Raw genomic sequence first — 56,514 nt, forward strand, 5'->3', positions numbered from 1 at the left:
TGTTAGCCGCTTTCTTTTGCCTACTTTTCTTTGCGGCGGCAAAGAAAAGTAGGTGCCGCCCCGCACAGGGGCGACGCTTGAAGTGCGAAGGCATGACGCGGATGCCAGCGCAAGGGCTAAAGCCGGAAGGCAACGCCTGAAGCACGAATGCAAAACGCGAATGCTGGCGCAACGGCTAAAACCTGAAGGCGACGCCTGAAGCACGAAGGCAAAACGCGGATGCTGGCGCAACGGCAAAAACCGGAAGGCGACGCCTGAAGCACGAATGCAAAACGCGGATGCCAGCGAAAAGACCAGCACACCCAACCCGCCCGCGCCGAGAAAACGCAAACGCGGATGCCAGCGCAAACACAAAAACACCGACCAGCGTCGCAGACAACAAAAAAAACCTACTTTGTGGTGACCTCTCTCTTCCCCCTCACAATCTCATCCCCAGCATTAGCCGACAACTTCCTGGTAACAAGAATCGAAGCAAACGAACAAAGCCCAACCACAACAAACGCGGGCCAGAAATCCGACCATTGCAGAGCAGCATGCCCATGCACAGCACGAGTAATCGACAGCACAATCCCCGCAACGGTAACCCCAAGCCCAAGAGAAATCTGCTGCACAACACTGCCGAGGCTAGTCGCCCGACCCACATCACGGCTTTCAATCTCCGCATAAGTCATCGAGTTCAAACTCGTAAACTGCAAAGCAGGAAAGAACCCACCAAGCAGCACAATGACCCAGATCAACCACGTCGGCGTCCCAGGGAAAAACGCACCGCACGCGGCAATGGCGATACCCGAATACGCCGCGTTATACATCAGCACAGTGCGAAACCCCCAGCGTCGCAAGACAGTGGCAGCAAGCGTCCGCATGAACATGCCACCAAACGCCGAGGCACACGTAATCAACCCCGATTCGAAGGCGCTCATCCCAAGCCCTTCCTGCAGCACAAGCGGCAGCAAAAACGGCACAGCACCAAGCCCGATACGAAACAGCGATCCACCCAGCACGCTAGCCTGAAACGTCGGCACGCGAAAAAACCGCAAATCGAGCAACGGACGCTCGACACGCCGCGCATACAGCACATAGATGCCGATCATCACAGCGCCGATCACCGTCATCACGGTGGCTGTCGTGCCAGTCACCAGTTCGCCGTCGGTGAGCGAAAGCCCAAGCAGAAACAGCGACGCGCCGCCCGCCGACAAAACGAAACCCAACCAGTCGAGCGGACCCGGATGCGGCTCGCGCGTGTTCTTGATGTACTTGTTGGTGAGCCAGATGCCCAGAATGCCGACGGGAATGTTGATGAAGAAAATCAGCCGCCAATGCAGATACGTCGTGATGAAGCCGCCGAGCAGCGGTCCCGCCGCAGGTCCGAGCATCGCGGGCACGCTCAGGTAGTTCATCGCGCGTATGTACTCGGAACGCTCCACCACGCGGAAGATGATGATCCGCCCGACAGGCACCATCATCGCGCCGCCCACGCCCTGTATGAAGCGCGCAACCGTGAACGTCGCGAGTGATGTCGACGCCGCGCACGCCAGCGAGCCGACCACGAAGATGCCGATTGCCGTGCGGAACACCGAGCGCGCGCCGAAACGGTCGGCCAGCCATCCGCAGACGGGAATGAACACCCCGAGCCCGAGCACGTAGCTGGTGACGGCGATTTTCAGTGTGACGGGGTCCCGGCCGAAGGCGCGCGCCATTTCAGGCAGCGCAGTGACGATGACATTCGCATCGACGCTCTCCATGAACATCGCGCAGGCGACGATGACGGGAGCGATAAAAGCCTTGATGGCAAGCAGCACGGGCGGCGAGCGATGTAAGTGAATGTTGATTATTGCATAGCCAGTCCGGCAAATGCCATGACGTTGTGGTTACAACTGGATTTTCAGTGCGGGGGCTAGTCGCTGTCGATATGTGTGATCTGCGCGTAACGAGCGCGGTGCGGGGTAAGCGATCGGGGGTTTTGCCTTTGCGCTGGCATCCGCGTGGCGCTTGCGCGGTGCAAGCGTTGCTCCCTGTGCGGGGCGGCAGATGCTTTGTCTGCGACGGCTGGTTGGTTTGCTTCGGGTTTTCGCTGGCATCCGCGCTTTGCCTTCGTGCTTCAAGCGTTGCCCCTGTGCGGGGCGGTGCCTGCTTTGTCTGCGACGGCTGGTTGGTTTGCTTCGGGTTTGCGCTGGCATCCGCGTTATGCCTTCGCACTTCAAGCGTCGCCCCTGTGCGGGGCGGCACCTACTTTTCTTTGCCGCCGCAAAGAAAAGTAGGCAAAAGAAAGCGGCTCACACCGCCAACATTTCTTCTTGCCTGAGGGCCCCCAACCGGTCCCTCGCTTCACACGGCAAACACGTGACTCATGCTTGTTGCCAACGCTCTTAATTGACGCCTCACCCGCTTCACGCACCTGCAATGCGGCACGCCGTGCCAGATATTCCACCGCCGCCCAGGTGGCAAACTGTGTGTAGGCCGTAGCACTGCACACGCCTCACTTCGAACCGATAGCGCACGCGTGCTGCGATGTAAGAGCACCAAGCTATACGACGCGACAGCCTACACACAGTTTGCCACCTGGGCGGCACGTACCATTCGCTGCCGCTTGCCCGAGTACGGGTATTCGAAGCGGGTGAGGCGTTCATTCGAAGCGTTGGCAACAAACATGAGTCACGTCGTTGCCGTGTGTAGCGTAAGACCGGTTGGGGGCCCTCAGGCAGGAAGAAGAGTTGGCGGTGTGAGCCGCTTTCTTTTGCCTACTTTTCTTTGCGGCGGCAAAGAAAAGTAGGTGCCGCCCCGCACAGGGGCGACGCATGAAGCACGAAGGCATAGCGCGGATGCCAGCGCAAACCCGAAGCAAACCAACCAGCAGTCGCAGGCAAAGCATCTGCCGCCCCGCACAGGGGCAACGCATGCACATCCCCCGGTCAGCTCCCGTGACGACAGAACAACCGATGATGCCCCTCCGGCCCGGCCGCTTCATCCCCGCCGATCTTAGCCAAACTCCACCGGCATGCGAGTAAAAAACACATGAACATTCGCCGCACGCACGATTTCGAGCAGACGATCCGCTTCAGCGTCCGTGGTCGCGAGGATCACCTGCTGCGGCTGGTCGCCGAGCGAGAGTGCATGCGCAGCATGAAGAGCACCCGCATGCCCAACGCCCTGCGCGCAACTAACCACCGTCGCGCCGCGAATGCCAAGCCCGCGCGCCTCGTGCAGCAGCCATTCGCACACGGTCTGATGACCGTGCCGCCGGTTGCGCTCAGTGAAGAAAGTCAATTGACAGCCGTTCATCGTGACGCTCGCCCGCTGGATGCCAACCCTGCTAGGCCCGTGACGCCGAAGCCGACGGCGCCCTGGCGCCCGCATGGCTCACGTGATGCCGCGCATAGTCGACCGCTTCGATCAGCACGGAGGCGATTTCGCCGACGCGCTCGCGCGGTATTCGGATCTCGACCCATTCGCGCATCGCCGAGCGGCCATACGGCTGGAAAGCGAACGCGCGGCCCGTGTCCACCAGCTGCGCCGCGCGTTCGGCGGGCAGCTTGATGCCGATGCCGCTGCCGTACACGCAAAACGCGAGATTCGAGCCGACGAACGCAGCCGGGCAGCCGAACATCGCGCCCGCGTGCACCGTAGGGTCCTTGTCCTGAACGTAAGCGAACACCGCATCGAACAGTCCGACATCATGCAAGAGTCTTGGCTCTGTTTTCATCGCGTTTCTCCTGTCGCCCGGATTCGCGTTGCACCGCTAGCGCGTGGATCGGTAAGCGTGTGCGTCGCTGTGTGCGTCAGACTTGAAGCAGATTACGCGCTTTCACGGCACACCGCTGCCGAGCACCTCGTAATCGACGGCGCAGCGCGTATAGAAGAGCGGCACGCTGCCTTGCCGCAGGCGGTTGAGCAGCGCATCGACGCGCTCGTTTTCTCCCGCGAGCGTGATGGCGACAGGCTGATCGGCGAGTTCGACAAAGCGCGCCGCGTGATATTTGCCGTTCACGTCCACGCATTCGCTGACATCGACGACCGTCGCGCCATGGATACCCGCTTGCCGCGCTTCGTCGAGTATCCAGCCGACTGTCGTCTGATGGTGCTTGCGCGGGCCGGTCGTGGCCGCGAACACGGTGAGCTGGCTGCCTTGCATGCCGACCTCCATGCGCTGTGCGCTGTCGTGCGAGAACCATTATCGCGCTGTGAACGCGCGCACGACAGTCTCGCAAGAGCGATGCCCGTTTGCCTTGCGACTGGTCATGATTACGGCACGAGGCGACCGCTGATCGATGCGGCAGTGCGTCATAAGCGCGAACATTTGCTCACGCGTAAATGGATCGTTCACAATGAACAGCTTCGATACTGAGATTACCGATATGACCGACCCCACGCCACATGTTCATCACGCCGCGTCGGAAGGCTACACGAAGGGCGCGAATACCTATGTCAAAGGCCGTCCCGACTATCCGCCGGAACTGGCAGGCTGGCTGAAAGGCGATCTGGCGCTCGGGCCGGGCAAGACGGCCGTCGATCTCGGCGCGGGCACGGGCAAGTTCACGCCGCGTCTCGTCGAAACGGGCGCAAGCGTGATCGCCGTCGAACCCGTTGCGCAGATGCGCGAAAAAATCGCCGCTGCGCTGCCGCAAGTCGATGTGCGCGAGGGCACTGCGCAGCGCTTGCCGCTCAACGACGCATCCGTCGATGCCGTGCTGTGCGCGCAGTCGTTTCACTGGTTCGCGATGCCCGCTGCGCTTGCCGAGATTCGCCGTGTGCTGAAACCGGGCGGACATCTCGGGCTCGTGTGGAACGTGCGCGATGCGCGCGTGCCGTGGGTCGAGCGGCTCGACGCGATCGTCAACGCGCGCGAAGGCGATGCGCCGCGCTATCACACGGGCGAATGGCGTAACGTGTTCCCGGCCGACGGTTTCGGTGATCTGGAAGAGCGGCACATGCCGCACGGGCACACGGGACCCGTCGAAGATGTGATCGTGACGCGCGTGCACTCGACAAGCTTCATTCTCGCGTTGCCGCCCGAAGAGTGGGCGCAAGTTGAGGGCGAGGTGCGCGCGCTGATCGCGTCGGAACCAGCGCTGAGCACGCACGATACGGTGACGGTGCCTTATGTGACGTACGCGTATCGGTTGAAGCGAGTGGGTTAGTGCTTGCGCACCAGCGCATCGACCAGTGCGAACGCCGTCTGCCTGAGCTTCTTCGGATCGCCGTAGACGCGTTCCATCACCGCGATGCCGCGCGTCGTCGTCACGATCAGGTTCGCTGCCTGCTGCGGCGGTAGCGTCAATTGCGCGCGTGCTTCTTTCGTGTCTAGCACGCTCAGGAGGGCCGCTTCGAGCGCATCGAGCATGGCCTGCAACGCCTCGCGCGGACGCGGCGAGTCCGGTTCGATCTCGACGGCCGTTTTCGTCGACAGGCAGCCGCGCGTGGGCGTGCCCTGCGAGATCGAGCGAATCGCGAAGGTGAAGAACGACGTCAGCGCGTCGTGCAGATCGGGCTTGTCGAGCGCCTTGCGCGCGTCCGCGACGAAACGCTGCGCATAGCGTTCGAATACGCGCATGAAGATCTCTTCCTTGTCGCCGTATGCGTTATACAGCGAGCCGCGCTGCACGCCCGTCGCTTCGGCGAGGTCCAGCATCGACGTGGCGCGAAAGCCTTTGCGCCAGAAGACGTCCAGCGCGTGCGCGAAGGCGTCGTCTTCATTGAACTGACGAACTCCTGCCATGGTTTGCCTCGGTCCTGGAAATGCCCAAAACCGTATTTTGACACCATTGGCTAGCATGCACAAAAATGCGGACATCAACGCGCGCGTTCGCGTTCGTCGATGAAACCTTTGAGCGTCGCCAGCGTGTCGGCGTCGTCGATGTGTTTGTCGGTGCGCCAGCGCAGCATGCGGGGAAAGCGCACGGCCACGCCCGACTTGTGGCGTGGACTCGCCTGAATGCCTTCGAAGCCGAGCTCGAACACGAGCGTCGGCGTGACGCTGCGTACGGGGCCGAACTTTTCGACGGTGGTCTTGCGCACAATGGCATCGACCTCGCGCATCTCCTCGTCGGTGAGGCCCGAGTACGCCTTCGCGAAGGGCACGAGCGTGCGCACGCCGTCGGCCTCGTCCCACACGGCGAACGTGAAATCCGTATAGAGGCTCGCGCGCCGGCCGTGGCCGCGTTGCGCGTAGATCAGCACGGCATCGACGGCATAGGGGTCGATCTTCCACTTCCACCAGGTGCCCGACGCCTTGGTTCGTCCCACGCCATACATCGACGTGCGCTCCTTCAGCATCAGACCTTCGACGCCGCGCGCGCGGCTCTCGTCGCGCGTCGTGGCAAGCGTGTTCCAGTCGCGCGCGTCGACGAGCGGCGATACGCGCAGAGGGTCTTTCGCGAGCGTCGCGCCCAGTGCATCGAGCCGCGCGCGCCGCTCGTGCAGCGGTTGCATACGCAGATCGTCCCCGTTCGCTTCGAGCAGGTCGTAGGCGAGAAACGTCGCGGGCGATTCGGCGAGCACGCGCTTCGTCAGCGACTTGCGTGTGATGCGCGGTTGCAGCCGCGCGAACGGAAGCGGCGCGAGCGCGCCGGGTTCCCACGCGAGTATTTCGCCGTCGAGTACGGTGCCGTCGGGCAGCGTCTCACCCAGGGCGACGACTTCGGGAAAGCGGTCCGTGATGAGGTCTTCGCCGCGCGACCATACCCACACGCGGCCATCGCGTCTCACCACTTGCGCGCGGATGCCGTCCCACTTCCATTCGGCGAACCACGACGACGGATCGCCGAGCGTCGCGGGATCGACCTGCAACGGATGCGCAAGAAAGAACGGATAGGGCAGGCCGAGTTCGCTTTCATGGCGGCTACGCGCGGTTTGCGCATCAGCGCTTGCGTCGCCGGAAGGCGCGGGCGCGATCAGGCGAAGATAGCGCGCGGCGTCGGGCGGCTGGCTCGAATCCGTCCAGCCGACCATGCGCTGCGCGATCAGCTTGTGATCGACGCCCGCCACATCGGCGAGCGCGCGCACCACGAGTTGCCGCGCCACGCCGACACGAAAGCCGCCGCCGATCAGCTTCGTCAACAGAAAGCGGCCGCTCCAGTCGAGTTCGTCCCAGTACGCGACGAGCCGCTCGCGCAGCGCTTCCGGCGAAGCGCCGCGCAGCGTCAGGATGCGCTCCTCGATCCACTGCGTGAGGCCAAGCTCCGAGGTGCGCGCGGCGGGCGGCAAGACATGCGCGATGGTCTCCGCGAGATCGCCGACGGCCTGATACGACTCTTCGAACAGCCACTCGGGCAGGCCGGCGCGGGTGCGCGCGATGTCGGTCAGCAGACGCGTCGGCACCGACTGGCGCGGCTTGCCGCCCGCCAGAAAATACGACGCCCACGCGGCGTCTTCGGGCGGCGCGGCGTGGAAATAGGAGATCAGCGCATCGAGCTTGTCGCGCGTCGATGTCGTGGCGTCGAGCGCGGTATAGAGCGTAGCGAAGCGCTTCATGATGCTTCGGGCGTCGATACGTCGGCGCTCATTGCAGGCTCGCTTTCGCTGGCCGCCGCTGCGTCTGCTTCGATTGCATCATCGCCGTACTCGGTTGCGAACGCGCCCGCTTCGAGACCTTGCTCGCGCAGCCAGCGCACCATCGGTTCGACCTGTCCATGCGTGACGATCACGCGCTGTGCGCCCGTCGCGGCGATGGCCGTTTGCAGGCCGGGCCAGTCGGCATGATCGGACAGCACGAAGCCGCGATCGACGCCGCGCCGCCGGCGCGTGCCGCGCAGACGCATCCAGCCCGACGCGAACGCGTCGCTGTATTCGCCGAAGCGCCGCAGCCATGCGCTGCCTTGCGCGGACGGCGGCGCGATCACGAGTGCCTGTCGGAAGGCCTCTTTGTTCTTCGCGGGAATCTCGCTGACGAGGCGCACGGGCGGCAGCGCGACACCCGCTGCGCGATACGCCCGATTCAATGGATCGACGGCGCCGTGACAGAAGATCGGGCCGATGCCCGCATCGATGCCCGCGAGAATATGCTGTGCCTTGCCGAACGAATAGCAGAACAGCACGGAAGCGCGACCGGTGGCCGCGTTGTGACGCCACCAACTGTCGATGCCGTCGAACACCGTTTGCGGCGCGTCCCAGCGGTAGATGGGCAGGCCGAAGGTGGACTCGGTGATGAAGGTATCGCAGCGCACGGGCTCGAACGGCGCGCAAGTGGGATCGGCGTCGAGCTTGTAGTCGCCCGAAGCGACCCATACTTCGCCGCGATATTCGACGCGCACCTGCGCCGAGCCCAGCACATGTCCCGCCGGATGCAGCGACACGTCGACGCCGTTGATCGCGATGCGCTCGCCATACGCGAGCGTCTGCAACGCGATGCCCGGTAGCCGCGACTGCAGCACGAGCGCGCCGGGTTCGGCGGCGAGATAGCGGCGATGCCCGAAGCGCGCGTGATCGGCGTGGGCATGCGTGATGACCGCGCGCTCGACGGGCCGCCACGGATCGATATGGAAGTCGCCTGGCGGGCAATACAGGCCTTCGGGACGCGCGACGATCAGGTCTGTCTGTTGGCTCAAAGCTTGTCTCCGCGAAGGACCCGGCGGTGTCTGCAGGCGTGCGCCCGTGCATCAATGGACTCGCGCGATACGGCGGAAGTTCATCGCGCGCGTCGACCGAAGCGGGCCGCAGGAAACGCAAAGCGCCCCGGCGTCGATATGACGCCGGGGCGCGTGAACAGCGGTCGCTTCCTACGATTCGACGGACATCACTGGCCGCCTTGGTTCGTGCCGTTCGTGCCCGGTTGCATCTTGCCGTTCTGCTGCATCGTGCCGTTGTTCGACCGGTTCATGCCCGCGCTATTCGGCGTCGAGCCCGTGCCTGTGCCCGCGCCGCCGCCTGTCGCGGTTGTGCCCGGCGTACCGTAGCCGCTGTCGTTCGTGCTGCCGCGCTGCATGCGGTTGACGCCTGCGCCGGGCGTTGCCACACCGCCTGCGCCACCCGCGTTGCCACCGCCCGCGCCCACGCCGTTGCCGGATGAACTGCCGCCAGCGCCGTTACCGCCGCCAGCAGCACCCCCGCCGCCCGCGCCGCCTGCCGCTTGAGCATAGACGCCGCCGGACAAAGCCATGACCAGTGCAGTAGCAAGTACCTTCTTCATCGTGCGTTTCATGGTCGAACCTCCCAGGATGATTTGATTGTCACGAGTCGGTGTTGTTGACCCGCCCGTGGATTCATTAGCGCAAACCCCGTGCCGCGCAAGCTGCACGACCGACTCGTCGTGAGTCACTTGCGTCTGGAACGGTGCTTGCGGAGACCCTTTGACGATGCAGGCGCAGACGCCCCGTGCGTCGCGCGGTTTTTCAGGCAAAGGAGCCCCACAGATGGCAAACAAGCAGCGTAACCAGCAGCCTTCCGCGCCGGCGGAAGATCTCAAGTCGAAGGATCTCGAACGCTCTCGCGCGCGTCCGCAAAACGAAGCGCTGCGCACGAACCAGGGCGTGAAGATCGCGGATAACCAGAACACGTTGCGCGCGGGTCCGCGCGGTCCGTCGTTGCTGGAAGATTTCATCATGCGTGAAAAGATCACGCACTTCGACCATGAGCGCATTCCGGAGCGCATCGTGCATGCGCGTGGCTCGGCGGCGCACGGCGTGTTTCAGGTCTACGAACCGATGGCCGAATACACGAAGGCAGCCTTTTTACAGGACCCGTCAGTGCAAACGCCCGTATATGTGCGCTTTTCCACCGTGCAGGGCCCGCGCGGGTCCGCCGATACCGTACGCGACGTGCGCGGCTTCGCGACGAAGTTCTACACATCGGAAGGCAATTACGACCTGGTCGGCAACAACATGCCCGTGTTCTTCATTCAGGATGCGATCAAGTTTCCCGACTTCGTGCATGCCGTGAAACCCGAAGCGCCGAACGAAATGCCGACGGGCGGCTCGGCGCACGACACGTTCTGGGACTTCGTGTCGCTCGTGCCCGAGGCCACGCACATGGTGCTCTGGACGATGTCGGACCGTGCGATCCCGCGCAGCCTGCGCACGATGGAAGGCTTCGGCGTGCACACGTTCCGCTTCGTCAACGCGAAGGGCGCGTCGCGCTTCGTGAAGCTGCACTGGCGGCCCGTGCTCGGTTCGTATTCGCTGTTGTGGGACGAAGCGCAAAAGCTCGCGGGCAAGGACCCGGATTTCCACCGGCGTGATCTGTGGGAAGCGATCGAGCGTGGCGACTATCCGGAGTTCGAGTTGGGCGTGCAGATCATCGAAGAGAAAGATCAGGATTCGTTCGGCTTCGATCTGCTCGATCCGACCAAGCTCGTGCCCGAGGAGATCGTGCCTGTGAAGATCATCGGCAAGATGACGTTGAACCGCAATCCGGACAACTTCTTCGCCGAAACCGAGCAGGTCGCTTTCCATCCGGGTCACGTCGTGCCGGGTATCGATTTCAGCAACGACCCGCTGCTGCAAGGGCGGTTGTTCTCGTACACGGATACGCAGATCAGCCGGCTTGGCGGCCCGAACTTCCATGAGATCCCCATCAATCGTCCCGTCAGCCCGAACATCAACAACCAGCGCGACGGCATGCACCGGCAGACGATCAACGTCGGCCAGGCTTCGTACGAGCCGAATTCAGTGAGCGACGCATGGCCCAAGGAAACCGATCCCGCTGCAAAGGATGGCGGCTTCGAGAGCTACGCCGAGCCGATGGAAGGCACGAAGATCCGCGTGCGCAGCGACTCGTTTGCCGATCATTTCTCGCAGGCCGCGCTGTTCTATCAGAGCATGAGCGACGTCGAGAAAGAACACATCGCGCTCGCGTATCAGTTCGAGCTGGGCAAGGTGACGAAGCCGGAGATTCGCGCGCGCGTGGTTAATGAGATTCTCGCGAACTTCGACGCGGGCCTCGCGGCGACGGTGGCTGAAGGTCTCGGCTTGCCTAAGCCCGGCAAGGGTGCGCGGCCAGCGGGCAAGCAAAAGCCTTCGCCGGCCTTGAGCCTGCTGAACCGCGGCGTGCCCGGCATCAAGACACGCAAGATCGCGGTGCTCGCCGCGCCGGGCAGCGATGGCGCCGCCATCAAGAGCGTGCAGGCGGCGCTGAAGTCGCAGGGCGCGACGCCCTTGCTGGTCGCGCCGACACTCGCGCCCATCGATGGCATGAACCCCGACGCGACGATCTCCGGCATGCCGTCGATCATGTTCGATGGCGTGGTGGTCGTGGGCGGCGCGCAGGGCACAAAGGCGCTCGCGCAATCGGGCGACGCGCGCCACTTCGTGCTCGAAGCGTTCCGGCATCTGAAGGCCATCGCGGCAACGGGCGCGGGCAAGGACGTGTTGAGCGCGTCGCATCTGCCCGAGAAAGGCGATGGCGTGTTCATCGGTGACGACGGCAAGGTCGAGGCGGTGTTGAAGCCGTTCATCGAAGCGGTGGGGCAGCATCGCGTGTGGTCGCGTCGGCAGATGGCTGAGACCGTGCCCGCGTGAAGCAAGCGACGTGCGCTCAGGCGTAGAAACGCCGTTGCTGCCATCGTGCAGCAACGGCGTTTTTTTGAGCGAGGTGAACGGCAGCGGCTAACGGCGCATCGAAGGCGAGCCTTCACGCTCGACGGCCTGCAAGCGCCAGAAGCCCGCGACGGCGTCGGGCCGCGAGTGCGAGATCCACGTCGCCTGGCCTTGTGCCGACGTCATATTGCCATGCCGGTCGAGGCGCACGCCGTACAGCGTGACGAGTGGCGCTTCGCTGCCGCGCGCGCACAGCGACATGACGTGCCCGTCCTCGCGCACCTCGCCCGACGACGGCAACTCGACGCCGCGTCGATCCTGCGACGTCCACGCGTGGTTAATCGTGTCGAGCCATAACACCGCGTAGTCGTGATTGACGGTCGGGTCGGATGTATTGATCAGAATCGACAGACGCATGAACCCTCCATGTCCGCATGATTGCAGTCGCCCGGACCTCGCGGCAGGGCAATGGCTTTCGCCGTGTCAAGCAACGGCTGTTCCAGGTTTTGGGATTCGCTCGCGTTCGCGGTGCAGCAAGGCCGGCCGACAGGATGCGCACTGTTGCGCCGCACAGTGTTCTGTACAAACTGCACGGCGGCATTGCCGTTTTTACGCGGCGTCCTGATTCGCCGCGCATCGCGATGCCGCGCGCGAAAAAACGTACACTCACCGTATTAGCGGGAACGGCCTTCTTCATGCCATGCAGCAGAGAACGGTCCGTCATTCAGCAGGCGTTGCACAGGAGACAGCATGGATCTGTTCATGTCGATGGAAGCGTTCGTGCGGGCCGCCGAGGCCCAGAGCTTCGCGAGCGCCGCGCGCCAGCTGGGCGTGGCGAAATCCGTCGTCACGTCGCGCGTGAAGCAGCTCGAAGAGCACTTCGGCGTGCCGCTCTTTCATCGTTCGACGCGCGCGGTGCGTCTGTCGGAGATCGGCGAGACCTATTACCGGGAATGCGCCGAACTCGTCAACAAGGTCCACGATCTGTCCGGCCGCTCGGCCGCGCAGCACGAGTCGCTGTCGGGCACGCTCAATGTCCATGTATTGCCAGGTTTCGCGCTCGGTCATTTCTCGCGTGCGCTGATCGAGTTTCGCGAGGCACATCCGCGCATCGAGTTCGTCGTGACGGTCAACGACCGCGTGATCGATCCCGTGCAGGAAGGCTTCGACCTCGCGTTGCAGATCTATCCGCCCGCGTCGAATCTGCTTGTCGAGCGGCGGCTCTTTCCCGTGCGTGGCGTGCTGTGCGCAGCGCCCGGCTACCTGAAGGAAGAGCCCGTGATCGAAACGCCGCTCGATCTGCTGCGGCATGATTTCGCGCGTTACTCGTACTACCCGTGGGGCGACAAGTGGCCGCTGATGAAGGGCAACGAGTGCTTCGAAATCGCGCTGAATCCGGTGCTGAAAACCAATAGCGTGCACTTGCTGCTCGAATTCGCGCGGGCGGGCGCGGGCGTCGTCTATCTGCCGACGATGGTCGCCGCCGCCGATCTGCTCGAACGCCGTCTGGAGCGTGTGCTGCCCGATTACGCGGCGCCGCCGCTGTGGCTGTCGGCCGTGTATCCCGCCTCGCATCGCTCGACGGCGAAGGTGAAGGCGTTCGTCGACTTCCTGCGCGGGCGCTATCTGCGCGAGCCGCAATGGGACAAGGCGCTCGGCATCGCCCCCGACGATGAAGATACGAAGAGCGTCGGCGAAGAACTCGCCGACCAGTGAGCGCCGCACGGGCCACGCGGGCCACACGTCCCGCTCGGCCCGCCCCGCAGGCCTGAACGACGACGCCAGGTAATTTCCCTGGGGTCTTCTGCCCGCACCCTGCGTTCTGATTTGCCGAACCTCGGATCATTGCTGTTGCGCCTCCCGGCACTTACTCTTGCGTCCATGGAATCACGCAAGACCACGCAAGACGTGGCCGACAGAATCAACGCAGATTCAAGGAGGCAGACATGCAGCAGACCTGGTTGGGGAGTCTCGACAACTACCGTAAAGGCTCCATCGAAATCATCAAGGGCAAGCCCGAACACTACGCAATGTCGAATGTGTTCGAAGTCGCGAGCCATGCCGCGCCGTACGAGAAGATCGTGGTCGGCAAGAACCTCAAGTACGTGATCGAAACGCTGCGGGCGGAAGGTACGTCGCCGTGGTTCACGGCATCGCACGACGAATTCTGCGTCGTGATGGATGGCGAGATCGACGTACATTTCATCAAGCCTTCGGACGGCCCGCTGGTCGATGCAGAAACCGAGGGCAGTGTGCGGCTCGACGGCACGCCTTCAGGAAAGAGCATGGGCTTCGTGCGGCTGCGCCGCGGTCATCAGGCGCTGTTGCCCGCGGGCGCCGCGTATCGCTTCGAGACGGCAGGACAAGGCGTGCTGCTCGTGCAGACCATTCTGGGCCGCTATTCGGTCGAGAAGTGGAAAGACATCTGCATTCAGTAACGCACAACCTTTTTCTGGAGTCGGTCATGAGCACAGTCAATACGCTGCAAAACGTCAGCGCAGGCGAGCCGGATGCCGCCACGGGTTATCGCACGTTCCGCCTCGGCGATTTCGAGTTTTCACGCGACGCCTACTTCGTCACCATCAAGTGGCCCGCGAAAGGCCAGCAGCGCTCGCATCAGATGCACGCCGACGACTTCCTTCGCGCGATGATGCGCGACGTCGCGTGGGGCTTCTTCTACGGCTGGGTCAATTTCGACGAAGTGATCGGCACGCGCAATCACTACGGCAAGGTCGACATGTATGCGGGCGCGTATAACGCGAGCTTCCGCGACGCCGCCGTCGATCATACGCAGCAGTTCGACACGCCCGTCATCATGGCGACCTTCAAGGCGATTCTGCGGGACTGGGTCAACGAAGGCTTCGACCCGTTCGCCGCGCCCGAAGAGACGGGTTCCGCATTCGGCGCGAAGCATGGCGACAACATCGCGGCGATCGAACGCACGCGCATTGCCACGAAGCGCATGCCAGGCCTGGAAGGCGATTCGCCGCTGCGCGACGATTTCCCCATCAATCGACAATTCGCCGATGTCGCGCAGGACGAGCCGGAAATTCACGCCGCGCCCGGTTTCGAGAACGAGTTGCACGCGTTCAGCCTGTTCAAGTATTTGTCGCGCTCGGATGTGACGTGGAATCCGTCGGTGACGTCGGTGTGCAAGCAAAGCCTGTTTTGCCCGACAACGGAAGAATTCGTGCTGCCCGTGTTTCATGGCAACGATCGCGTCGAGTGGTTCCTGCAACTGTCGGATCAGATCATCTGGGATGTCGCCGACAAGGACACGGGCGAGCCGCGTGCGCGCATCACGATGAACGCGGGCGACATTGCCGCGATGCCCGCCGATATCCGCCACAAGGGCTATTCGCAGAAGCGTTCGATGCTGCTGGTGTGGGAGAACGCGACGCCCGATTTACCGAAGCGATACGAGAGCGGTGAACTGCCGCCGTATCCGATTCAGCTCTAAGCACTTCCTTTGGTGGTCTCCGAAACACGGCGCTGGCTAGCCGGCGCCGCGGGGACGCTCACGCCCAAACGCCTCATCGAGCAGGACTGACATGCAAACGCAACTCTTCATCGACGGCCGCTTCGTGCCATCGCTCTCGGGCGAAACACTCGCCACGCTCAATCCTCACGACAACTCGGTGATCGCCGAAGTCTCGATGGCGAATCACGCCGACGTCGATCGTGCCGTCGCTGCGGCGAAAGCGGCGTTCCCGAAGTGGAGCAACATGGCGGGCGCCGAGCGCGGGCGTCTGCTGCTGAAGCTCGCCGATGCGATCGAAGCGAATGCAGACCGGCTCGCACGCCTCGAATCGATCGACACGGGTCATCCGATCCGCGACACGCGCAATCTCGACGTGCCGCGCACGGCGGCGACGTTCCGCTATTTTGGCGGCATGGCAGACAAGTTCGAAGGCTCGGTGATTCCCGTCGAGCAGGGTTTTCTGAACTACCTGACGCGCGAGCCGGTGGGCATCGTCGGGCAGGTGGTGCCGTGGAATTTTCCGCTGATGTTCACCAGCTGGAAGATGGCGCCCGCGCTCGCAGCGGGTAACTGCGTGATCATGAAGCCCGCCGAACTCACGCCGCTTTCCAGTCTCGCGATTGCCGAGCTGATGGCCGAGGTCGGTTTTCCGCCGGGCGTCGTCAATATTCTGCCGGGGCTTGGGCATGTGACGGGCCAGTACATCGCCGAACATCCAGAGATCGGCAAGGTCGCGTTCACCGGCTCGACGGCTGTGGGGCGCAAGATCGTGCAGGCGTCGAGCGGCAATCTGAAGAAGGTGCAGCTCGAACTGGGCGGCAAGGGCGCGAACGTGGTGTTCGGCGACGCGAATATCGATGCCGTCGTGCAAGGCTCTGCGTTCGGCATCTTCCACAACCAGGGGCAGGCGTGCATCGCCGCGTCGCGGATGATCGTGCATGAGTCGGTCGCGGATGAAGTGCTGGAGAAGTTCGTTGCGCTCGCGCGTTCGATCCGTATCGGCGATCCGCTCGACCCGTCGACGGAAATGGGCCCGCTGACTTCGCGGCAGCATCGCGATCGCGTGCTGTCGTATGTCGATATCGCGCGCGAGCAGGGCGGACGCGTGCTGTCGGGCGGCAAGTCGCCGGACAATGCGGCGCTCGCGAACGGCTGCTATGTCGAGCCGACCATCGTTGAAGCGAAGCCGACTGATCGTGTATCGCAGGAAGAAGTGTTCGGCCCGTTCATGAGCGTGACGACCTTCCGCACCGACGAAGAAGCGCTCGCCATTGCGAACGGCACGGAGTACGGCCTCGGTGCGGGCCTGTGGACGCGCGATCTGCAACGCGCGCACCTCATTGCACGCGAGATTCATAGCGGCATGGTGTGGGTCAACTGCTACAAGCGCGTGAGTCCGGGCTCGCCGTTCGGCGGCGTCGGCGCGAGCGGCTATGGGCGCGAAATGGGCTTCGAAGCGATGCGCGAGTACACTCAGGCCAAGTCGGTGTGGATCAATGTCGATGCGCAGATCCCGCCTTATTATCCGCGCTGAAACCATGCTGGAACGCTAACTCCATGGAACCGTTCGTCTATCAGGGCTTGCCTTCGCGCGTCGTATTCGGCGTCGGCAGTCTGGATCATCTGGGCCGCGAGATCGAATTGCTCGGCGCGCAACGCGCCATCGTGCTGTCGACGCCGCAGCAGCGCGCACAGGCCGAGCAACTCGCGGAACGCATCGGGCCGCGCGCGGCGGGCGTCTATGCGGAAGCGGTGATGCACGTACCCGTCGAAACGGCGCGTGCAGCACGCGATTACGCGGCGCGTGTCGGCGCCGATTGCGCGATCGCCATCGGCGGCGGTTCGACGACGGGCCTCGGCAAGGCAATCGCGCTCGAAACGTCGCTACCCATCATCGCGATTCCGACCACTTACGCGGGTTCCGAAATGACGCCGATCTACGGCCTCACGGAAGGCGGCGTGAAGAAGACGGGCCGTGACTTGCGTGTGTTGCCGAAGACGGTCATCTACGATCCCTCTTTGACCGTATCGCTGCCGCCCGCGCTTTCGTTGACGAGCGGCATCAACGCGATTGCGCATGCCGCCGAAGGTCTCTACTCGCAGGACGCGAATCCCATCATGAGCCTGATGGCGGAAGAGGGCATACGCGCGTTGGGCGAAGGCTTGCCGCGCGTGATGAAGACGCCTGACGATCTCGATGCGCGCGCCGCGTGTCTCTATGGCGCATGGCTGTGCGGCGCGGTGCTGGGCAGTGTAGGCATGTCGCTGCATCACAAGCTGTGTCATACGCTTGGCGGCACGTTCAATCTGCCGCATGCCGAGACGCACACGATCGTTTTGCCGCACGCGCTCGCGTACAACCGCGCGGCGGCGCCGCACGCGATGCAGCGTATCGCGCGCGCCCTGCATGCGGACGATGCCGCGCAAGCCGTGTACGATCTCGCGCGCGACAACGGCGCGCCGATCGCGCTGAAGGACATCGGCATGAAGGAAGGCGATATCGATGTCGCGCTCGATCTCGCGTTGAAGAGCCCTTATTGGAATCCGCGCGCGGTGGAGCGCGAGCCGCTTCGCGCGTTGCTGGAAAATGCTTACGAAGGACGCAGGCCCGCATAGCGCAGGCGCTATATCGGTGATGCAATGAACAACGCAACCAGCGCCCAGAGAGCGTGAGGACATCATGAGAGAGACAAATAGCAACCCCGCAGTTCACCCTACTACCGACATCGTGCTCGCCACGCTTTCGGGCTGCGCCGACGCGCGCCTGAAAGAGATCATGACGGCGCTCATCAAACATGTGCACGCGTTTGCCGAAGAAGTGCAACTGACGGGCGACGAATGGCGGCGCGGCATCGAGTTCCTCACGCAGACAGGCAAGAAATGCGACGGCATTCGGCAGGAGTTCATTCTGCTGTCGGACACGCTCGGCCTGTCGATCATGCTCGACGCGATTCATCGTCAGCACGACGTAACGGAATCGGCTGCCACGGAGCACAGTCTGCTCGGGCCGTTCTATCGCGAAGGCGCGCACGACGAAGCGTTCGGCGCGAACATCGCCCGCACGGAAGGTGAGCCGGCGCTGTTTCGCGGGCGGCTGATCGACGAGTCGGGCAAGCCCGTGCCGAACGCGCTGATCGAAGTGTGGGAAACGGCCAATAACGGCATGTACGAAGGACAGGACCCGGACCAGCCGGAGAGCAATCTGCGTGGCCGGTTCCGCTCGGGGCCGAACGGCGAATACGCGTTCCGTTCGATCAAGCCGACGCCCTATCCGATTCCGACGGACGGTCCCGTTGGCCAGATGCTGCTCGCGCTCGGCCGTCATCCGATGCGGCCTGCGCATGTGCATTTCCTGATCCAGGCGCCCGGCTACGACACCCTCACCACGGCGCTGTTCAGTTCCGACGATCCGTATGTCGATTCCGATGCGGTGTTCGGCGTGAAGCCTTCGCTCGTGGTCGAATACGCGACGAACGAGAGCCGCGCCGACGCGAAGGAGTGGGACTTGCCGAGCCCGTTCTTCGACGTGCAGCGCGACTTCGTGCTGACGCGCTCAGACGAAGCGGCATGATGATGACGGCCACGGCACTATGTCCGCTCGATGACATCCCCGATGGCGGCGGCAGGCAGATCGCGCCTGCGGGCGGGGGCGAGGCTGCCATCGTCGTGCTGCGCCGCGGCGATCGCGCGTGGGCCTATCGTAATGTATGCCCGCACTTCTCGATCCCGCTCAACTACGAGCCGGACACGTTCTGGACCTATGACAGCGAGCATCTGATGTGCGCGCATCACAGTGCGATGTTCCGTTTCGAGGACGGCGTGTGCGTCGACGGGCCTTGCCTTGGCGCAGCGTTGACGCGCGTGCCCGTGCGCGTCGAAGCGGGGATGGTGATCGAAAGTCAGGAACACGACAGTGTTTGACACAACCGCGCCCATGGGCGGCGTTTGAACATCAAATCGGGCAGAGTAACGGCGTGGCGGGGCGGTATCTGCTATCGTTCGCGTCTATGCTACCCATCATCTCGGTCTCGAATCTGTCGAAGACATACGCATCGGGTTTCCAGGCCCTCAAGCGTATCGACCTCTCCATTCGCCAAGGCGAAATCTTTGCATTGCTTGGGCCGAACGGCGCGGGCAAGACCACGCTCATCAGCATCATCTGCGGCATCGTCAATGCGAGCGAAGGCACCGTGACCGTCGACGGCCGCGATATCCGCAACGACTACCGGGCCGCGCGCTCGCTGATCGGACTGGTGCCGCAGGAATTGACCACGGATGCGTTCGAAACCGTCTGGGCGACGGTGTCGTTCAGTCGCGGCCTGTTCGGCAAGCCGAAGAATCCGGCGCATATCGAACAGGTGCTGCGCGACCTCTCGCTGTGGGAGAAGCGCAATAGCCGCATCATCCAGTTGTCGGGCGGCATGAAGCGGCGCGTGCTGATCGCCAAGGCGTTGTCGCACGAGCCGCGCATCCTGTTTCTCGACGAGCCGACGGCGGGCGTCGACGTCGAACTGCGCCGCGACATGTGGAAGCTGGTGCGCTCGCTGAGCGCGAACGGCGTGACGATCATCCTCACCACGCATTACATCGAAGAAGCCGAAGAGATGGCCGACCGCATCGGTGTGATCAACGGCGGCCAGATCATGCTCGTCGAAGACAAAGTGGAGTTGATGCGCAAGCTCGGCAAGAAGCAGTTGACGCTGCAACTCGAAACGCCGCTCGCGAGCATTCCGGCGTCGCTGGCGGACTATGGGCTGGAGCTTGCGAACGACAACGGCGAACTGATCTACACGTACGACGCCGAACGCGAGAAGAGCAGCAGCATCGTTGCGCTGCTCAACGATCTCAGCGAAGCGGGTATCCGCTTCAAGGACCTGCACACGACGCAAAGCTCGCTCGAAGACATTTTCGTGAGTCTCGTGCACAAACAACAACAAGAGGAGAGCGTGCGATGAACATCCATGCCATCCGCGCAATCTACCGCTTCGAATTGGCGCGCACCGGGCGCACGCTGATGCAGAGCGTGATCGCGCCCGTCATTTCGACGTCGCTCTATTTCATCGTGTTCGGCTCGGCGATCGGCTCGCGCATCCGCGAAGTGGAGGGCATCAGCTACGGCTCGTTTATCGTGCCGGGGCTCATCATGCTGTCGCTGTTGTCGCAGAGTATTTCCAACGCGTCGTTCGGTATCTATTTTCCGCGCTTCACAGGCACCATTTACGAACTGCTGTCCGCGCCCGTGTCGTATCTGGAGATCGTGATCAGCTATGTCGGCGCGGCGGCGACCAAGTCGATCATTCTCGGTCTGATCATTCTGGCCACGGCGGGTCTGTTCGTGCCGTTGCAGGTGCAGCATCCCGTCTGGATGATCGCCTTTCTCGTGCTGACGGCCGTCACCTTCAGTTTGCTCGGCTTTATCATAGGCATCTGGGCCGACAACTTCGAGAAGCTGCAACTCGTGCCGCTGCTCATCATCACACCGCTGACGTTTCTCGGCGGCAGTTTCTACTCGGTCGCGATGCTGCCGCCCGCGTGGAAAATCGTCACGCTGTTCAATCCGATCGTCTATCTGGTTAGCGGCTTTCGCTGGAGCTTCTTCGGGCTGGCGGATGTCAGCGTCGGCATCAGTCTCGGCATGACCGCGCTGTTTCTTTGCATCTTCCTTGCAGTGATCGCTTGGATATTCAAAACGGGCTATCGCCTGAAGTCGTAGTACGATGAACGTCGTTGGCGTGAAGCCGACATGGGAGCGGGCTGGTGTATGCGGGCAATGCGCAGGCAATGCCGCATCGCAGCCGTTCGATATCGCAGCACGACGCTTTGGGCGAGACGCGAGCGACAACCATGGCCACGACGCAATCACGACCGCTCGGCGCATTCGCCGCGCACATCCGCAATAACGAGGTCGAGCTGACTGAACGCTGGCTGAAGGCCGTGTTCAGCGATGTCGAGCTGACGGACCACGACCGTCTGACAAACGAGCAATTGACGGACCACGTACCCGACATTCTCGATTCCATGTGTAGCGCGCTCGAGCAGCAGGACCTCGAAGAGGTCGAGCCCGAAATCGAGCGCAAGGCGAAGCTGCACGGCAAGATGCGCTGGAAGCAGGGCTACCGCATCGACGAACTCGTGCGCGAGCTCGATCTGTTCCGCCAGGTGCTGATGGGTGCGGTCGTGCAGTACGCGGAGACGCATCCCGCCTTTACGCGGCGTCACGAAGAACGTGCGCGCTATTTCATCGACGAGGCCGTCAGCTTCGTCACGCTGACGTCGATACGTGAAGTCGTCACTGAACGCGATCGCAAGATCGACGAATATACGGGGCGGCTCGAACGCGCCAACCACGAACTGCTTCTCAAGCAGAAACTGGTCGGCGAACTGTACGAGTCGCGCATGCAGATCACACGCAGCGTCGTGCACGATCTGCGAAACTTTCTCAATGTGTTTTCGATGGCGTTGCAGCTCGTCGCGCGCGCGCCGGCAAAAACCGAGGCCGCGCTCGCGCTCGCGAACCGGCAGGCCGCCGATATGAAGGTGCTGGTCGATGAACTGGTCGAGTATTCGGTCGTGCTCGGCGACACGAATCAGGCCGCTGTCGAAACCGTCGATCTGCACGCGCTGTTCAACGAACTGGTCGCTTCATGCGGCCCTGCTATCCGCGAGAAAGGGCTCAAGCTGAATGCATCGTTCGACGGGCAACTGGCGTCCGTGCAGTCGAACCGCCTCAAGCTCAAGCAGATCGCGATCAATCTGCTGACGAATGCGTCGAAGTACACGAAGGCGGGCGAGGTCACGCTGGAAATCAGGGCGCGCGGCAACGACGCATGGTGTCTGCGCGTGTCGGATACGGGCGTGGGCATCGGCGCATCGGATCGCGATCGGGTGTTCAAGGAATTCGAGCGCGCCAATGACGACGACGTGCCCGGCGCGGGTCTCGGCCTCGCTATCGTGAAAGAGCTGTGCCGGATGCTGGATGGTGAGTTGCGCTTCGACTCGCAGCGCGGCGTCGGCACGACGTTCGAGATCACGTTCCCGATGCAGCTTCCGTCCGCCGGAACCGCGGACGCGCAAAAGTTCTAGCGCAATAAAAAAGGCCGGGCAGCGATGCCCGGCCTTCTTCAAACTGCGGTGCTGAAATCGGCTCAGCCGAACAGCTTCATCGCCTGCAGCAGCGTGTTCACCACGCCCCACGTCAGCGGAATCAGCACATACACCCAGAACACGGCGAGCAGGCCCTTGTTCGTCGGATGAGCGGTTTGCGTCGACATTGTGTTTCTCCTTTGTCTGACCTTATTTGGCGGCCGCGAGTTGCGCGTCCGTCATGTGATGCTTGTCGTGCACGTGCTTGACGCGCAGGTTGCAGATGAAGCCGATCACGAGCAGCACCGTCATGATGTGCACGGTCATCGTGTAGGCGTCCGCTTTCGCAACGCCATGCGCGACCTGATAGGCACGGATGTAGTTGACGAGCACGGGGCCCGCGACGCCCGCTGCCGCCCACGCCGTCAGCAGACGCCCGTGAATGCCGCCGACGAATGCGGTGCCGAACATGTCCGCGAGATAGGCGGGCACGGTCGAGAAGCCGCCGCCGTACATCGACAGGATCACGCAGTAGCACAGCACGAACAGCGCGATGTTGCCCGTCGACGCGAAGCTCGGCACGAGCCAGTACAGCACGGCGCCCAGCGCGAAGAAGATGAAGTATGTGTTCTTGCGGCCCACGTAATCCGACGCCGATGCCCACACGAAGCGGCCGCCCATGTTGAAGAGCGACAGCAGGCCGACGAAGCCCGCAGCGGCAGCGGCCGTCACCGTGTCCTTGAAGCTTTCCTGGATCATCACGGAAGCCTGGCCGAGAATGCCGATGCCGGCCGTCACGTTCAGGAACAGCACCAGCCAGATCAGGTAGAACTGGGGCGTCTTCAGCGCCTGGTCGATATGCACGTGGTTGCGCGTGATCATCTTCTGCATCGTGGTCGCGGGCGGCGTCCAGCCGGCCGGCTTCCAGTCGGCGGGCGGCACGCGGATCGCGAGTGCGCCGATCGACATCGAAATGAAGTACGCGATGCCGAGCACGATGAACGTTTCAGCCACGCCGATGCTCGTTGCGCTCTTGAAGTGGTTCATCAGCGCGACGGACAGCGGGGCGGCGATCATCGCGCCGCCGCCGAAACCCATGATCGCCATGCCCGTCGCCATGCCGCGACGGTCCGGGAACCAGCGGATCAGCGTCGACACGGGCGACACGTAACCGAGCCCGAGCCCGATTCCGCCGATCACGCCATAGCCGAGATACAGCAGCGCGATCTGGTGCGTCCACACGCCGATCGCCGAGACGATGAAGCCGCCGCCGAAGCAGCACGCGGCCGTAAACATCGTGCGGCGCGGACCGACTTTTTCGAGCCACTTGCCGGCAAACGCCGCCGACAAGCCGAGGCAGACGATCGCGAGCGAGAAGATCCAGCCGAGCGTGGTCAGCGACCAGTCGTCCGGCGCGGACTGCGTGACGCCGATGACTTTGGTGAGCGGCCCGTTGAACACGGAGAACGCATAGGCCTGGCCGATGCACAGGTGCACGGCGAGGGCGGCAGGCGGCACCATCCAGCGGGAAAAGCCAGGTTGGGCGATCGTTGCCTGTTTTGAAAAGAATGATGGCGAGCTGGCGCTACCGCCGGGCTCAGTGATGCTGCTCATGGTCGGTCTCCGATCGGGCTAAACGTCTGGTTATCGGTTGCAATTGCCGAAACTTGAGGTAGCGCAAATTTCACTAGATATGCTGGGCTGCAGCATATTCAGGAACGTGCTACCGGGAGGCCAAATTCGGCAATGGCGAGACGATAGGTGCACGCGACCGGCTTGGCAATATGAGAATTAAGTGCATATGGAAACCGCTGGGACCGTTGTGCGTAGCGGGATACAGCGTTTTCAAGCGACATGCCGCCGCAGGTGACCGCTTGACGCGCCACGCGCCGGTATTCATTTCGGGGCGGAATCGGTACGAGCGTGCAGATTGCTGCGTTAGCACATGGAAAGGCTCGCGCGGGGTTATTTGAAATGGCGTTCGATCCTCGTTTTGCTGTTGATGAACCGTTCTAGAAGTACAGTTCGCCGCACGGGAAAAAAGTACAGTAAGCGCTGGGACGGCCAGCCATCGCGGTTCCGGGCCCGGCGTGCTACGTTGGGATTGTTGCGGCCGCTGAACAACTGTATCTGATATACCACATACAAGATACTTGATTTTTTCCGCGACGCAGCATATGATTGAGTTATCGAATCACTCAATGACGGGAGCATCAAATGGATTTCGTGTCGCTTGCATTCTTCGCCGTTGCTGTCGTGGGCCTGGGTTCGGCCGCAACCGTGCTGCTGACCAAGTGGATTCCGCAGCATGTCGCGGAGCTGGCATCGAAGCACGGCCGTTATGTTGGTCTCGAAGCGGCCACGGTGCGTGAAGCTACGCCGTACCGCTCGCGTGTCGAAGCCGCGATGAACGCGGTCGGCTCGTCGAACTAAGCAGTGTCCACACCCGCACTGAACCTGCCTCTGGCGCTGCAGCCCATCGGCAACAGCGCCAGCCTCCGCGATCAGGCCTACGCGTTATTGCGGCAGGCTATCGCGGATGCCGACATTTACGCGTCGAGCGAAGAGATTCGCCTCGACGAGCGCGCGCTGAGCGAGTCGCTAGGCGTGAGCCGCACGCCCGTACGCGAGGCGATGACGCTGCTGGAGCAGGAAGGTTTTCTGCGCATGGTGCCGAGGCGCGGCATCTATATTGTGCGCAAGAGCAAGCGTGAGATCGTTGAGATGATCCAGATGTGGGCCGCGCTGGAAAGCATGGCGGCGCGTCTCGCTACGCTGCACGCAACGGACGAAGAAATCGCGCGCCTGCGTCACATGTTCGACCAGTTCCGCGATTCGACGCCGGCCGAACATATCGCCGAGTATTCGGACGCGAACATCGCGTTCCATCAGTCCATCGTGCAGCTGTCGAAGTCGCAGATCATTCTCGACACGATCAAGAACATCTTTATCCACGTGCGCGCCATTCGTCGCATGACGATCTCGCAGAGCGACCGTGCGTCGCGCTCGATCGTCGATCATCTGCGCATCATCGAGGCACTGGAAAAGCGCGACACCGAACTCGCGGAGCGTCTCGTGCGCGATCACTCGCTCGGACTGGCGGCTTTCGTCGAAGCGAATTGCGATTTTCTCGACTGAGCGTTGCTGCTCGATGTATCCAAAGGCCAGCGGAACTGACAGTTCGCTGGCCTTTTTCACATCATGACTGCATGGCCTTGAGCATCGTCTCGCCTAGCGCCGCCGGCGACTGCGCGACATGGATGCCCGCCGATCGCATCGCGTCGATCTTCGCGCCCGCCGTGCCCTTGCCGCCCGAGATGATCGCGCCCGCGTGCCCCATCCGCCGTCCGGGCGGCGCGCTCGTTCCAGCGATAAAACCAACCACTGGCTTGTTCGAGCGCGAGTCCTTCAGAAACTGCGCCGCGTCCTCTTCAGCCGAGCCGCCGATTTCGCCGATCATGATGATGCCTTGCGTGTCGTCGTCGGCGAGGAACATCTCCAGGCAATCGATGAAGTTCGTGCCGTTGACGGGATCGCCGCCAATGCCGATGCACGTCGTCTGCCCGAGGCCCGCCGCCGTCGTTTGCGCGACGGCTTCGTAGGTCAGCGTGCCCGAGCGCGACACCACGCCGATCTTGCCCGGACGATGAATGTGCCCCGGCATGATGCCGATCTTGCACTGTCCCGGCGTGATGACGCCCGGACAGTTCGGCCCGATCAGCCGCGTCGCCGAACCGGTGAGCGCGCGCTTCACGCGCACCATGTCGATGACGGGAATGCCCTCGGTGATACAGACGACAAGCGGAATCTCCGCATCGACGGCTTCGAGAATCGCGTCGGCGGCCATTGGCGGCGGCACGTAGATCACGGACGCGTTCGCGCCCGTTGCATCGACGGCATCGGCGACGGTGTCGAACACGGGCAGACCGAGATGCGCCGCGCCGCCCTTGCCGGGCGTGACGCCGCCGACCATCTGCGTGCCGTAGGCGAGCGCCTGCTCGGAGTGAAACGTGCCTTGCGATCCCGTGAAGCCCTGGCAAATCACTTTCGTGTTGCGATCGATCAGTACGGCCATGTCAGTTCGCCTCCGTCGCGTTGTTTTCCTTCACTGCGGCGACGACCTTGCTCGCCGCGTCGGCGAGATGATCGGCCGAGAGAATCGGCAGGCCCGAGTCGCGCAGGATCTGCTTGCCGAGTTCGACGTTCGTGCCTTCCAGCCGCACGACGAGCGGCACGCGCAAGTCCACTTCGCGCGCGGCGCTGACGACGCCTTCGGCAATCACGTCGCAACGCATGATGCCGCCGAAGATATTGACCAGAATCCCTTCCACTTTGGGATCGCGCAGAATCAGGCGGAACGCGGTCGCGACGCGTTCTTTGGTTGCGCCGCCGCCCACGTCGAGAAAGTTCGCCGGCTCGCCGCCATAGAGCTTGATGATGTCCATCGTCGCCATTGCGAGGCCCGCGCCGTTCACCATGCAGCCGATGTTGCCGTCGAGCGTCACGTAGTTGAGGCCATGCTTCGCGGCTTCGAGCTCGGCGGCGTCTTCTTCCGCTTCGTCGCGCAGCGCTTCGATGGACGGATGGCGGAACAGGGCGTTGTCGTCGAAATTGATCTTCGCGTCGAGCGCGATCACGTCGCCTTGCTGCGTGACGACGAGCGGATTGATCTCGACAATCGACGCATCCAGTTCGACGAACGCGCGATACGCGTTGGCGATGAACTGTGTCGCCGACTTGATCTGCTTGCCCGTCAGCCCGAGGCCGAACGCGATCTGGCGTGCGTGGAACGGTTGCAGACCCGTCGCGGGATCGATCGCGACTTTCAGGATCTTCTCGGGCGTGCGCGCGGCCACTTCTTCGATCTCCATGCCGCCTTCCGTCGACGCCATCACTGTGATGCGCGACGTGCTGCGGTCGATCAGCATGCCGAGATACAGCTCGCGTTCGATCGCGCAGCCTTCCTCGATATAGATGCGCTTCACTTCGCGCCCCGCCGGCCCCGTCTGCTTCGTGACGAGCACGTGCGACAGCATCTGCGCCGCATCGAGACCGACATCGCTGACTGACTTGACGACGCGCACGCCGCCTTTGCCGTTCGGATCGTCGGCGAAACGGCCTGCGCCGCGCCCGCCCGCATGAATCTGCGATTTCACGACCCACACCGAGCCGCCGAGCGCGAGCGCCGCGTCCTCGGCCTCCTGCGGCGTGAACGCGACGCGCCCATTCGGCACGGCGACGCCGTAGCCCTTCAGCAGTTCCTTCGCCTGATATTCGTGAATGTTCACCTGTCTCCTCGCTGGATGGATTCGACGCTCGGTGGCGTCAATTGAAAGGGCGGTCGGCTCAGGGTGGAAATATGGTATGTGATATATCAGAGATGCTCAAGCAGATAAATGGATCGGGGTTTTCCCTTTGTGAAGCGAGTTCTTAATGCGTAATTTGGCGCCTTCTCCTTGTTTCGTAAGGCTTTTGTCGCTTCTCAAGGATTCCGCTTACGAAGGTGAAAGCGCTTGCAGCGATTAGATATATCACATACCGTATAGAACACGGACGGTCGAAAACAGAGCGTCAGGTGCTCGGAGGGGACACAAGATGGGCAAAGCACTCGACGGTGTGCGCATTCTCGATTTCACCCACGTGCAATCAGGCCCGACCTGCACGCAGTTGCTCGCATGGTTCGGCGCAGACGTGATCAAGGTAGAGCGCGCGGGCGCAGGCGACATCACGCGCGAACAGCTGCGCGACATCCCCGACGCGGACAGCCTGTACTTCACGATGCTCAACCACAACAAGCGCTCGGTCACCATCGACACGAAGAATCCCGAAGGCAAGCTCGTGCTCGAGGCGCTGATCCAGAAGTGCGACGTGCTGGTGGAGAACTTCGCGCCGGGCGCACTGGACCGCATGGGTTTTACGTGGGAGCGCATCCAGGAGCTGAACCCGAAGATGATCGTCGCGTCGGTCAAGGGCTTCGGTCCCGGGCCGTACGAAGACTGCAAGGTCTACGAGAACGTGGCGCAGTGCGTGGGCGGCGCGGCCTCCACCACGGGTTTCGACGATGGCCCGCCCGTCGTGACGGGCGCGCAGATCGGCGACAGCGGCACGGGCCTGCACCTGGCGCTGGGCATCGTGACGGCGCTCTATCAGCGCACGATGACGGGCCGTGGCCAGAAGGTGCTCGCGGCGATGCAGGACGGCGTGCTGAACCTGTGCCGCGTGAAGCTGCGCGACCAGCAGCGGCTGGAACGCACGGGCGTGATGAAGGAGTACCCGCAGTATCCGAACGGCACGTTCGGTGAAGCGGTACCGCGCGCGGGCAATGCATCGGGCGGGGGACAGCCGGGCTGGATTTTGAAGTGCAAGGGCTGGGAGCACGATCCGAACGCGTACATCTACTTCATCACGCAGGCACCCGTGTGGGTGAAGATCTGCAACGTGATCGGCAAGGAAGAGTGGGCTACCGACCCCGAATACGCGACGCCGGGCGCACGCCTGCCGCGCCTGAAGGAAATCTTCGCAGAGATCGAACGCTGGACGATGACGAAGACCAAGTTCGAGGCGATGGAGATCCTGAACAAGTACGACATTCCGTGCGGCCCGATCCTGTCGATGAAGGAGATCGCGGAAGACGACTCGCTGCGCAAGACGGGGACGATCGTCGAGGTCGATCACCCGGTGCGCGGCAAGTATCTGACGGTGGGCAACCCGATCAAGCTGTCGGACAGCCCGACGGACGTGACACGTTCGCCGCTGCTCGGCGAGCACACGGACGAAGTGATGGCCGAACTCGGCTATTCGCGTGAACAGATCGAAACGCTCAGAACAGCTGGCGCGATCTGAGCGAAGCACAAAACGAACAAGCGGAACAAGCGCGTATGCGCGACGCAAGGAGATGACATGCCGGAAGGTGCGGGCTTCATCGCGTGGTCGGGACTCGAGCGCCTGGAGCTGTATGTGTTCGTGTTTTCGGGCGCATTGCTGCTGGCGATCGCGTCGACCGCGTTCGTCAACCGGCTCACGCATCGCGGGCGGAACATGCGGCAAGTCGCAGCAGGCGACAAGCTCGTCGATCTGCTGGCGATGGGATTGTGTATCTGGCTTGGTTACGCTTTTGTCAACGAGCCTGCGCAACTGCCGGGCATCGCGGCGCTATTCGCTGTGAGCCTGCTGGCTGCCGCGCTGGGCGCACATGTGATGCTGACCACGCACGAGCACGGTGTGCGCGCGCCGGCGCATTGCGGTATGTTGGCGCGGCGTGGTGTGTCATTGCGCGTCGCGTGGGACGGTGACCCTGCGCGCATGCAAGCCGCCGACGATTTCACGCAGCGCTGGACATGGACGAGCAATCCGCCCCGCACGCAGGCACGTTGCCTGTCAGCCGCGAGAGGCACGCATATGACGCACGCGGCGATGCGCGTACGCAGCCGCCAACGTTATCAGGTCAAGCGTCACTGAAGTCACTGAACAAAACACAGGACGGCCGCGCTTCGCGAATCGTCGGATTCACGAAGCACAGCCGTCGGAGAGAGTCATCGATGAACTGCAACCCTGCGTCATTGAGCGACGGACCCGCGATAGAACTGGCTCTTCCGGTCGAAGATCAGTTGCGCGAGAAAGTCGGCGTCATAGGCGTTGAGCAGATGCGATTGAAAGCGCTCGATATAGGCGGTAATGCGCGCCGTTTCATTGCTGACGTCGTCGAAGAAATCGAGCGTGGCCTGGCTCCAGCGAAACCGCAGGCCCAGATCGCTGAACGCGGCGTTGTAGGCGCTCAGCAGTGCTTCATTGTGCAGATCGGCAGACTGATTCATCGCAATGCTCCTATGTCGAGTGACGAGGCTCGACAGAAGCATAGGAGCCGCAATGAATCTGCAATAGTTAAAGTTTCATTGGCTATCCATAGCGTGTCACTTATGGACGGCCAGTTGATTCACGCGCGTAATCTGCTCGATCAGGGCCGCGCCTTCTTCCATCAGAAAGCGCTTGAACGCTACGGCAACGGGCGGCAGCCGCTTGTTCTTGCGATGCACGACGTACCAGTTGAGCATCACCGGAAAGTCTTCGACATCCAGCACGACGAGATGCCCGACCTGCAATTCGAGGCTGATCGTATGCGCCGACAGGAACGCGATGCCCATGCCCGCGATCACGGCCTGCTTGATGGTCTCGGTGCTTTTGATTTCCATCGCGATCTTCAGGTTCGTGAGGCGCCCCGCAAAGCCTTCTTCCATCGAATTCCACGTGTCCGAGCCGCGTTCGCGCACCACGAAGGCCTCGCTCGCAAGCTGGCTGATCTTGATGTTGCGCTTGTTGGCGAGAGGATGCGTGGGCGCCGCGACGATCACATACGGATGCGGCGCGAACACTTCGTTGATCGCATCCATTTCCTGCGGTGGACGCACCATCACCGCGAGATCGGTCTGATTGGTCGACAGCTGATGCAGCAGTTCTTCGCGGTTGTGCACGGCAAGATTCAATTCGACACCCGCGTAGCGACGCGTGAATTCGGCAAGCAGGCGCGGAAAGAAGTAGTCGCCCGCGCTGATCACCGCGACGTTCAGCTTGCCGCCCGATATGCCTTTGAGCTGGCCCATCGCTTCGTCGACTTCATGAAATTGCTGAATGATCGCGCGGCTGTAGTGAAGCATTTCGGTGCCCGCCGGCGTCATGTAGATCTTCTTGCCGAGCTGCTCGAACAGCGGCAAGCCGGCATGTTCTTCGAGCTGCCTGACCTGGGTGGAAACGGCGGGCTGCGTGAGGTGCAGTTCCTCCGCCGCGCGCGAAAAGCTCAGATGCCGCGCCACTGTTTCGAAGACTTTCAGCTGGCGGAGGGTCGCGTTACGCATTGTCATGGCGGATGTATAAGCGAAGGTGAATCCTCATGGTAACAAACTTTAATTATCAGTAATTCAGCATTGACCCTAGCATGGATTCTGTAATGGACGATTCGCAGCACGAGCATCGGGTTAACGCTTAAAACAAGGCTCCGATGCGGAAAAGACAAGATCCGATGACGGCTGCTTTTAACAGGCGAATAAAGAAGACGGTAAATCGGATTAAAGGATTTTTATAAAAGAAGTAGTGGAATTGGCATTGCGCAATACCCCGAAGCAGCCCGTTTGGGGACACAACTATAAGGTGGCATGCATACAGACCGGCGCTTTGGCCGGCTGCCCTAAATAGATAGCGGAGACAGGCACATGAACAGCATTTCGCAGCAAGCGCCCGTTGCGTTCTGGCGCAACCGGTGGTGGCAACTCGCATTTGGCATCCTGTGCATGGCGCTCGTCGCCAACCTTCAGTACGCGTGGACGCTATTCGTCACACCGATGAGCACAAAGCATCATTGGGGGCAGGCTGAAGTTCAGCTCGCATTCTCGATCTTCATTCTGACCGAGACGTGGCTGGTGCCGGTGGAAGGTTGGCTCGTCGACCGTTTCGGTCCGCGTCCCGTCGTCGCGGGCGGCGCGATCTGCGCGGGCCTCGCATGGGTGATGAATTCCTATGCGACGACGCTGCCGGAGCTGTACGCCGCGTCCGTGATCGCCGGTATCGGCGCGGGCGGCGTGTACGGCACGTGCGTCGGCAATGCGTTGAAGTGGTTCCCGGACAAGCGCGGTCTCGCCGCGGGTCTGACGGCGGCGGGCTTCGGTGCAGGCGCGGCCGTCACGGTGATTCCTATTGCGAACATGATCACGCGCACGGGCTATGAGCACACGTTCATGTTCTTCGGCATTCTGCAGGGCGTCTGCATTTTCGTGCTCGCGCTGTTGCTGAGAAAACCCGACGGCGCAAAGGCACCGCCCGCCAAGCGCAAGTTTGCGGTCACGAAGCAGGACTACACGCCAGGCCAGATGATCAAGTCGCCTGTGTTCTGGGTGATCTATGCATCGTTCGTTGCAGTTGCCGCAGGCGGCCTGATGGCGACCGCGCAGCTCGGCCCGATCGCGAAGGACTGGGGCCTCGCGAAACTGCCGATGACGCTGTTCGGCGCCACGCTGCCGCTGCTGACGATGACGCTCTCCATCGACAACGTCTGCAACGGCTTCACGCGTCCGCTGTGCGGCTTCATCTCCGACAAGTTCGGCCGCGAAAACACGATGTTCGCGATCTTCATCGGCGAAGGTCTCGCGCTGCTCGGGTTGATGGAGTATGGGCAGAACCCGTATGCGTTCATGACGTTCGCGGCGCTAATCTTCCTGTTCTGGGGCGAAATCTTCTCGATCTTCCCTGCCATCTGCGCGGACACGTTCGGCAGCAAGTACGCGGCGGCGAATGCGGGCACGCTCTATACCGCGAAGGGCACGGCATCGCTGATCGTGCCGATCGCTTCTGTGCTCGCAGCGACGGGCGGCTGGAACCTGGTGTTCATCGTATCGGCCGTCATTACGATTGCAGCGGGCGTGTCGGCGAAGTTCGTGCTGGCACCGATGCGCGCGCGCTGGATCGCTACATCGAACGAGGCATCTCACGAACTCGAGCCGGAACTGGCGGCAAATGGACCGGCCCTGCGTCACTGGCCGGAACAGACGGGCGAATAAACCCGTTTCACTTCAACCTGGCGACCTGAACACATGAACGTATCGTTGCAGCAATTGAAGGTGTTCGTCGCCGTCGCGCGTCAGCGGAGCTTCACCCGCGCGGCGCGCGAGTTCGATCTGACCCAGTCGGCCGTGAGCCGGTGCGTACGCGAACTCGAAGAGGCGATTGCATTGCGTCTCTTCGATCGCACGACGCGTCAGGTCGAACTGACGACAGCGGGCTCGCGGCTCGAACGGCGCATCGGGCGCCTGATCGAGGAAATCGAGCTGACGTTGCGCGAAGAGCGTGCCGCGCACGAGGAGCACACGGGCGTCGTGGTGGTCGCGTGCGATCCCGTGACGTCGTCGGGCTGGCTGCCCGAGCGGCTCGCGCGCAGCGCTGCGATCTTCCCCGACCTGATCGTCACCGCGAAGGAACAGCCTCAACATGCCGTGCTCGCCGCCATCGAGCAGGGCGAAGTCGACTTCGGCGTACTGTGCGACGCGCACGTCGCGGGCGCCGATGCCTTTCACACGCAGCCACTCGTCTCGACGCCGTTGTGTGCGGTGCTGCCGCAGGCGCATCCGCTCGCCTCCGGTGCCGCGCTGCACTGGGAAGCGCTGCGCAATACCAGGACTGTCACGCAACTCGTCACGTTGAATGCGGAGGCGGGCACGCGCAACGTGACAGAGCGGGCATTGAACATGCATCGTATCGATGCGGCACGCGCCAATGAATGTGGACATCTCGCAGCGGCGCTGCGCATGATCGAACTCGGTCTCGGCGTTGGCGTATTGCCTGTCGACATGCATTCCGCCGCGCTGCCGGCGTCGCTCGTCGCGCTTCCGCTCGTGCCTGAAGTGTCCGTGACGACGATGCTGGTGCGCCGCCGCAACCGCTCGTTGCGACCGAATGCCGAAGCCGTCTGGGCGCTGTTCGCCGGCAAGGAATTGCCCGACCATGCTGGCGCGTCCGCGACGCCTGGCGCAGCATCTGTCAATCCAGCCATAAAAGGAGCCACACACGAACCGATGCCGTGCGTACCCGATGAGGCGCTGATGCGTGCCTCATAAGCGCGAGGGTGCGGGCGGTTCAGCCAACGGTTCGCGAAGAAGCCATATCGCAATCGCAAGGAGTACGAGATGGACACTGAAACCGACCTCAGACGCTACGATCTTCTCATCGACGGCAAGCGGCTGCCGCCCGGCACCGGCGAATACACCGTCAACATCAACCCCGCGACTGAAGAGCCGATAGCGCTCGTCGCGCAAGGCAGCGCGCAGGATGTCGATACGGCCGTCAAGGCCGCGCGCGCCGCGCTGAAGGTGTGGAACGGCATGCGTGCCGCCGAGCGCGGCCGGATCCTGATGCGCTTCTCCGAACTGCTGCGCGAGCGTCAGGACGAAATCGTCGCGCTGGAAAGCCTCGACGCGGGCAAACCACTCGCCGCCGTCAAGCGCCAGGACGTGCCCGCCGCCATCGATACACTCGCGTACTACGCCGGCTGGTGCGACAAGATCAACGGCCAGGTCGTGCCTGTGCGTCCCGACGCGCTGACCTACACGGTGCGCGAGCCCGTCGGCGTGGTCGGCGCGATCGTGCCGTGGAATTTCCCGCTGATGATCGGCATGTGGAAGATCGCGCCCGCGCTCGCGTGCGGCTGCACGATGATCGTGAAGCCCGCGGAGATCACGCCGCTGTCCGCGCTGCGCATCGGCGAACTTGCGCTGGAGGCGGGCGTGCCGCCCGGCGTGCTGAACATCGTGACGGGCAAAGGACGCGTGGTCGGCGATGCGATCGTCGCGCATCCGGGCATCGACAAGGTGACGTTTACCGGTTCGCCGTCGGTCGGGCGCGGCATCCTGCAAGGCGCGGCGAGCAACTTCAAGCGCGTGACGCTGGAACTCGGCGGCAAATCGGCGAACGTGATTTTCGCCGATGCGAATATCGACAACGCGGTTCGCGCTGCCGCCTCGGGCATTTTCTTCAACACGGGGCAGGTGTGTTCGGCGGGCTCGCGCATTCTGGCGCATCGCGATGTCTATGACGAAGTAGTCGAACGGCTCGCTGCGCGCGCGAAAGCGCTCAAGGTCGGCGATCCGTCCGAGCGCGAGACGACCATGGGCCCGCTCGTGTCGGCCGCGCAGATGAAGACGGTGCTCGATTACGTGGACATCGGTCGCAACGAGGGAGCGTCACTTGTGACGGGCGGCGCGCGCATCGGGCAGAAAGGCTTCTTCGTCGAGCCGACGGTGTTCGCGAACGTCAAGCATGAAATGCGCATTTCGCAGGAGGAGATCTTCGGGCCGGTGGCGAGCGTCGTGCGTTTCAACGACGAAGAGGATGCCGTGCGCATCGCGAACGGCACCGCGTACAGCCTCGCGGCGGGCGTGTGGAGCGCGGATATCGGCCGCGTGCATCGCGTCGCGCATGCGCTGAAGGCGGGCACGGTCTGGATCAACACCTACGGCTATACCGACGTGCGCCTGCCGTGGGGCGGCTCGGGTGATTCGGGCTTTGGCCGTGAACACGGCGATGTCGCGATCGAAAACTTCACGGAACCGAAGTCGATCTGGCTCGCGCTCGAACATTGATCGCGGCGCGGCAATAAAAAACGGATCGGACGTTTTGCGTCCGATCCGTTTTTTTCAGGCGCCGCAGTGAAGATTCAGCTCGAACGCCGCACCAGCAGAAAGCTCACACCGATTGCGCCGAGAAACGCGCCGCAGCAGCGGTTGAACCAGCGGCGCACGGTGGCGCGCGTCAGCCATTTGCCGAGATACATGCCCGCCCACGAATACAGCGCGATCGCGAACCATTCGAGCACGAGAAAGCTCGCGCCGAGCACGGCGAATTGCGGCAGCATCGGCTTCGAAATATCGACGAATTGCGGCAGGAAAGCGGTGAACACCAGAATCGCCTTCGGATTGCCCGCCGCGACAAAGCATTCCTGGCGCGCGATGCGCCACAGCGATGCGTCGTCCTGCTATAGCGCATCCATCGGTCCGGCGTCGCTGCGCCACAACTGGATAGCAAGCCAGATCAGATAGGCGGCGCCCACCAGTTTGATCGCGAGAAAGAACAATTCGGATGCGTGCAGCACGACGGCGAGGCCCGTCGCAGCGAGCACGAGCATGCCCGCAAACGCGACCAGCCGCCCGCTGCCGGCGACGAACGCCGTCATGAAGCCGTGCCGCGCGGCGACGTTGATCGACAGCAGATTGTTGGGCCCGGGCGCCATGTTGATCGCGAAGCACGCGGGAAGAAAAAACAGCCAGGCGGTGAGAGACATGACGGCTCGCTCGGACGGGCCGCCGCGCGGCGTTGGTTCGCATGGCGCGCGCGGCGGCGAATTCAGATGGGAAATATCCGATTGTAGCGAAATGCCGGCTGCAGACACGCCGCAGCGGAAGGAATGTGCGCCGCAACCCGGCGGCGGCAGCGCGGAGGAGAACGCGCCTGTTATTCGACGGGCTGCAGCGCCTGATGAAACGAGGGATCTCTGACGATCGTATCGACGCTGATTTTCACGACGTCGTCGAGTGCGAGTGCAGGACTCGTGAACTTCTGCCGGAACAGATGGACCGTATTGCTCTTCACATAGACAGTCTGCTTCGTCGACGCATTGGTGACGAAGTAGCAGATGGTCATCGTCCACGTGGCCCGCGGTCGCGCATCGTCCACCGACAACACCTCGATCCGGCCGCTCAGCACCAGCTTGTCGTGCGTCGTCACGGCGATGCCCGACTTGCGCCATGCAGACACGACGGCGTCGCGCACCGCCGACTCGACACCTTTCTTCAAGAGGATCGACGTCGTCGCCGTGTTGGCGATGCGATCGAAGGTGACGTGGCCATCCCGCGCGGGCATGTACGCGAAGTCGCGGGCGGAGGCGATGACGAGCGCGTTGTCCGCAGGCGTCGAGGTCGACGCGGTGGAGCGGGGCACGAAGAAGGAGCACGCGGAGCTGAGGAGCGCGAAGCAGGCGATGCTGGATCGTTTGAGGAGAAGGGGGTTCACGGCAAATGGCGCAGCAGGCGTGACGCTGCGGGATGAAAGTCGAAAGGCGGGAGTGTGTCGCGCAGACCTGCGCGCGAATATGAGACGTGTCCTAAAAATACGGCCGCTGCGTGGGATCGACATCACAAGCGGTCGAACAATTGACCACGGTCAATACGTGCGCGGCGGGATCGGAACCCTGATGGGAGGCTGTTTACCGGCGATTCAGCTGCGTTCGCGGCGAGTCTTTTGAGCGGCAGCAATGTGCCAGCCCGCTATCTCAATAAAGTGCGCGTCTTATCGCATTAAGAGTGTTCTTACAGTCTTTTTTTGGATAGTCCGCGATACTCATCGACACTCATTTTCATCCAGACAAAGAGACCCTCCATGCTTGACTCGTCCGCACTTCAATCGATGAAACCGCTTTTCATGACGCCATGCTACGGCGGCAACGTCATGGCGAACTTTGCAAATAGCCTGCTCGCGCTCAATAACGCGATGTGGCAGACGGGCATGCAGGGCTCGGTGCGAATCCGTTCAGGCGAAAGCTTGATTACCCGCGCGCGCAATGAGGCCGTCGCGGAATTTCTGCTCGATCCGGTCTACACGCATCTGTTCTGGATCGACGCGGACATTGGCTTTTCCGTCGATCAGGTATTGCGGCTGCTGCTTGCCGATCGTGACGTCGTGGCGGGCGTGTATCCTCTCAAGCGTTTCGACTGGCCGGGCGTGCTGCCCGGCGGACTCACGCAGGAAACCTTTGCCGCACGCTACCTGCGTTATCCCGTGAACGCGCACGATGGCGTCTCGCCGGCGATCGACGGCGACGGCTTTCTGGAAGTCAGCGAAGCGCCGACGGGCTTCATGTGCATCAAGCGCGGCGCGATCGAAACAATGATCGCGCGCCTGCCCGAACTGAAGTACGTGCCCGACGGTCCGCCGGATTCGCCGCTCTACGATCTCTGCTACCGCTTCTTCGATGTGATGGTTGAGCCTTCCACGGGCCGTTATCTGTCGGAAGACTATGCGTTCTGCCGGCGTTGGCGCGATATCGGCGGGCAGGTATTCGCCGATACGCAATCGAAGCTGTCGCATCAGGGCATCTACACGTGGCACGGCGATTTCGGTGCGTCGATTGCGGCGAGTCCGTTGACGGCGATTGGCGGCGAGTGCTGACGCGCGACGGACCCGACGCATGAACATGGAAACCAACGAACTGAGCGTGCGCGCGCTTGGCGGCACGGAATTGATGCTACGAGCGCTGCACGCGCGACTCGATCCGGAACTGGTGCGACAGTTTCAGATCATTCCTTCCCGCGTGCGCGGGCTCGACCCCGACCGAAAGCGCATTCTCTGGCTGCACGACAAACCGAGCCGCGAAGAATCCAGCTTCCTGGAACAGGCTGAAAATCGCGCGGCGTTTGCGGGCATTGTGTGTGTATCGCATTATCAGGCGGCGCTGTATCGGATGATTCCTGGCGTGCCCTACGCGGAGATGAGCGTGTTGCAAAACGCGATCGAGCCATTCGGCGCCTATCTCCCGCGACGCAGCGAGCGCATCTGCCTGATCTATCACACGACGCCCGATCGCGGCCTCGAAATCCTCGTTCCCGTCTTCGAATATCTCGCGACGCGCCATCCCGACATCGAGCTGGACGTCTTTTCGAGCTTCAGCATCTACGACTGGACGGAGCGCGACGCGCCATATCAGCCGCTGTTCGAGCGATGCCGCGCGCATCCGCGTATCCGCTATCACGGAGCGCAGCCGAATGCCGTCGTGCGCAAGGCGCTGAGCGAATGCGACATCTTCGCGTACCCGAACATCGAGCCGGAAACGAGCTGCATCGCCGCCATCGAAGCAATGTCGGCGGGCTGTCTCACGGTCTGCGCGGCGTACGGCGGCTTGCCGGAAACCTGTGCGAATTTCGCCAGGCTCTATCCGTTCACTGAAAACCAGCAGGCGCACGCGCAGCGCTTCGCCGCCGTGCTCGACGATGCAATCGAAACTGTCCGGCTGCGCAAAGCGGACGACGAGTCCTTGCGCGCGCAACAGGTCGAATATTTCACGCGCTTCTATTCGTGGGACAGGCGCATCGGCGAATGGGATGCCTATCTGCGCGGCTTGCTATAACGAGCGGCTGTAGCCTGAAGCCGTCGTCCGCAACGGACGGCGGCTCGCTTTTCTCAATGCAAACGCATTCAGTCTAAGAATGTCTTAAGAAAATTAAGAATTAGGCGATTCAGCCCGCGTCCTCCTCTCCCTAAACTCAAAAGATCACTTGTCGGGCTGCGCGGCGCGATGGAGCGACCAACCGGTCGCGGGATCGATCGATCCGTCTTCGCCTCGCCACGCGCCGTAGCCGTGCCTTCCCGGTACCGCCGCTCATGCCCGCCGCCCTTTGATTCCAACGCGAGAACCTGACGTGAAGCATCTACGATCATTCCTCGCGCGCAGGCAGGGCATCTCTACGGCAGCGGTTCGTCCGCTGTCCGTCAAACGCAAGACGCTTTCGAGCGTGGCCGCTGTTTCGGCATTGTGGATCGGCGCTTCGGTCGTGCCTGGCACGTCCACCGCCGTGGCCGCTCCGAAGGCGCACAAGCATGGTTCCGCTCACAAGCAGCAGCGCCATCATGCACTTGCACACGAGATGACATTGCCGGGCGCGCAACCCTCCACTTCGTTCAATGCCGTAGGGCCTTCGTCGCGCGACGCCGATCGCGCGCTGGCCGAATCCATTGCAAATTCTGCAGGCGATGCATCGTCGGCGCCTGCCGCCGCCCACCCCTACGACGCGGCCACGCTCGCGCCCGCATATTCGTCGGCATCGATCAACGTGCGTATGCCGTCGAACGAACTGGTGCTCGGCACGGTCTGCGCCACCACGCCGACGATGTGCGTAGCCGTTGCGCATGATCGTTCCGACGATGGTCACGAATGGTCGGGCCGGGTGACGCCCGAAGGCGCATCTGGCGACCTCGCCCAGGCGACGACGCCATTCGGCGGCGCCACCGGATTCGGTATGGCTAACGATGAGCTTCGCTCGAGCGCCGGCCCGATCGGCGCGACGCTGCGCGAGTCGCTCACACAAGCGGGTTTTCCAGCGACGGTCGTCGCGCAAATCGGCCGGATCTTTGCTGGCCGGGTGGATGTCGATGCGCCTGCGCAGGCGGGCGACGAATACCGGATCGTGATGGACGCAACGAGCGAATCGGGCGCATCGCGCATTGCTTCGCTCGAAATCCGTCTGAATGGCCGCGCGTACGATGCCCTCTGGTTCACCGCGCCCGGCGCATCGCAAGGCGCGTACTACACGCTCGACGGCGACCTGATCGCGGGCGAGCCGTTCGCGATGCCGCTGGACTACCGGCGCGTGAGCTCGCCGTTCGGCATGCGCGTGCATCCCGTCTTTGGCGAGCCGCGCTTTCACACGGGCGTCGATCTGGCCGCGCCTGCCGGCACGCCGATCTACGCGGCAGCCGCGGGCACCGTCGAAATGGCCGTCAACGGCCGCGGCTACGGCAAACACATCGTTCTGCGTCACGACGACGACTTTTCGACCTACTACGCGCATCTTTCGCTGTTCGCGGGCGAGCTGAAGGTCGGTCAGCGTATCGCGCAGGGGCAGGTGATCGGCTATGTCGGCCGCACGGGCACGGCAACCGGGCCGCATCTGCACTACGAAGTGCGCAAGGACGACCATCCCGTCGATCCCCTGACGCTGACGGCACACCAATTCGTCGCGCCGCTGTCGGGCGCCGCGCGCGTCGCCTTCAACGAGCGCGCCGAGGCCGCCCGCACGAGCCTTGTGGCGCTGCCGTCGCCGGCTGTGCGGATCGCCCTGATTCTCCAGCCGCCGCGCTTCTTCTGACGCGGCAATGCGATGGCGCGCCCTGCGCCATCGCTTCTTCCTTTCTCGTCTGTTCCTGTGCCGCTGCGCTTTGGCGGCATACGGACTTGCGCGCCCGTTCGCCGCAGGATTTAATACAGTCGATCCGATGGACGTTTGCGGTCCGGCACCCTTTGCGCGAATCGGCGACGCACGCACGCGTCGCGCCTCGAACGATCCATCCACGCCAGCCCGAGGCGGTCAACGTCACGATGCCCCCTGGCGGCACGCGGTTGCAGTGCGCCCCGATGCAAGCTGATTCACAAGAACGGAGAAAAGCATGAAGGCCAGCACCATCGCGGAACGGGAAGCCAGCGGGCGCGCGGCCCGCGAACACGCAAAACGCTCCAGTCACCGCGCGATCGGCCATATGCACCGCAATCCCGTCGACCTGCTGCGGCAAAGCAGCGAAGGCCGCGTCGAGCGCCTCGTGCCGCTGCGCTACGGGCGCATGGCGGTGTCGCCGTTCACGTTCTTTCGCGGCAGCGCGATCCTGCAGGCGCACGATCTCAGCATGACGCCGCACACGCCGCTGACGCTGCCCATCTGCGGCGATGCGCATCTGCTGAACTTCGGCGGCTTCGCGACACCCGAGCGCCAGCTGATCTTCGATCTGAACGATTTCGACGAAGTGTCCACCGCACCGTTCGAATGGGACCTGAAGCGGCTTGTCGCGAGCTTCGTGGTCGCCGCCCGGCACATGCGCTTCAGCCGCGGCGCCGCCTACGATCTCGTGATGACGGCTGCCAACCAGTATCGCGACCGCATGGCGCAGTACGCCGAATGCGGCGCGCTGGAGCTGTGGTACGAACGGATCACGTTCGACCGCATGGTCGACATGGCGGTGAACGCCGAGAATCGCCGGCTGATCCGTCGAGGGATGGAGAGGGCGGCCACCCGCACGCACGAAAGCATGCTCGACAAGCTGTGCGAGCGCGACGGCGACCGCTACGTGATGCGCGACATGCCGCCCAGTCTGTTCCACGTACATGGCTCGGGCACGCTGTTCGATGCCGAGGACGACTGGTTCCGGATCGGCGACTGGCGCAAGCTGATGCACGAGACCTACGAAGGCTATCTCAAGACGCTCAACGAAGATCGGCGCGAACTGCTGGAGCAGTTTGTGCCGCACGATCTCGTGTTCAAGGTGGTCGGCGTCGGCAGTGTCGGCACGCGCTGTCTCGTGCTGCTCACCGTCGATCCGCACGGCAAGCCGCTCTTTCTGCAGGCCAAGGAGGCGCGGCGCTCGGTGATCGCGCAGCATTTCAAGGCGGGGCCGCGCAAGTCCGAGCCGAAGCACGAGGGCGAGCGCGTCGTGCTAGGCCAGCGCATGCTGCAGGCGGCTAGCGATATCTTTCTCGGCTGGACGACGGGTCCGGCGGGCCGGCATTTCTACTTCCGGCAATTGCGTGACATGAAACTGACACCGAGTATCGACCTGTTCGACGTCGACCAGCTGAACGGCTATGCACGCCTATGCGGCTGGGCGCTGGCGCGGGCGCACGCGAAGGCAGGCGGCAAGGCGATCGAGATCAGCGCGTATATTGGACGCAGCGACCAGTTCGCGGAAGCGCTGGCTGAGTATGCGGCGGCGTACGCGGATCAGGTCGAGCGCGATTATGACGTGTTCATGAAAGCGTGCCGAAGCGGCGAGCTCGAAGCGCGCACCGACGAGGACATGTCCGCCGATTTCCGTATCTGACGGCATAGGGCATCCGGCGTCCGCGCCGGAATCCCGACGACGATGGCGCGCGTTCGCCGGGCTGTGTCCGATGGCGCGCGTCCCGAAACGGTACAGTCGCGGCATGCGGCGGGAAAACGGGCAGGGGCCGCATGTCGTCTGTAGCGAGCAGTAGCAGCGCACCGTAGTGCTAACTCTGATCGGAGGTTTGCATGCTTTCCCTCATTGGCACGATAGTCGTCGGGTTGATCGTCGGTCTGATTGCGCGCGCGCTCAAACCGGGCGACGACAGCATGGGTTGGATCATGACGATCATTATCGGCATTGCCGGCTCGCTGATCGCGGGCTATGTCGGGCGCGCGCTTGGCTGGTATCAACCGGGGCAGGCGGCGGGCTGGATCGCGTCGATCATCGGCGCAATCATCCTGCTAGTGATCTATCACCTGGTCCGGCGGCGCACCTAGGCGCAGGCGGTTCGCCTGCCGCGCGCGGCGCTGTCCGTCAGGCGTCGCGCGCCTCGCGCAGCGTCACGAAGCGCAGTCCACGCGCGCGCACGGTCTCGATCAGGCGCGGCAGCACGTCGAGCACGACGGGCTTGCCCGACGCGTCCTTTGCTGCGCTCGCGTCGTGCAGAAGCAGGATGTCGCGCGCCGCGAGCCCATCGACGAGCCGTTCCAGCACGCGCTGCGGGTTGCGCTCGCGAGTGTCGAAGCCGCGCCGCGTCCAGGCGGCTAGCCGCAAGTCGAGCTTTTGCAGCACCGGCTCGAGAAACACGTTGCGCAGGCCGGCGGGCGCGCGGAAGAACTGCGGGCGCTCGCCCGTCAGCGCTTCGAGCGTGCGCTGCGCGGCGTCAATTTCCCGCGTCAGTCCGCGCGGCAGCGTGACCGAGAACGTGTGAACGTGGACCTGCGAGTGGTTCTCGACCGCGTGTCCGCGCGCGACGATCTCGCGCATCAGCGCCGGATGAAGCTGCGCGCGCGCGCCGATGCAGAAGAACGTCGCGCGCACGCCGTGCGCGTCGAGCAGGTCGAGCACCTGGGGCGTGACGACCGGGTCGGGGCCGTCGTCGATCGTCAGCGCGACGGCGTCGGCGTTGCGCGGCGTGTCGGGCAAGCGCGTCCAGTTCGGGCCGAGCAGCGACGAGCGCGGCCACAAGCCAATCGTCACGACGACCACATGGCTCGCGAAGATGCCGGCGAGCCACCACGGCCAGGCGATGGGCGTGAGCACCCAGCCCGCGAGCATCGTGGCATGCCACGCGATGGTGGCGTTGAACATCGGCGGATTGCCTGTGCGGGGCCAGCGGCGCGCGGGCGCGGCCTGGTCGGCGGCGCGCGGCAGCGGCGGATTCGGTTGATTCATGATGCGTTTCGTCTGCCGGATTCCGTTTCGTCATACCGGCAGGACTTTCGTGATGCACGTCAAAGGCGAACGATACCATTGGCGCGCGTCCCGTCTCGAAATTGGCAGGATTGGAAAGAGATCGCGGGCCGCCGGGTTCGAAGAATTGACGGAAAGCGGCACGGCGGAACGCAAGCCGAGACAAGCGTTGTAATAGAGCGGTAATGAAGCCGTAACGGAACCGAAGCCAGTATCCTTGACGCCTTTCCACCGACCCGCTGACCCGAACCCGCGCCATGCGCCTGCGCCACATCGAAGTTTTCCACGCCATCATGCGCACCGGCTCGCTGTCGAAAGCGGCCGAACTGCTGTGCGTTTCGCAGCCCGCCGTCAGCAAGGTGCTCGCGCACGCGGAGCGCAGCGCGGGCCTCACGCTCTTCAACCGCGTGCACGGCCGCCTTCAGCCGACGCGCGAAGCCGAGCTACTGTTCTCCGAAACGCAGAAGCTGCAGACCAACCTCGACAGCATCCGCGATCTCGCGCGCAATCTCGCGCGGCAGCCGGAAGGGCATTTGCGGATCGGCTGTCTGCCGAGCCTTGGCCTGAGCCTGATTCCGCCCGCCATCGAGGCGTTTCGCGGGGCGTATCCGCGTGTGTCGCTGCGAATCCAGACGCGTCACACGGAGGAACTGCTGAACGCGCTGCTCACGCGCGATCTCGATCTGGCCGTCGCACTGAATCCGCCGGCGCGGCCGGGCATCGCGTCCGCCGAGCTGGGGCGCACGCCCGTCGTGTGCGTCGGCCCGCGCGATGAAGCCGCAGGCGACGCGCCGATGACGCTGCAAGCGTTCGTCGAAGGGGACTGGATCGGCATCGGCAATGCCGATCCGCTTGGCGAGATGATCGGCAACGCGCTGGAAGCATTGGGTCTCGACGGCCACGCGCCCGCCGTCGAGGCGCACACGTGGCACGTCGCCCGCGCGCTCGCCGCGCGCGGCATCGGCCATGCGCTGCTCGACGAGCTGACCGCGAAGAGCGGCGCGGAAGCTGTCACCGTGCGGCCGGTTACACCGCCGTTGTCGGTCGGCGTGTTTGCGTTGTGGCGCGACGGCGGGCTGACGTCGCAGGCGGGCAACGCGTTCGTCGACGTGTTGCGCGCGCATTTCGCGTAAGCCACATGCAGGAAAGCGCACCCTTAACCTGAGGTTATGCAGCCTCGCATCTCGTCATTTGATACGCCGTTTTCGGCGCGCGACACTCACCTGCAATGTAATCGCAAGGTAGTGAGCCTTCATGCATGTCTGTGTCCTCGGAGCGGGCGTCGTCGGACTGACGACGGCCTGGAGTCTGGCCCGCGATGGCCACGACGTCACGATCGTCGAGGCGCGCGGCGGCGCGGCGCTCGAAGCGAGCTTCGCGAACGGCGGCCAGTTGAGCTACAGCTACGTCGCGCCGCTCGCCGATCCCGCCGTGCTGCCCAAGCTGCCCGCGTGGCTGTTGCAGCGCGATTCGGCGCTGCGCTTCATTCCGCGTTTCGACGCGCAGCAGTGGCGCTGGTGCGTCGCGTTCCTGCTCGCGTGCCGCAGCCGTCGCGCGCGGCAGACGGCGCTGGAAATGTTGAGCCTCGGCGCGCTCAGCAAGGCGGCGCTGCATGAGATCGTCGAGCACGAATCGATTGCGTTCGACTACGTGCGCAACGGCAAGCTCGTCGTCTATCGCGACCCGTACGAGTTCGAGCGTGCGCGCCGCAAGATGGAACTGCTCGTCGCGGCGGGCTCGAATCAGCGTGCGCTCGACGGCAGCGCGTGCGTCGCGCTCGAACCCGCGCTTGCGCATGCGCAGCCGCTGATCGCGGGCGGCATCCATACACCGTCGGAAGAAGCGGGCGATTGTCATCGCTTCGGCGTTGCGCTCGCGGATGCGCTGCAGCGGCGGCATCGCGTGACCATCCGCTACGAGACGCTCGTGCGCGAACTCGTCAGCGAGGGCGGGCGGATCGTCGCGGCGCGCACCGCGGCAGGCGATATCGAAGCCGATGCGTTCGTCGTCGCTCTCGGGCTTGGCAGCGTGCCGCTGCTCGATGCGCTTGGCGTGCGTCTGCCCGTCTACCCGCTGACGGGCTACAGCCTTACGATTCACAACGCCAATCCGCTGCACACGCCACGCGTCAGCGTGACGGACCTGCATCGAAAGATCGTGTATGCGCCGCTTGGGGGGCGCTTGCGGATTGCGGGCGTGGTCGAGATCGCGGGTCTGAGCGACGCGCAGCGGGCCGGGCGCGTCGAACTGCTCAAGCGCCAGGCACAGGAAATCTTCCCCGCCGCCGGCGACTACGCGAACGCGCAGACCTGGTGCGGCCATCGTCCCGCGACGCCCGATTCGAAACCGCTGATCGGCAGAACGCCGTATAGCAACCTCTGGCTCAACACAGGCCACGGCGCGCTGGGCTTCACGCTCGCGTGCGGCAGCGCGCGCGTGATCGCCGACGTGATCGCGGGCCGCGCGCCGTCCGTCGATATCGATGCCTACGCATACGACCGCTGATTTCGTTGCACACACATCCATAACAGGAGAGACCATGAAAACAACGATGACGAAGCATGCAACGCTCGCGGCACTGATCGCAGTCACCATCGCCAGCGGCAACGCGCACGCGCAGGACTCGAGCGCGACCTTGAAGAAGATCCGCGAAACGGGCGCGATTTCGCTCGGCGTGCGCGAATCGTCGGTGCCGTTCTCGTACTACGACGAAGAGCAGCACGTGATCGGCTATTCGCAGGCGATCGCGCTGAAGATCGTCGACGAGGTGAAAAAAGAGCTGAAGATGTCGGACCTCAAGGTGCGCGAGATTCCCATCACGTCGCAGAACCGTATTCCGCTCGTGCAGAACGGCACGATCGATATCGAATGCGGCTCGACCACGCACACGAAAGAGCGCGACAACCAGGCCGCCTTCTCGAACAGCTTCTTCCAGTACGGTGTGCGCATGATCGTGAAGAAGGACTCGGGCGTGAAAGACTTCGGCGATCTCGCCAACAAGACGGTCGTGACGACGGCGGGCACGTCGGAAGAGCGTCTGCTGCGGCAGATGAACGTTGAGAAGTCGATGAACATGCGCCTCATCAGCGCGAAGGATCACGCCGAGTCGTTCCTCAACGTGAAGACGGGGCGCGCGGTCGCCTTCGTGATGGACGATCCGCTGCTGTATGGCGCGAAAGCGAAAGAGGCGAACGCCGACGACTACGTGATCACAGGCACGTCGCCGATGTCGGAAGTGTATGGCTGCATGTTTCGCAAGGACGATCCGGGCTTCAAGAAACTGGTCGACGGCGTGATCGCGCGCTTGCAAACTTCCGGCGAAGCGGCGAACCTCTATCAGAAGTGGTTCACGCAATCCATTCCGCCGAAGGGCATCAACCTGAACTACCCGTTGTCGGCGGAGATGAAACAGCTGTTCGCGAAGCCGAACGACCGCGCGCTCGATTGACGGGCCTGCGTCGCGCCGCGTCGCGGGCAGCACGACCTGGAGATACGGTGTGACGCAGACAGCAGAGACAACGCAAGCAAACAAAGTGGCGCTCGTGACAGGCGCGGGCAGCGGCATCGGCAAGGCGACGGCGCTCAAGCTGCTTGCCAACGGCTATAGCGTCGTACTGACGGGGCGCAGGCAGGCCCCACTCGATGCGCTCGCAACAGATGCACAAGCACACGGCCAGGACGCACTCGCCGTCGCCTGCGACGTGACGGATGCCGCGAGCGTCGCCGCACTGTTCGACGCGATCCGGCTGCGCTACGGGCGGCTCGACGTGCTGTTCAACAACGCGGGCCGCAATGCGCCGCCCGTCGAAATCGACCAGATCGAACTCGACGACTGGCGTTCCGTCGTCGATACCAACCTCACGGGCGTGTTCCTGTGCACTCGCGCAGCATTCGGGATGATGAAGGCGCAAACGCCGCGAGGCGGGCGCATCATCAACAACGGCTCGATCTCCGCGCATGCGCCGCGGCCGTTGAGCATTGCGTACACGGCGACCAAGCATGCGATCACGGGTCTCACCAAGTCGGTCTCGCTCGATGGCCGGCCTTACGACATCGTGTGCGGACAGATCGACATCGGCAACGCCGAGACCGAAATGGCCGAGCGGATGGCGCGCGGCGTGCCACAGGCCAACGGCACGATCGCCGTCGAGCCGCTGATGAACGTCGAACATGTCGCCGATGCCGTGCTGCATATGGCGAATCTGCCGCTGTCGGCGAACGTGCAGTTCATGACGATCATGGCGAGCAAGATGCCGTTCGTCGGCCGCGGATGACGCGGATGTGGCACAACGCGGCGCGGGCGCTCGACGTATACTTGACGCTTCCCGAACCACTGGAAGTAGATGTGACTGCTGACGAGGCCACGCACTCGGGGGCGCCGGCCACCGACGATCCGCGCCCCACGCCGCCCACGCGGCCCGACCCCAGCGAATGCTGCGATAGCGGCTGCGATCCGTGCGTGTTCGATCTGTACGCGGAAGAGGTCACGCGGTATCGCGCGGCGCTGGCTGCGTGGGAAGCGCGGCACGCGCAGCCGGTTGAGCACGAAGGCGAGCCGGGCAAGAAGCGCTAAGCGTTTGCCTCTTGACCCGTTTGCAACCATTCTCTCGCGCCGCTTCATCGACTCTATGTCCACGCTGATCGAACCTCACGCGCTTGCCGCTTTGCATGACTTCGTCGAACGCCATCCGCGGCTTTTCGTGCTGACGGGCGCGGGCATCAGCACCGATTCCGGCATCCCCGGCTATCGCGACGAAAACGGCGAATGGAAACGCTCGCCGCCTATCACGTTGCAGGAGTTTCTTGGCTCCGTCGCGTCGCGCCAGCGTTATTGGGCGCGCAGCACAGTCGGTTGGCCCGTGGTCGCGAAGGCCGCGCCGAATGCCGCGCATCACGCGCTCGCGCGGCTCGAAGCGGCCGGGCACGTGGGCGGGCTTGTAACTCAGAACGTCGATGGACTGCATCAGCGCGCGGGCAGCAGCGACGTGATCGAACTGCATGGCAGCATCGGCGCAGTGACGTGTCTCGATTGCAACTCGCATCACACGCGCGCGTCGATCCAGCAAACGCTGATCAACGCGAACCCCGCGCTGCTCGATGTGATCGCCGAACCGGCCGCCGACGGCGACGCGCATCTCGAATGGCACGACCTCGGCTCGTTCCGCATTCCGGCGTGTCCGCACTGCGGCGGGCTGCTGAAGCCCGATGTCGTGTTTTTCGGCGAGAACGTGCCGAAGGCGCGCGTCGAGGCGGCCACCCACGCGCTCGATGCCGCCGACGCGATGCTCGTGGTCGGCTCGTCGCTGATGGTGTATTCGGGCTACCGTTTCTGCGTGTGGGCGCAGAAGATGGGCAAGCCAGTCGCCGCGATCAATCTCGGACGCACGCGCGCCGATGAGTTGCTGTCGCTGAAAGTGGAAGCGCCATGCGGCGATGCGCTCGCCGCGCTCGCGGCCCGTCTCGCGGTCAACTAATGCACGCAGGTGCGCGCCCGCCTCATGTCAATTCACAAGGAACGCCGATGCTCACGTCGATAGAAGAACTGGAAGTGCTGTACGGGCAGCCGCACGAGCGCTCGATACGCAAGGAGATTCCGTACGTCAACGACTGCTATCGCGCGTTCATCGAGCAATCGCCATTCATCGTGCTGGCGACGGCCGGGCCGGAAGGACTCGACTGCTCGCCGCGCGGCGATGCGCCCGGCTTCGTGCGGCTGATCGACTCGCGCACGCTGGCGATTCCCGATCGCGTCGGCAACAACCGCGTCGACAGTCTGCGCAATGTGATCGTCAATCCGCATGTGGGGCTGCTATTCGTCGTGCCGGGTGTCGGCGAGACGCTGCGCGTCAATGGACGCGGGCGCGTTTCGGTCGAACCGGCGTTGCTCGAGAGCTTCGCGGTCGACGGCAAGACGCCTCGCACGGTGTTGATCGTCGATATCGACGCGGTGTACTTTCATTGCTCGAAAGCGCTGGCGCGCTCGAAGCTGTGGGACCCGTCGCGCCATGTCGAGCGCTCGCGCCTGCCGAGCGCGGGCGACATGCACAAGCGCATTTTCGGTGAGACTTTCGACGCGCTCGCGTATGATCGCGACCTCGTTGAACGGATGCGAACCGGTCTGTACTGATTGAACCGCCATGACTACGCCTGATCTCAACCTGCGCCAGCACGCGCCTTCCGCCGAACGTAACCGCGAGCCGATTCTCGCCGTGCTCGAACGCGTCCTGCCCGCGACGGGCACCGTGCTCGAGATCGCGAGCGGCACGGGCCAGCACGCGATCCACTTCGCTGCGGCGCTGCCGCATCTCGTCTGGCAGCCGAGCGACCTCGACGACGAGGCGCGCGCGTCGATTGCCGCGTGGACGGCGCATAGCGGGCTGGACAACGTGCGGCCGCCGCTCGCGCTCGACGTGCGCGACGCGTCGTGGGGCATCGAGGCCGCCGCTGCGATCGTCTGCATCAACATGATCCATATCTCGCCGTGGGCATCGGCGCAGGCGCTGATCGGCGGCGCGGGGCGGCTGCTCGGACCGGGCGGCGTGCTCTTTCTGTACGGGCCGTACCGGCGCGGCGGCGCGCATACGGCGCCGACCAACGCTGCGTTCGACGAACAGTTGCAACGCCGCAATCCCGCATGGGGCGTGCGCGACATGGAAGCCGTGGTGGCGCTGGCAGACGCGGCGGGCTTCGACGCCGATGAGCCGGTTGAGATGCCTGCCAACAACTTCAGCCTCGTGTTCAGGAAACGTTAGCGCACGCGCCGGGTCGGACGCTTTACCTGCGCTTGACTCTGCGCTTGCACGCCAAACGTTCGCGGCGCGTTTCGCGGACTAAGCTTTAGAGTGCCGGCAGCGGGCCGCACAAGCAGCGCGGCGCGAAAGCGTGTCGAAAGCCCGCACGCATCGACTATGCCGGACACGAACACGGCGGGCGGGGAGTACGCGAGCGTCATCCCGTCATTTCTTTTATCCTTTCATCCTCGACGCCGCGCCCTGATGGTGGGCGCGGCCTCAAGACTCACTGGAATCAGGAGAATTCACATGGGCAAACAGGCAATCGGCGTAGTGGGGCTGGCGGTGATGGGCCGGAATCTGGCGCTGAACATCGAAAGCCGCGGTCACGCGGTCTCCGTGTTCAACCGCACCCGCGAGAAAACCGACGAACTGATCGCGGAGTTTCCCGACCGTAAGCTGGTTCCGACTTTCACGCTGGAAGAATTCGTCAACTCGCTGGAAAAGCCGCGCCGCATCCTGATGATGGTAAAAGCGGGCGAAGGCACCGACGCGACGATCGCGTCGCTACAGCCGCTGCTGGACAAGGGCGACATTCTGATCGACGGCGGCAATACGCATTTCACCGACACCATCCGCCGCAATCAGGAACTGGCGAAGTCGGGCCTGCACTTCATCGGCACGGGCGTGTCGGGCGGCGAAGAGGGCGCGCTCAAGGGCCCGTCGATCATGCCGGGCGGCCAGCGCGAAGCGTATGACCTCGTCGCCCCGATCCTCACCGAAATCGCGGCGAAGGCGCCGGACGGCGAGCCGTGCGTCGCATACATGGGTCCTGACGGCGCGGGCCACTTTGTGAAGATGGTGCACAACGGCATCGAATACGGCGACATGCAGCTGATCGCCGAAAGCTATGCGGTGCTCAAGCAGGTGCTCGGGCTGTCGAACCAGGAACTGGGCGCGGTCTACACCGAGTGGAACAAGGGCGAGCTGGACAGCTACCTGATCGAGATCACGTCGAAGATCTTCGACAAGAAGGACGATGAAACGGGCAAGGATCTCGTCGACATCATCATGGACCGCGCCGCGCAAAAGGGCACGGGCAAGTGGACGAGCCAGAACGCGCTCGACCTCGGCGCGCCGCTGCCGCTGATTACGGAAGCCGTGTTCGCGCGCGTGCTGTCGTCGCTGAAGGATCAGCGCGTGGCAGCTAGCAAGGTGCTCGAAGGGCCGGCCGCCAAGCCGTTCTCGGGCGACCGCGCCGCGTTCATCGAATCCGTGCGCCGCGCGTTGTACTTCAGCAAGGTGATTTCGTATGCACAGGGCTTCGCGCAACTGCGCGCGGCGTCGGACGAATACAAGTGGGACCTGGACTACGGCACGATCGCGAAGATTTTCCGCGCCGGCTGTATCATCCGCGCCCGCTTCCTGCAGAAGATCACGGACGCCTACTCGAAGGACAAGCAGATCGCCAACCTGCTGCTCGATCCGTATTTCCGCGACATCGCCGCGAACTACCAGGGGGCGCTGCGCGACGTCGTGATCGCCGCGACGGCGGCGGGCGTGCCCGTGCCGGCATTCTCGTCGGCGATCGCGTACTTCGACGGCTACCGCTCGGCGCGTCTGCCCGCCAACCTCGTGCAGGCGCAACGCGACTTCTTCGGCGCGCATACGTTCGAGCGCCTCGACAAGCCGGGTAGCTTCCACGCGAACTGGTCCTGAGCAGACGGGCTTGCTTCGCTCCGTAAAGCGAAGATTGGTCTGATTGCAAACGCCCCGGCGCCTCACGGCGCCGGGGCGTTTGCTTTGGCGCGGCTCATTGTTTCAAACAGTGCACATTTTTTGGAACACAGTGTTGCAAATATTTGATCTCAAAAAGCGGGTCGAGCGCCCGGTTACATGAATTATTTCAATTCTCGCAATATAGTTTAGCGAGATTAGGGATTTCCCTAGGATGTTTCCTTCCATAAACTTGCATCAACGCTGACGGACACGATGTTCGCAGTGAATCGAAAAACAAGTTCTCGGAGGTTGTCCATGAAAGCCCTGATTTCCGCAGTCGTTCTTGCTGCCGCTGTTGCCGCTCCCGTCGCATCGTTTGCCCAATCGAGCCAGCAGCCGGTGACCCGCGCTGAAGTTCGCGCCGATCTCGCCCGTCTGGAGAAGGCTGGCTACGATCCGCTGTCGGATCGCCAGAACTACCCGAACAACATCCAGGCCGCGGAAGCGCGTGTCCACGCAGAAGACGCCAACGCAAGCGGCTATGGCGTGCAGACGAACGGCACGTCGCAAGCTGGCCGCTCGCTGGCCGATGAGAAGGGTCCGCGTTCGGTGTTCTTCGGCAATTAATCTCCGACGAAGCTGACGCAGTAACCAGATCGAAAGCGCCGACCGGGGTCCGCGAGCCCCAGCCGACACGCGCAGGTAAAAAGACGCCGCCCAAGGTAAAACCTGGGCGGCGTTTTTTTCTTCCGGTGCGGGCGAAGTCGGGTCAGGCCGCGCGTCACGTTACCGCGGCATATGCGGAATCGTCTCGTTGTTCGCAACGTTCAACTGATGCACCTGCCGATGCACCTTGTTCAACTGGGCCTGCGCGGCCGTGCGTTGCGCTTCGAGTTGCGCGAGTTCCTTGCGCAACTGATGCTGCCGGCTCGTCACCACCTGATCCTGCTCGGTCGTGCGCTGCAAGCCCTGACGCAGCCGTTCCGCGTGCGCTTCGGATTCCGCGATCGCCCGCTTCAGTTGCTCGTTCTGCGCTTCGAGCTGCAAGCGGCGCGTCTCGCCGTCGGAAAGCCGTGTCGCCTGATCCTGCATATGGTGAAACAGCTGCCTGGCCGTATTGATGTCGCTCGTGCTCAGCACGCGCCATAGCCGGTCTTCCTGAAACAGTGCGGCGAAGTATTTCATTTCCTTTGGGTAAAACAGCAAACTGACCGAATAGTCAAAAGTGCGAAACGTGTGGAAGGTCGTGAGTTCGGCGTTGTCGCTCATGCGTTCTACATCGGCTGCGTCCGCGAGCTGCACGGCGCGTCCATTCGGCGCCGAGGGCGTGACCTGCACCGCGTGCAGTGGCGTGACGGGGCGCGGCGGCGAGCTGGCCGGGCGAGCTTCGATGGTTGCGCCCGCATCGCTTTCGCTGGCGGGAAGGTCGTCGACTCGGGCGGGTTCGGCTTGCGGGGCGTTCTGTGGCGGGAAATGAAAGTGAGCCGCGGCCCCATTGCTGACAGCAGCGCGACGCATGTTCAAGAGATTTTTCACGATCGATCCTCGGTAGGCGGCCGGGAAGCCATACCTCTTCAGGGTAGCGGGCGCATCAATGCAGCGTGCGTTGCCCACGTGCGATATCGTCAAATAGTGCATGGCCAGGTTCCAGCGCAAAGAGCCACGACTGGTCGTATTCGCTGAGCGCTTCGAGCGCCTGGCGCAACTGTTCGAGGGCGACCGCCGGAATCTCGACGCTCGCTTCCACGCCGCTCGACAGGCGGCTCACGCTTGCCAGTTGCACGAGGGCATCGGCGGCCTCGGCGACATCGACGGCGAAGACGAGATGCGCATTGAGCAGTTCGACCAGCGCAGGCGATGCAGTCATCTCGTCGACATTCAGTTGTACGGCAAGAAACAACGCCTTGTTCATGGAACCTCCTCGTTAGACGGAAACGCTGAAGTGGAATGAACCGTCTCGCCACGCATCGCGCTTGCGGGCATGCGCATATTTGTTGACCGCAGCAAGTTTCAGTATAGGCGAGCACTCCAGCTATGCAATGGCTCGAAAGCCGCATGTAACGGCCTTCTCCGGCCATGTGAGCAAGACACGTGCATGCGCGCGGGCGCCACTATAATGACCAGTCCGACACCCGTCATTGCGCAAGACCGTCATGAAAATCGTCCGCAGCAGCACGTTCAAGGCAGAGCGTCCATGGGGCGCGCTCGATATCGCCAACATGAACGGCATCACCACGCGTCTTCACTGGACCGACCAGCCGTACAAATGGCACGTCAACGATGGCGAGGAAGTTTTCGCCGTGCTGGACGGGCGCGTGGAGATGCGCTACCGCGAAGCAGGCATCGAGCATTCCACTGTGCTTGAGACGGGCGACGTGTTTCATGCGTCGGTCGGCACGGAACACGTTGCGCATCCGATCGGCGAGGCGCGCATTCTGGTGATCGAGTCGGAAGGCAGCGTATGACGTTTCGACTTCGCTGATCGGGCGGAATTGATTGGGATTGCAGAAGGAATCAAAGAGCAGGCCGAAGCAGCAGTGCGAGCGAGTTGACCGTCGGCGAGAGGCGTGTCGGGGCTGTGCCGTCCGCGCTTGTCAACCCGTCATTTTTCCGACGGACAGTCGAGGCATAATATTTGCACTGCATATCCCGCTACACGTTCAAATGACGCGCGGCCCCTATGAGCCGCCGTCCCATACTGCGTCGAGGGCCACAAAAATGACAGTAAAACGGCAATACGTCGTCACGCAGGCGCTGGTCTCGCTCGCCGTCGCGAGCATGCTCGGCGCGTGCACCACGTACCCGTGGGAAGCGACGCAGTCGCCGGCGCCCACGTACCGGACATCGGGCGGCGCGGCCGCCAGTGGCGTGCCGGCCGGGTTCTATCGCGTGAACCCGGGCGATACGATGCAAAGCATCGCCGGCGCTTACGGTCAGCGGACCCAGGACATCGCGTCATGGAACGGTCTGACGTTATCGTCGCCCGTCGTGCCTGGGCAGTTGTTGCGGGTCGGCCCGCCCGCTTATGCGCAGACCACGCCCGTGCCGACCCCCGCGCCCACCACCACGCCCGTTCAGCCGGCGCCCGTTGCGCCCGCGCAGGTGACGCTTGCGTGGCCGCTGCGCGGTCCGATCCTCAAGCCGTACGTGCCGGGCAAGTCGAAAGGGATCGTGATCGGCGGGCGTCCGGGCGATCAGGTGCGAGCGGCCGCGACCGGGCGGGTCGTCTACGCGGGCACGCTCGAGGCCTACGGGCCGCTCGTCATCATCAAGCACGACGACACGCTGATCACGGCCTACGGCCAGAACAGCAGGCTGCTCGTGCAAGAGGGCGATGCCGTCACGCAAGGTCAGCCGATCGGCGAAGTCGGCGTCGACAGCAACGGCGTGCCGTCCATCCAGTTCGAAGTGCGCAAGGACGGCAAGCCCGTCGATCCGCTTGGGTGGCTGCCGCGCTGAGTCGCATAGCGACCCGGCGACATGCGAACAATGAGGCCAACCGCAAGGCCAACCGCATCCGGACGGCCAACACCTTGACGGCCGACAGTTGGTCCGGATCGTTCAGTCGGCTTCTCCAGTATCGATGACAGGCCCGTGACAGCGGGCTTTGTCGCGATTGGCATGGTGCGTGCAACATGGTTATCGGGCGCGGCGTAGCGCGCGCTCGCTCGCCAACCTTTACCGTTGCTGGAGACACATCATGACCCACCTGCTTGTGAAAGACCTGTCGAGGGTCGACGAACTCGACCGTGAAACCGCCAAGGCCGTACACGGCGGCATCCTCACTATCGCCAAGCCGACGGAGCCGAGCCCGTGGCCGGGCTTCCCCGGCAAGCCGTCGATGCCATGGCCGCCGATGAATCTACCCCATCCGCCCGTGTATGCGGACGGCGGCGGACCTGTCATCATGCCGTATCACGGCAACGTGCCGACGGACCCGCGTCTGGTTTGATCAGCGTGCGTTTGGCGTAGGGAGGCGAGTCATGTCGCGTGGCTCGCCTCTTCGTGTTGATGGTGCAGATGTGAGAGCGCAAACAGGAAGGGGCCGATCCACGTCCCATCAACCGCAACGCGACGCTCATGGCATGCGCTGTCGCTTCGCATTACGCCGGCAGATATCTGCCCGTGGACCGGCCGCCGATACTCTGTCACAACCGCCCAAGGCGGACTATCAGGATTCTTCGAAAATGATGTGAGCGTGTTCTGACTTACGTCAATGCGATTTGCACCACCTTCACGATCACGAGCGCGACGGCCACCACCAGATAGCCGCGCAGCGCGCTCATCCAGATACGGCGGGAGAGCGTCATCACGGGCTTTGGCAGCGAGTCGAGCGGCGGCGTGCGCCACGTTGCGCGCTCGGATTTGCTGACGAACGGCGCGCCGTCCGCAATTTGCGCGCCCCGCAGCCGCCGCAGCGCCATCGCCGCGACGAACACCACCACGGCGAGCAGCGTGCCGCCCGCGAGAATCTCGATGATCGCGTGTCCGCTGATGTCGGGATACACGACGGACGCCGTCAGCACGACCGAGAGCAGCACCAGCGCCCACACGACGCCGCCCG

At 63.3% G+C, this 56,514-nt stretch carries 58 protein-coding genes and 1 pseudogene (1 of these 59 only partly in view); 37 read left to right on the plus strand and 22 right to left on the minus strand.

Going from position 1 to position 56,514, the window contains the following annotated elements:
• The 5 genes from SB822_RS32250 to SB822_RS32270 form a co-directional block, all read right to left on the minus strand.
• On the minus strand, positions 1-330 hold a 330-nt coding region (locus SB822_RS32250), incomplete at its 3' end, for a hypothetical protein (RefSeq protein ID WP_410856455.1).
• 59 nt (positions 331-389) lie between these two features.
• Positions 390-1,823 (minus strand): MFS transporter, encoded by a 1,434-nt coding sequence (locus SB822_RS32255; RefSeq protein ID WP_269138817.1) that lies wholly within the window; start codon positions 1,821-1,823, stop codon positions 390-392.
• A gap of 1,153 nt (positions 1,824-2,976) precedes the next feature.
• Entirely contained in the window at positions 2,977-3,279 is a 303-nt protein-coding gene (locus SB822_RS32260) for a DUF190 domain-containing protein (RefSeq protein WP_410856456.1), read from the minus strand.
• Between the two features lie 31 nt (positions 3,280-3,310).
• Entirely contained in the window at positions 3,311-3,700 is a 390-nt protein-coding gene (locus SB822_RS32265) for a hypothetical protein (RefSeq protein WP_007745747.1), read from the minus strand.
• A 102-nt stretch (positions 3,701-3,802) separates the two neighbouring features.
• A complete protein-coding gene (locus tag SB822_RS32270; RefSeq protein WP_007745746.1) occupies positions 3,803-4,129 on the minus strand; it encodes a DUF190 domain-containing protein in 327 nt (108 codons plus the stop codon).
• A 193-nt stretch (positions 4,130-4,322) separates the two neighbouring features.
• On the opposite strand from SB822_RS32270, the gene SB822_RS32275 reads away from it, so the two are divergent.
• Positions 4,323-5,135: a class I SAM-dependent methyltransferase gene (locus SB822_RS32275; protein WP_410856457.1), complete on the plus strand. Its 813-nt coding sequence runs from the start codon at positions 4,323-4,325 to the stop codon at positions 5,133-5,135.
• Here SB822_RS32275 and SB822_RS32280 read toward each other — a convergent pair.
• The 4 genes from SB822_RS32280 to SB822_RS32295 form a co-directional block, all read right to left on the minus strand.
• Positions 5,132-5,713 (minus strand): TetR/AcrR family transcriptional regulator, encoded by a 582-nt coding sequence (locus tag SB822_RS32280; protein WP_009770375.1) that lies wholly within the window; start codon positions 5,711-5,713, stop codon positions 5,132-5,134. The genes SB822_RS32275 and SB822_RS32280 overlap by 4 nt on opposite strands.
• A gap of 74 nt (positions 5,714-5,787) precedes the next feature.
• Positions 5,788-7,467, minus strand: coding sequence for an ATP-dependent DNA ligase (locus SB822_RS32285; RefSeq protein WP_410856458.1), 1,680 nt, complete (start codon positions 7,465-7,467; stop codon positions 5,788-5,790).
• Entirely contained in the window at positions 7,464-8,540 is a 1,077-nt protein-coding gene (locus tag SB822_RS32290; protein ID WP_410856459.1) for a ligase-associated DNA damage response exonuclease, read from the minus strand. The genes SB822_RS32285 and SB822_RS32290 overlap by 4 nt, the downstream gene beginning before the upstream one ends.
• A gap of 188 nt (positions 8,541-8,728) precedes the next feature.
• Positions 8,729-9,133, minus strand: a complete 405-nt coding sequence (locus SB822_RS32295; RefSeq protein ID WP_079488148.1) for a hypothetical protein — start codon at positions 9,131-9,133, stop codon at positions 8,729-8,731.
• Between the two features lie 154 nt (positions 9,134-9,287).
• On the opposite strand from SB822_RS32295, the gene katE reads away from it, so the two are divergent.
• On the plus strand, positions 9,288-11,447 hold the full coding sequence (gene katE, locus SB822_RS32300) for a catalase HPII (protein ID WP_410856496.1): 2,160 nt from the start codon (positions 9,288-9,290) through the stop codon (positions 11,445-11,447).
• Positions 11,448-11,534: 87 nt separating this feature from the next.
• Here katE and SB822_RS32305 read toward each other — a convergent pair whose 3' ends face one another.
• Positions 11,535-11,882 (minus strand): DUF3564 family protein, encoded by a 348-nt coding sequence (locus SB822_RS32305; protein WP_079501129.1) that lies wholly within the window; start codon positions 11,880-11,882, stop codon positions 11,535-11,537.
• Between the two features lie 333 nt (positions 11,883-12,215).
• On the opposite strand from SB822_RS32305, the gene SB822_RS32310 reads away from it, so the two are divergent.
• The 10 genes from SB822_RS32310 (at position 12,216) to SB822_RS32355 (ending at position 22,029) form a co-directional block, all read left to right on the plus strand.
• The gene (locus SB822_RS32310; protein WP_009770382.1) at positions 12,216-13,181 is read left to right on the plus strand and encodes a LysR family transcriptional regulator; all 966 of its coding nucleotides are present in this window, start codon (positions 12,216-12,218) and stop codon (positions 13,179-13,181) included.
• Between the two features lie 230 nt (positions 13,182-13,411).
• Positions 13,412-13,903: a hydroxyquinol 1,2-dioxygenase gene (locus tag SB822_RS32315; RefSeq protein WP_114221709.1), complete on the plus strand. Its 492-nt coding sequence runs from the start codon at positions 13,412-13,414 to the stop codon at positions 13,901-13,903.
• 26 nt (positions 13,904-13,929) lie between these two features.
• Positions 13,930-14,925, plus strand: coding sequence for a hypothetical protein (locus SB822_RS32320; RefSeq protein ID WP_009770384.1), 996 nt, complete (start codon positions 13,930-13,932; stop codon positions 14,923-14,925).
• A gap of 91 nt (positions 14,926-15,016) precedes the next feature.
• On the plus strand, positions 15,017-16,480 hold the full coding sequence (locus SB822_RS32325) for an aldehyde dehydrogenase family protein (RefSeq protein ID WP_007733299.1): 1,464 nt from the start codon (positions 15,017-15,019) through the stop codon (positions 16,478-16,480).
• 23 nt (positions 16,481-16,503) lie between these two features.
• The gene (locus SB822_RS32330; RefSeq protein ID WP_410856460.1) at positions 16,504-17,562 is read left to right on the plus strand and encodes a maleylacetate reductase; all 1,059 of its coding nucleotides are present in this window, start codon (positions 16,504-16,506) and stop codon (positions 17,560-17,562) included.
• Positions 17,563-17,626: 64 nt separating this feature from the next.
• Positions 17,627-18,517 carry an intradiol ring-cleavage dioxygenase gene (locus tag SB822_RS32335; protein WP_410856461.1) on the plus strand — a complete coding sequence of 297 codons (891 nt, stop codon included), beginning with the start codon at positions 17,627-17,629 and terminating at the stop codon, positions 18,515-18,517.
• Entirely contained in the window at positions 18,514-18,867 is a 354-nt protein-coding gene (locus SB822_RS32340; RefSeq protein ID WP_410856462.1) for a Rieske (2Fe-2S) protein, read from the plus strand. Before SB822_RS32335 ends, SB822_RS32340 begins: the two co-directional genes overlap by 4 nt.
• A gap of 86 nt (positions 18,868-18,953) precedes the next feature.
• Positions 18,954-19,901, plus strand: a complete 948-nt coding sequence (locus tag SB822_RS32345) for an ABC transporter ATP-binding protein (RefSeq protein WP_009770388.1) — start codon at positions 18,954-18,956, stop codon at positions 19,899-19,901.
• On the plus strand, positions 19,898-20,659 hold the full coding sequence (locus SB822_RS32350) for an ABC transporter permease (RefSeq protein WP_007733315.1): 762 nt from the start codon (positions 19,898-19,900) through the stop codon (positions 20,657-20,659). Before SB822_RS32345 ends, SB822_RS32350 begins: the two co-directional genes overlap by 4 nt.
• A gap of 131 nt (positions 20,660-20,790) precedes the next feature.
• On the plus strand, positions 20,791-22,029 hold the full coding sequence (locus SB822_RS32355) for a sensor histidine kinase (protein WP_007733317.1): 1,239 nt from the start codon (positions 20,791-20,793) through the stop codon (positions 22,027-22,029).
• A 62-nt stretch (positions 22,030-22,091) separates the two neighbouring features.
• Here SB822_RS32355 and SB822_RS32360 read toward each other — a convergent pair whose 3' ends face one another.
• Both SB822_RS32360 and SB822_RS32365 read right to left on the minus strand, forming a co-directional pair.
• The gene (locus tag SB822_RS32360) at positions 22,092-22,217 is read right to left on the minus strand and encodes a hypothetical protein (protein WP_007733319.1); all 126 of its coding nucleotides are present in this window, start codon (positions 22,215-22,217) and stop codon (positions 22,092-22,094) included.
• Positions 22,218-22,239: 22 nt separating this feature from the next.
• Positions 22,240-23,643 (minus strand): OFA family MFS transporter, encoded by a 1,404-nt coding sequence (locus tag SB822_RS32365; protein ID WP_410856463.1) that lies wholly within the window; start codon positions 23,641-23,643, stop codon positions 22,240-22,242.
• Between the two features lie 603 nt (positions 23,644-24,246).
• On the opposite strand from SB822_RS32365, the gene SB822_RS32370 reads away from it, so the two are divergent.
• Both SB822_RS32370 and SB822_RS32375 read left to right on the plus strand, forming a co-directional pair.
• Positions 24,247-24,462 (plus strand): hypothetical protein, encoded by a 216-nt coding sequence (locus SB822_RS32370; protein ID WP_007733323.1) that lies wholly within the window; start codon positions 24,247-24,249, stop codon positions 24,460-24,462.
• A 24-nt stretch (positions 24,463-24,486) separates the two neighbouring features.
• Positions 24,487-25,167 carry a GntR family transcriptional regulator gene (locus SB822_RS32375; RefSeq protein WP_090838433.1) on the plus strand — a complete coding sequence of 227 codons (681 nt, stop codon included), beginning with the start codon at positions 24,487-24,489 and terminating at the stop codon, positions 25,165-25,167.
• A gap of 61 nt (positions 25,168-25,228) precedes the next feature.
• Here the strand turns inward: SB822_RS32375 and sucD are convergent, their stop codons facing one another.
• Positions 25,229-26,104 carry a succinate--CoA ligase subunit alpha gene (sucD, locus tag SB822_RS32380; protein WP_410856464.1) on the minus strand — a complete coding sequence of 292 codons (876 nt, stop codon included), beginning with the start codon at positions 26,102-26,104 and terminating at the stop codon, positions 25,229-25,231.
• Between the two features lies 1 nt (position 26,105).
• Positions 26,106-27,317: an ADP-forming succinate--CoA ligase subunit beta gene (gene sucC, locus SB822_RS32385; protein WP_009770391.1), complete on the minus strand. Its 1,212-nt coding sequence runs from the start codon at positions 27,315-27,317 to the stop codon at positions 26,106-26,108.
• Between the two features lie 307 nt (positions 27,318-27,624).
• Between sucC and frc the strand changes: the two genes are divergently transcribed.
• Both frc and SB822_RS32395 read left to right on the plus strand, forming a co-directional pair.
• Positions 27,625-28,872, plus strand: a complete 1,248-nt coding sequence (gene frc, locus SB822_RS32390; protein ID WP_024163244.1) for a formyl-CoA transferase — start codon at positions 27,625-27,627, stop codon at positions 28,870-28,872.
• A 57-nt stretch (positions 28,873-28,929) separates the two neighbouring features.
• Positions 28,930-29,487, plus strand: coding sequence for an NADP transhydrogenase subunit beta (locus SB822_RS32395; protein WP_079501137.1), 558 nt, complete (start codon positions 28,930-28,932; stop codon positions 29,485-29,487).
• A gap of 98 nt (positions 29,488-29,585) precedes the next feature.
• Here SB822_RS32395 and SB822_RS32400 read toward each other — a convergent pair whose 3' ends face one another.
• Together SB822_RS32400 and SB822_RS32405 are read right to left on the minus strand one after the other, a co-directional pair.
• The gene (locus SB822_RS32400) at positions 29,586-29,843 is read right to left on the minus strand and encodes a hypothetical protein (protein WP_086916543.1); all 258 of its coding nucleotides are present in this window, start codon (positions 29,841-29,843) and stop codon (positions 29,586-29,588) included.
• A gap of 96 nt (positions 29,844-29,939) precedes the next feature.
• Entirely contained in the window at positions 29,940-30,884 is a 945-nt protein-coding gene (locus SB822_RS32405; protein ID WP_007744251.1) for a LysR family transcriptional regulator, read from the minus strand.
• A 348-nt stretch (positions 30,885-31,232) separates the two neighbouring features.
• On the opposite strand from SB822_RS32405, the gene oxlT reads away from it, so the two are divergent.
• The 3 genes from oxlT to SB822_RS32420 all read left to right on the plus strand — a co-directional run bounded on the left by oxlT (position 31,233) and on the right by SB822_RS32420 (position 35,147).
• Complete coding sequence (oxlT, locus tag SB822_RS32410) at positions 31,233-32,573, plus strand: oxalate/formate MFS antiporter (protein ID WP_318224347.1); 1,341 nt, start codon at positions 31,233-31,235, stop codon at positions 32,571-32,573.
• 33 nt (positions 32,574-32,606) lie between these two features.
• Complete coding sequence (locus SB822_RS32415) at positions 32,607-33,626, plus strand: LysR family transcriptional regulator (RefSeq protein WP_007744253.1); 1,020 nt, start codon at positions 32,607-32,609, stop codon at positions 33,624-33,626.
• 69 nt (positions 33,627-33,695) lie between these two features.
• Positions 33,696-35,147, plus strand: a complete 1,452-nt coding sequence (locus SB822_RS32420; RefSeq protein WP_007744254.1) for an aldehyde dehydrogenase family protein — start codon at positions 33,696-33,698, stop codon at positions 35,145-35,147.
• Between the two features lie 74 nt (positions 35,148-35,221).
• Here SB822_RS32420 and SB822_RS32425 read toward each other — a convergent pair.
• A pseudogene (locus SB822_RS32425) lies at positions 35,222-35,845 on the minus strand (LysE family translocator).
• A gap of 170 nt (positions 35,846-36,015) precedes the next feature.
• The gene (locus SB822_RS32430) at positions 36,016-36,501 is read right to left on the minus strand and encodes a hypothetical protein (protein WP_236674205.1); all 486 of its coding nucleotides are present in this window, start codon (positions 36,499-36,501) and stop codon (positions 36,016-36,018) included.
• Between the two features lie 438 nt (positions 36,502-36,939).
• Between SB822_RS32430 and SB822_RS32435 the strand changes: the two genes are divergently transcribed.
• From SB822_RS32435 to SB822_RS32455, 5 genes are all read left to right on the plus strand, one after another.
• On the plus strand, positions 36,940-37,728 hold the full coding sequence (locus SB822_RS32435) for a hypothetical protein (RefSeq protein WP_410856465.1): 789 nt from the start codon (positions 36,940-36,942) through the stop codon (positions 37,726-37,728).
• Between the two features lie 19 nt (positions 37,729-37,747).
• Positions 37,748-38,683, plus strand: a complete 936-nt coding sequence (locus SB822_RS32440; RefSeq protein WP_410856466.1) for a glycosyltransferase family 4 protein — start codon at positions 37,748-37,750, stop codon at positions 38,681-38,683.
• A 292-nt stretch (positions 38,684-38,975) separates the two neighbouring features.
• Positions 38,976-40,421, plus strand: a complete 1,446-nt coding sequence (locus tag SB822_RS32445; RefSeq protein WP_410856467.1) for a M23 family metallopeptidase — start codon at positions 38,976-38,978, stop codon at positions 40,419-40,421.
• Between the two features lie 298 nt (positions 40,422-40,719).
• Positions 40,720-42,141, plus strand: coding sequence for a DUF2252 domain-containing protein (locus SB822_RS32450; protein ID WP_007744260.1), 1,422 nt, complete (start codon positions 40,720-40,722; stop codon positions 42,139-42,141).
• 191 nt (positions 42,142-42,332) lie between these two features.
• Positions 42,333-42,584 (plus strand): GlsB/YeaQ/YmgE family stress response membrane protein, encoded by a 252-nt coding sequence (locus SB822_RS32455; RefSeq protein ID WP_410856468.1) that lies wholly within the window; start codon positions 42,333-42,335, stop codon positions 42,582-42,584.
• A gap of 37 nt (positions 42,585-42,621) precedes the next feature.
• Here the strand turns inward: SB822_RS32455 and SB822_RS32460 are convergent, their stop codons facing one another.
• Positions 42,622-43,482: a polysaccharide deacetylase family protein gene (locus SB822_RS32460; protein WP_410856469.1), complete on the minus strand. Its 861-nt coding sequence runs from the start codon at positions 43,480-43,482 to the stop codon at positions 42,622-42,624.
• Positions 43,483-43,757: 275 nt separating this feature from the next.
• Between SB822_RS32460 and SB822_RS32465 the strand changes: the two genes are divergently transcribed.
• From SB822_RS32465 to SB822_RS32510, 10 genes are all read left to right on the plus strand, one after another.
• Positions 43,758-44,633, plus strand: coding sequence for a LysR family transcriptional regulator (locus SB822_RS32465; protein WP_009770403.1), 876 nt, complete (start codon positions 43,758-43,760; stop codon positions 44,631-44,633).
• A gap of 121 nt (positions 44,634-44,754) precedes the next feature.
• Positions 44,755-46,005, plus strand: a complete 1,251-nt coding sequence (locus SB822_RS32470) for a D-amino acid dehydrogenase (RefSeq protein ID WP_410856470.1) — start codon at positions 44,755-44,757, stop codon at positions 46,003-46,005.
• A gap of 46 nt (positions 46,006-46,051) precedes the next feature.
• The gene (locus tag SB822_RS32475) at positions 46,052-46,948 is read left to right on the plus strand and encodes a glutamate/aspartate ABC transporter substrate-binding protein (RefSeq protein WP_051495364.1); all 897 of its coding nucleotides are present in this window, start codon (positions 46,052-46,054) and stop codon (positions 46,946-46,948) included.
• A 49-nt stretch (positions 46,949-46,997) separates the two neighbouring features.
• Entirely contained in the window at positions 46,998-47,774 is a 777-nt protein-coding gene (locus tag SB822_RS32480) for an SDR family oxidoreductase (protein ID WP_229513896.1), read from the plus strand.
• 71 nt (positions 47,775-47,845) lie between these two features.
• Positions 47,846-48,073 (plus strand): oxidoreductase-like domain-containing protein, encoded by a 228-nt coding sequence (locus SB822_RS32485; protein ID WP_007744279.1) that lies wholly within the window; start codon positions 47,846-47,848, stop codon positions 48,071-48,073.
• 55 nt (positions 48,074-48,128) lie between these two features.
• Positions 48,129-48,974, plus strand: coding sequence for an NAD-dependent protein deacetylase (locus SB822_RS32490; RefSeq protein WP_410856471.1), 846 nt, complete (start codon positions 48,129-48,131; stop codon positions 48,972-48,974).
• Positions 48,975-49,021: 47 nt separating this feature from the next.
• Positions 49,022-49,627: a pyridoxamine 5'-phosphate oxidase family protein gene (locus SB822_RS32495; protein WP_410856472.1), complete on the plus strand. Its 606-nt coding sequence runs from the start codon at positions 49,022-49,024 to the stop codon at positions 49,625-49,627.
• Positions 49,628-49,637: 10 nt separating this feature from the next.
• Positions 49,638-50,252, plus strand: a complete 615-nt coding sequence (locus SB822_RS32500) for a DUF938 domain-containing protein (RefSeq protein WP_410856473.1) — start codon at positions 49,638-49,640, stop codon at positions 50,250-50,252.
• Positions 50,253-50,540: 288 nt separating this feature from the next.
• Positions 50,541-51,950: an NADP-dependent phosphogluconate dehydrogenase gene (gndA, locus tag SB822_RS32505; RefSeq protein WP_007744287.1), complete on the plus strand. Its 1,410-nt coding sequence runs from the start codon at positions 50,541-50,543 to the stop codon at positions 51,948-51,950.
• Between the two features lie 315 nt (positions 51,951-52,265).
• Positions 52,266-52,577, plus strand: coding sequence for a DUF4148 domain-containing protein (locus SB822_RS32510; protein WP_007744289.1), 312 nt, complete (start codon positions 52,266-52,268; stop codon positions 52,575-52,577).
• A gap of 159 nt (positions 52,578-52,736) precedes the next feature.
• Here the strand turns inward: SB822_RS32510 and SB822_RS32515 are convergent, their stop codons facing one another.
• Both SB822_RS32515 and SB822_RS32520 read right to left on the minus strand, forming a co-directional pair.
• Positions 52,737-53,486, minus strand: coding sequence for a DUF2968 domain-containing protein (locus SB822_RS32515; RefSeq protein ID WP_236674204.1), 750 nt, complete (start codon positions 53,484-53,486; stop codon positions 52,737-52,739).
• A 55-nt stretch (positions 53,487-53,541) separates the two neighbouring features.
• Entirely contained in the window at positions 53,542-53,862 is a 321-nt protein-coding gene (locus tag SB822_RS32520) for a hypothetical protein (RefSeq protein ID WP_009770414.1), read from the minus strand.
• A 241-nt stretch (positions 53,863-54,103) separates the two neighbouring features.
• On the opposite strand from SB822_RS32520, the gene SB822_RS32525 reads away from it, so the two are divergent.
• From SB822_RS32525 to SB822_RS32535, 3 genes are all read left to right on the plus strand, one after another.
• A complete protein-coding gene (locus SB822_RS32525; protein ID WP_007744296.1) occupies positions 54,104-54,415 on the plus strand; it encodes a cupin domain-containing protein in 312 nt (103 codons plus the stop codon).
• A 253-nt stretch (positions 54,416-54,668) separates the two neighbouring features.
• Positions 54,669-55,409: a peptidoglycan DD-metalloendopeptidase family protein gene (locus tag SB822_RS32530; RefSeq protein ID WP_007744297.1), complete on the plus strand. Its 741-nt coding sequence runs from the start codon at positions 54,669-54,671 to the stop codon at positions 55,407-55,409.
• A gap of 241 nt (positions 55,410-55,650) precedes the next feature.
• Complete coding sequence (locus SB822_RS32535) at positions 55,651-55,902, plus strand: hypothetical protein (protein ID WP_007744303.1); 252 nt, start codon at positions 55,651-55,653, stop codon at positions 55,900-55,902.
• Between the two features lie 256 nt (positions 55,903-56,158).
• Here SB822_RS32535 and SB822_RS32540 read toward each other — a convergent pair whose 3' ends face one another.
• Positions 56,159-56,514, minus strand: partial view of an NRAMP family divalent metal transporter gene (locus tag SB822_RS32540; RefSeq protein WP_410856474.1) — the 3' portion only. The gene runs 1,288 nt beyond the window's last position; only the last 356 of its 1,644 coding nucleotides appear in the window; the start codon falls outside the window, past its right edge; its stop codon occupies positions 56,159-56,161.

It is taken from the genome of Paraburkholderia sp. SIMBA_054, from assembly GCF_046534875.1.
In the GTDB taxonomy this organism is placed as follows: Bacteria; Pseudomonadota; Gammaproteobacteria; order Burkholderiales; family Burkholderiaceae; genus Paraburkholderia; species Paraburkholderia hospita.

Bases quoted from the DNA above. Each gene is read 5' to 3' on its own strand.
- SB822_RS32260 (WP_410856456.1), bottom strand. From the start codon at position 3,279: ATGAACGGCTGTCAATTGACTTTCTTCACTGAGCGCAACCGGCGGCAC.
- SB822_RS32265 (WP_007745747.1), bottom strand. From the start codon at position 3,700: ATGAAAACAGAGCCAAGACTCTTGCATGATGTCGGACTGTTCGATGCG.
- SB822_RS32270 (WP_007745746.1), bottom strand. From the start codon at position 4,129: ATGCAAGGCAGCCAGCTCACCGTGTTCGCGGCCACGACCGGCCCGCGC.
- SB822_RS32275 (WP_410856457.1), top strand. From the start codon at position 4,323: ATGAACAGCTTCGATACTGAGATTACCGATATGACCGACCCCACGCCA.
- SB822_RS32280 (WP_009770375.1), bottom strand. From the start codon at position 5,713: ATGGCAGGAGTTCGTCAGTTCAATGAAGACGACGCCTTCGCGCACGCG.
- SB822_RS32285 (WP_410856458.1), bottom strand. From the start codon at position 7,467: ATGAAGCGCTTCGCTACGCTCTATACCGCGCTCGACGCCACGACATCG.
- SB822_RS32295 (WP_079488148.1), bottom strand. From the start codon at position 9,133: ATGAAACGCACGATGAAGAAGGTACTTGCTACTGCACTGGTCATGGCT.
- katE (WP_410856496.1), top strand. From the start codon at position 9,288: ATGCAGGCGCAGACGCCCCGTGCGTCGCGCGGTTTTTCAGGCAAAGGA.
- SB822_RS32305 (WP_079501129.1), bottom strand. From the start codon at position 11,882: ATGCGTCTGTCGATTCTGATCAATACATCCGACCCGACCGTCAATCAC.
- SB822_RS32310 (WP_009770382.1), top strand. From the start codon at position 12,216: ATGGATCTGTTCATGTCGATGGAAGCGTTCGTGCGGGCCGCCGAGGCC.
- SB822_RS32315 (WP_114221709.1), top strand. From the start codon at position 13,412: ATGCAGCAGACCTGGTTGGGGAGTCTCGACAACTACCGTAAAGGCTCC.
- SB822_RS32320 (WP_009770384.1), top strand. From the start codon at position 13,930: ATGAGCACAGTCAATACGCTGCAAAACGTCAGCGCAGGCGAGCCGGAT.
- SB822_RS32325 (WP_007733299.1), top strand. From the start codon at position 15,017: ATGCAAACGCAACTCTTCATCGACGGCCGCTTCGTGCCATCGCTCTCG.
- SB822_RS32330 (WP_410856460.1), top strand. From the start codon at position 16,504: ATGGAACCGTTCGTCTATCAGGGCTTGCCTTCGCGCGTCGTATTCGGC.
- SB822_RS32335 (WP_410856461.1), top strand. From the start codon at position 17,627: ATGAGAGAGACAAATAGCAACCCCGCAGTTCACCCTACTACCGACATC.
- SB822_RS32340 (WP_410856462.1), top strand. From the start codon at position 18,514: ATGATGATGACGGCCACGGCACTATGTCCGCTCGATGACATCCCCGAT.
- SB822_RS32345 (WP_009770388.1), top strand. From the start codon at position 18,954: ATGCTACCCATCATCTCGGTCTCGAATCTGTCGAAGACATACGCATCG.
- SB822_RS32350 (WP_007733315.1), top strand. From the start codon at position 19,898: ATGAACATCCATGCCATCCGCGCAATCTACCGCTTCGAATTGGCGCGC.
- SB822_RS32355 (WP_007733317.1), top strand. From the start codon at position 20,791: ATGGCCACGACGCAATCACGACCGCTCGGCGCATTCGCCGCGCACATC.
- SB822_RS32360 (WP_007733319.1), bottom strand. From the start codon at position 22,217: ATGTCGACGCAAACCGCTCATCCGACGAACAAGGGCCTGCTCGCCGTG.
- SB822_RS32365 (WP_410856463.1), bottom strand. From the start codon at position 23,643: ATGAGCAGCATCACTGAGCCCGGCGGTAGCGCCAGCTCGCCATCATTC.
- SB822_RS32370 (WP_007733323.1), top strand. From the start codon at position 24,247: ATGGATTTCGTGTCGCTTGCATTCTTCGCCGTTGCTGTCGTGGGCCTG.
- sucD (WP_410856464.1), bottom strand. From the start codon at position 26,104: ATGGCCGTACTGATCGATCGCAACACGAAAGTGATTTGCCAGGGCTTC.
- frc (WP_024163244.1), top strand. From the start codon at position 27,625: ATGGGCAAAGCACTCGACGGTGTGCGCATTCTCGATTTCACCCACGTG.
- SB822_RS32395 (WP_079501137.1), top strand. From the start codon at position 28,930: ATGCCGGAAGGTGCGGGCTTCATCGCGTGGTCGGGACTCGAGCGCCTG.
- SB822_RS32400 (WP_086916543.1), bottom strand. From the start codon at position 29,843: ATGAATCAGTCTGCCGATCTGCACAATGAAGCACTGCTGAGCGCCTAC.
- SB822_RS32405 (WP_007744251.1), bottom strand. From the start codon at position 30,884: ATGACAATGCGTAACGCGACCCTCCGCCAGCTGAAAGTCTTCGAAACA.
- oxlT (WP_318224347.1), top strand. From the start codon at position 31,233: ATGAACAGCATTTCGCAGCAAGCGCCCGTTGCGTTCTGGCGCAACCGG.
- SB822_RS32415 (WP_007744253.1), top strand. From the start codon at position 32,607: ATGAACGTATCGTTGCAGCAATTGAAGGTGTTCGTCGCCGTCGCGCGT.
- SB822_RS32420 (WP_007744254.1), top strand. From the start codon at position 33,696: ATGGACACTGAAACCGACCTCAGACGCTACGATCTTCTCATCGACGGC.
- SB822_RS32435 (WP_410856465.1), top strand. From the start codon at position 36,940: ATGCTTGACTCGTCCGCACTTCAATCGATGAAACCGCTTTTCATGACG.
- SB822_RS32440 (WP_410856466.1), top strand. From the start codon at position 37,748: ATGAACATGGAAACCAACGAACTGAGCGTGCGCGCGCTTGGCGGCACG.
- SB822_RS32450 (WP_007744260.1), top strand. From the start codon at position 40,720: ATGAAGGCCAGCACCATCGCGGAACGGGAAGCCAGCGGGCGCGCGGCC.
- SB822_RS32455 (WP_410856468.1), top strand. From the start codon at position 42,333: ATGCTTTCCCTCATTGGCACGATAGTCGTCGGGTTGATCGTCGGTCTG.
- SB822_RS32460 (WP_410856469.1), bottom strand. From the start codon at position 43,482: ATGAATCAACCGAATCCGCCGCTGCCGCGCGCCGCCGACCAGGCCGCG.
- SB822_RS32465 (WP_009770403.1), top strand. From the start codon at position 43,758: ATGCGCCTGCGCCACATCGAAGTTTTCCACGCCATCATGCGCACCGGC.
- SB822_RS32470 (WP_410856470.1), top strand. From the start codon at position 44,755: ATGCATGTCTGTGTCCTCGGAGCGGGCGTCGTCGGACTGACGACGGCC.
- SB822_RS32475 (WP_051495364.1), top strand. From the start codon at position 46,052: ATGACGAAGCATGCAACGCTCGCGGCACTGATCGCAGTCACCATCGCC.
- SB822_RS32490 (WP_410856471.1), top strand. From the start codon at position 48,129: ATGTCCACGCTGATCGAACCTCACGCGCTTGCCGCTTTGCATGACTTC.
- SB822_RS32495 (WP_410856472.1), top strand. From the start codon at position 49,022: ATGCTCACGTCGATAGAAGAACTGGAAGTGCTGTACGGGCAGCCGCAC.
- SB822_RS32500 (WP_410856473.1), top strand. From the start codon at position 49,638: ATGACTACGCCTGATCTCAACCTGCGCCAGCACGCGCCTTCCGCCGAA.
- gndA (WP_007744287.1), top strand. From the start codon at position 50,541: ATGGGCAAACAGGCAATCGGCGTAGTGGGGCTGGCGGTGATGGGCCGG.
- SB822_RS32510 (WP_007744289.1), top strand. From the start codon at position 52,266: ATGAAAGCCCTGATTTCCGCAGTCGTTCTTGCTGCCGCTGTTGCCGCT.
- SB822_RS32520 (WP_009770414.1), bottom strand. From the start codon at position 53,862: ATGAACAAGGCGTTGTTTCTTGCCGTACAACTGAATGTCGACGAGATG.
- SB822_RS32525 (WP_007744296.1), top strand. From the start codon at position 54,104: ATGAAAATCGTCCGCAGCAGCACGTTCAAGGCAGAGCGTCCATGGGGC.
- SB822_RS32530 (WP_007744297.1), top strand. From the start codon at position 54,669: ATGACAGTAAAACGGCAATACGTCGTCACGCAGGCGCTGGTCTCGCTC.
- SB822_RS32535 (WP_007744303.1), top strand. From the start codon at position 55,651: ATGACCCACCTGCTTGTGAAAGACCTGTCGAGGGTCGACGAACTCGAC.